The 57466-nt window shown below is 49.8% G+C and carries 53 protein-coding genes, 1 tRNA gene and 1 pseudogene (1 of these 55 cut by a window edge); 32 read left to right on the forward strand and 23 right to left on the reverse strand.

Features of this window, described 5'->3' with window-relative positions:
* From HMPREF2560_RS11440 to ylqF, 17 genes and pseudogenes are all read left to right on the forward strand, one after another.
* A pseudogene (locus HMPREF2560_RS11440) lies at positions 1-227 on the forward strand (hypothetical protein); the annotation flags it as partial.
* Positions 228-285: 58 nt separating this feature from the next.
* Entirely contained in the window at positions 286-2511 is a 2226-nt protein-coding gene (locus HMPREF2560_RS05665) for a DNA internalization-related competence protein ComEC/Rec2 (RefSeq protein WP_070608104.1), read from the forward strand.
* 315 nt (positions 2512-2826) lie between these two features.
* Entirely contained in the window at positions 2827-5952 is a 3126-nt protein-coding gene (locus tag HMPREF2560_RS11445; protein WP_070608105.1) for a Tle-like phospholipase domain-containing protein, read from the forward strand.
* A gap of 102 nt (positions 5953-6054) precedes the next feature.
* Complete coding sequence (locus tag HMPREF2560_RS05675) at positions 6055-6675, forward strand: phosphoribosylanthranilate isomerase (RefSeq protein WP_070608106.1); 621 nt, start codon at positions 6055-6057, stop codon at positions 6673-6675.
* 36 nt (positions 6676-6711) lie between these two features.
* Positions 6712-7314 (forward strand): uracil-DNA glycosylase family protein, encoded by a 603-nt coding sequence (locus tag HMPREF2560_RS05680; protein ID WP_070608107.1) that lies wholly within the window; start codon positions 6712-6714, stop codon positions 7312-7314.
* A 4-nt stretch (positions 7315-7318) separates the two neighbouring features.
* Positions 7319-7729 carry a hypothetical protein gene (locus tag HMPREF2560_RS05685; protein ID WP_070608108.1) on the forward strand — a complete coding sequence of 137 codons (411 nt, stop codon included), beginning with the start codon at positions 7319-7321 and terminating at the stop codon, positions 7727-7729.
* Between the two features lie 112 nt (positions 7730-7841).
* Entirely contained in the window at positions 7842-9044 is a 1203-nt protein-coding gene (gene trpB / locus HMPREF2560_RS05690; RefSeq protein ID WP_070608109.1) for a tryptophan synthase subunit beta, read from the forward strand.
* Between the two features lie 195 nt (positions 9045-9239).
* A complete protein-coding gene (locus HMPREF2560_RS05695; RefSeq protein ID WP_070608110.1) occupies positions 9240-10145 on the forward strand; it encodes a DMT family transporter in 906 nt (301 codons plus the stop codon).
* Positions 10146-10197: 52 nt separating this feature from the next.
* Positions 10198-11487 (forward strand): adenosylmethionine--8-amino-7-oxononanoate transaminase, encoded by a 1290-nt coding sequence (gene bioA / locus HMPREF2560_RS05700; RefSeq protein WP_070608356.1) that lies wholly within the window; start codon positions 10198-10200, stop codon positions 11485-11487.
* A complete protein-coding gene (gene bioD, locus HMPREF2560_RS05705) occupies positions 11484-12140 on the forward strand; it encodes a dethiobiotin synthase (protein ID WP_070608111.1) in 657 nt (218 codons plus the stop codon). The genes bioA and bioD overlap by 4 nt, the downstream gene beginning before the upstream one ends.
* Entirely contained in the window at positions 12130-12624 is a 495-nt protein-coding gene (locus tag HMPREF2560_RS05710) for a chorismate--pyruvate lyase family protein (protein WP_070608112.1), read from the forward strand. The genes bioD and HMPREF2560_RS05710 overlap by 11 nt, the downstream gene beginning before the upstream one ends.
* 173 nt (positions 12625-12797) lie before the next feature.
* Positions 12798-13718: a 4-hydroxybenzoate octaprenyltransferase gene (gene ubiA / locus HMPREF2560_RS05715; RefSeq protein ID WP_070608113.1), complete on the forward strand. Its 921-nt coding sequence runs from the start codon at positions 12798-12800 to the stop codon at positions 13716-13718.
* A gap of 270 nt (positions 13719-13988) precedes the next feature.
* On the forward strand, positions 13989-14438 hold the full coding sequence (ptsN, locus tag HMPREF2560_RS05720; RefSeq protein WP_070608114.1) for a PTS IIA-like nitrogen regulatory protein PtsN: 450 nt from the start codon (positions 13989-13991) through the stop codon (positions 14436-14438).
* A gap of 3 nt (positions 14439-14441) precedes the next feature.
* Positions 14442-15404: an HPr(Ser) kinase/phosphatase gene (hprK, locus tag HMPREF2560_RS05725; RefSeq protein WP_036490342.1), complete on the forward strand. Its 963-nt coding sequence runs from the start codon at positions 14442-14444 to the stop codon at positions 15402-15404.
* The gene (gene rapZ, locus HMPREF2560_RS05730) at positions 15385-16239 is read left to right on the forward strand and encodes an RNase adapter RapZ (protein ID WP_070608115.1); all 855 of its coding nucleotides are present in this window, start codon (positions 15385-15387) and stop codon (positions 16237-16239) included. Before hprK ends, rapZ begins: the two co-directional genes overlap by 20 nt.
* Positions 16240-16273: 34 nt before the next feature.
* Positions 16274-16510 carry a lipoprotein gene (locus HMPREF2560_RS05735; protein ID WP_003684875.1) on the forward strand — a complete coding sequence of 79 codons (237 nt, stop codon included), beginning with the start codon at positions 16274-16276 and terminating at the stop codon, positions 16508-16510.
* Positions 16511-16603: 93 nt separating this feature from the next.
* On the forward strand, positions 16604-17545 hold the full coding sequence (ylqF, locus tag HMPREF2560_RS05740) for a ribosome biogenesis GTPase YlqF (RefSeq protein ID WP_049322861.1): 942 nt from the start codon (positions 16604-16606) through the stop codon (positions 17543-17545).
* Between the two features lie 55 nt (positions 17546-17600).
* On the opposite strand, the gene HMPREF2560_RS05745 is transcribed toward ylqF, so the two are convergent.
* From HMPREF2560_RS05745 to HMPREF2560_RS05780, 8 genes are all read right to left on the reverse strand, one after another.
* Entirely contained in the window at positions 17601-18194 is a 594-nt protein-coding gene (locus HMPREF2560_RS05745) for a LolA family protein (protein ID WP_004520070.1), read from the reverse strand.
* A 58-nt stretch (positions 18195-18252) separates the two neighbouring features.
* Positions 18253-20475: an NADP-dependent isocitrate dehydrogenase gene (locus HMPREF2560_RS05750; RefSeq protein WP_070608116.1), complete on the reverse strand. Its 2223-nt coding sequence runs from the start codon at positions 20473-20475 to the stop codon at positions 18253-18255.
* Between the two features lie 172 nt (positions 20476-20647).
* Positions 20648-21850 (reverse strand): beta-ketoacyl-ACP synthase, encoded by a 1203-nt coding sequence (locus tag HMPREF2560_RS05755; RefSeq protein WP_070608117.1) that lies wholly within the window; start codon positions 21848-21850, stop codon positions 20648-20650.
* A 3-nt stretch (positions 21851-21853) separates the two neighbouring features.
* Positions 21854-22372 carry a hypothetical protein gene (locus tag HMPREF2560_RS05760; RefSeq protein WP_070608118.1) on the reverse strand — a complete coding sequence of 173 codons (519 nt, stop codon included), beginning with the start codon at positions 22370-22372 and terminating at the stop codon, positions 21854-21856.
* Between the two features lie 97 nt (positions 22373-22469).
* Positions 22470-23708 carry an NAD(P)/FAD-dependent oxidoreductase gene (locus tag HMPREF2560_RS05765; RefSeq protein WP_070608119.1) on the reverse strand — a complete coding sequence of 413 codons (1239 nt, stop codon included), beginning with the start codon at positions 23706-23708 and terminating at the stop codon, positions 22470-22472.
* A gap of 134 nt (positions 23709-23842) precedes the next feature.
* Positions 23843-26161, reverse strand: coding sequence for an MMPL family transporter (locus HMPREF2560_RS05770; RefSeq protein WP_070608120.1), 2319 nt, complete (start codon positions 26159-26161; stop codon positions 23843-23845).
* 93 nt (positions 26162-26254) lie between these two features.
* A complete protein-coding gene (locus HMPREF2560_RS05775) occupies positions 26255-26872 on the reverse strand; it encodes a 4'-phosphopantetheinyl transferase family protein (RefSeq protein WP_070608121.1) in 618 nt (205 codons plus the stop codon).
* Between the two features lie 52 nt (positions 26873-26924).
* Complete coding sequence (locus HMPREF2560_RS05780) at positions 26925-27437, reverse strand: hypothetical protein (RefSeq protein ID WP_224783511.1); 513 nt, start codon at positions 27435-27437, stop codon at positions 26925-26927.
* A gap of 199 nt (positions 27438-27636) precedes the next feature.
* On the opposite strand from HMPREF2560_RS05780, the gene HMPREF2560_RS05785 reads away from it, so the two are divergent.
* From HMPREF2560_RS05785 to HMPREF2560_RS11325, 3 genes are all read left to right on the forward strand, one after another.
* A tRNA-Ser gene (locus tag HMPREF2560_RS05785) sits at positions 27637-27729 on the forward strand.
* 80 nt (positions 27730-27809) lie between these two features.
* Entirely contained in the window at positions 27810-28370 is a 561-nt protein-coding gene (locus tag HMPREF2560_RS05790) for a pseudouridine synthase (protein ID WP_070873764.1), read from the forward strand.
* A gap of 352 nt (positions 28371-28722) precedes the next feature.
* Complete coding sequence (locus HMPREF2560_RS11325) at positions 28723-28989, forward strand: hypothetical protein (protein ID WP_210385471.1); 267 nt, start codon at positions 28723-28725, stop codon at positions 28987-28989.
* A gap of 99 nt (positions 28990-29088) precedes the next feature.
* Here the strand turns inward: HMPREF2560_RS11325 and HMPREF2560_RS05800 are convergent, their stop codons facing one another.
* From HMPREF2560_RS05800 to HMPREF2560_RS05820, 5 genes are all read right to left on the reverse strand, one after another.
* The gene (locus tag HMPREF2560_RS05800) at positions 29089-29895 is read right to left on the reverse strand and encodes a DUF4198 domain-containing protein (RefSeq protein WP_070608123.1); all 807 of its coding nucleotides are present in this window, start codon (positions 29893-29895) and stop codon (positions 29089-29091) included.
* A 150-nt stretch (positions 29896-30045) separates the two neighbouring features.
* Positions 30046-31422, reverse strand: coding sequence for a DNA repair protein RadA (gene radA, locus HMPREF2560_RS05805; protein ID WP_070608124.1), 1377 nt, complete (start codon positions 31420-31422; stop codon positions 30046-30048).
* Between the two features lie 73 nt (positions 31423-31495).
* Positions 31496-32032, reverse strand: a complete 537-nt coding sequence (locus tag HMPREF2560_RS05810) for a hypothetical protein (protein ID WP_070608125.1) — start codon at positions 32030-32032, stop codon at positions 31496-31498.
* Between the two features lie 89 nt (positions 32033-32121).
* Complete coding sequence (locus tag HMPREF2560_RS05815; protein WP_049351441.1) at positions 32122-33594, reverse strand: S41 family peptidase; 1473 nt, start codon at positions 33592-33594, stop codon at positions 32122-32124.
* 215 nt (positions 33595-33809) lie between these two features.
* Positions 33810-35705 carry a murein hydrolase activator EnvC family protein gene (locus tag HMPREF2560_RS05820; RefSeq protein WP_070608126.1) on the reverse strand — a complete coding sequence of 632 codons (1896 nt, stop codon included), beginning with the start codon at positions 35703-35705 and terminating at the stop codon, positions 33810-33812.
* A 173-nt stretch (positions 35706-35878) separates the two neighbouring features.
* Between HMPREF2560_RS05820 and HMPREF2560_RS05825 the strand changes: the two genes are divergently transcribed.
* The 7 genes from HMPREF2560_RS05825 to HMPREF2560_RS05855 all read left to right on the forward strand — a co-directional run bounded on the left by HMPREF2560_RS05825 (position 35879) and on the right by HMPREF2560_RS05855 (position 40211).
* Positions 35879-36424 carry a CreA family protein gene (locus HMPREF2560_RS05825; protein WP_070608127.1) on the forward strand — a complete coding sequence of 182 codons (546 nt, stop codon included), beginning with the start codon at positions 35879-35881 and terminating at the stop codon, positions 36422-36424.
* Positions 36425-36454: 30 nt separating this feature from the next.
* Positions 36455-37003 carry a YqgE/AlgH family protein gene (locus tag HMPREF2560_RS05830; RefSeq protein WP_049322876.1) on the forward strand — a complete coding sequence of 183 codons (549 nt, stop codon included), beginning with the start codon at positions 36455-36457 and terminating at the stop codon, positions 37001-37003.
* A complete protein-coding gene (ruvX, locus tag HMPREF2560_RS05835) occupies positions 36996-37451 on the forward strand; it encodes a Holliday junction resolvase RuvX (protein WP_070608128.1) in 456 nt (151 codons plus the stop codon). Before HMPREF2560_RS05830 ends, ruvX begins: the two co-directional genes overlap by 8 nt.
* Positions 37452-37619: 168 nt before the next feature.
* Positions 37620-38042: a YidB family protein gene (locus HMPREF2560_RS05840; RefSeq protein ID WP_070608129.1), complete on the forward strand. Its 423-nt coding sequence runs from the start codon at positions 37620-37622 to the stop codon at positions 38040-38042.
* A 149-nt stretch (positions 38043-38191) separates the two neighbouring features.
* Positions 38192-38740 (forward strand): carboxymuconolactone decarboxylase family protein, encoded by a 549-nt coding sequence (locus HMPREF2560_RS05845; protein ID WP_070608130.1) that lies wholly within the window; start codon positions 38192-38194, stop codon positions 38738-38740.
* A 124-nt stretch (positions 38741-38864) separates the two neighbouring features.
* Positions 38865-39956, forward strand: coding sequence for an acyl-CoA dehydrogenase family protein (locus HMPREF2560_RS05850; RefSeq protein ID WP_070608131.1), 1092 nt, complete (start codon positions 38865-38867; stop codon positions 39954-39956).
* Positions 39957-40040: 84 nt separating this feature from the next.
* A complete protein-coding gene (locus tag HMPREF2560_RS05855; RefSeq protein WP_003680460.1) occupies positions 40041-40211 on the forward strand; it encodes a rubredoxin in 171 nt (56 codons plus the stop codon).
* Between the two features lie 52 nt (positions 40212-40263).
* Here HMPREF2560_RS05855 and dapC read toward each other — a convergent pair whose 3' ends face one another.
* From dapC to HMPREF2560_RS05875, 4 genes are all read right to left on the reverse strand, one after another.
* Complete coding sequence (gene dapC, locus HMPREF2560_RS05860) at positions 40264-41454, reverse strand: succinyldiaminopimelate transaminase (RefSeq protein WP_070608132.1); 1191 nt, start codon at positions 41452-41454, stop codon at positions 40264-40266.
* Between the two features lie 122 nt (positions 41455-41576).
* Complete coding sequence (locus HMPREF2560_RS05865) at positions 41577-42749, reverse strand: NAD(P)H-dependent flavin oxidoreductase (RefSeq protein WP_070608133.1); 1173 nt, start codon at positions 42747-42749, stop codon at positions 41577-41579.
* A gap of 340 nt (positions 42750-43089) precedes the next feature.
* Positions 43090-43770, reverse strand: a complete 681-nt coding sequence (locus tag HMPREF2560_RS05870; RefSeq protein WP_070608134.1) for a YiaD family glycine zipper/OmpA-like lipoprotein — start codon at positions 43768-43770, stop codon at positions 43090-43092.
* A 217-nt stretch (positions 43771-43987) separates the two neighbouring features.
* Entirely contained in the window at positions 43988-44863 is an 876-nt protein-coding gene (locus HMPREF2560_RS05875) for a YoaK family protein (protein ID WP_070608135.1), read from the reverse strand.
* A gap of 160 nt (positions 44864-45023) precedes the next feature.
* On the opposite strand from HMPREF2560_RS05875, the gene HMPREF2560_RS05880 reads away from it, so the two are divergent.
* From HMPREF2560_RS05880 to HMPREF2560_RS05895, 4 genes are all read left to right on the forward strand, one after another.
* Positions 45024-45413 carry a hypothetical protein gene (locus HMPREF2560_RS05880; RefSeq protein WP_049331430.1) on the forward strand — a complete coding sequence of 130 codons (390 nt, stop codon included), beginning with the start codon at positions 45024-45026 and terminating at the stop codon, positions 45411-45413.
* A 123-nt stretch (positions 45414-45536) separates the two neighbouring features.
* The gene (gene ribF / locus HMPREF2560_RS05885) at positions 45537-46463 is read left to right on the forward strand and encodes a bifunctional riboflavin kinase/FAD synthetase (RefSeq protein ID WP_070608136.1); all 927 of its coding nucleotides are present in this window, start codon (positions 45537-45539) and stop codon (positions 46461-46463) included.
* Positions 46464-46601: 138 nt separating this feature from the next.
* A complete protein-coding gene (gene ileS, locus HMPREF2560_RS05890) occupies positions 46602-49394 on the forward strand; it encodes an isoleucine--tRNA ligase (protein ID WP_070608137.1) in 2793 nt (930 codons plus the stop codon).
* A 79-nt stretch (positions 49395-49473) separates the two neighbouring features.
* Complete coding sequence (locus HMPREF2560_RS05895; RefSeq protein ID WP_141748424.1) at positions 49474-49926, forward strand: hypothetical protein; 453 nt, start codon at positions 49474-49476, stop codon at positions 49924-49926.
* 314 nt (positions 49927-50240) lie between these two features.
* Here HMPREF2560_RS05895 and HMPREF2560_RS05900 read toward each other — a convergent pair whose 3' ends face one another.
* The 3 genes from HMPREF2560_RS05900 to HMPREF2560_RS05910 all read right to left on the reverse strand — a co-directional run bounded on the left by HMPREF2560_RS05900 (position 50241) and on the right by HMPREF2560_RS05910 (position 51275).
* Positions 50241-50633 (reverse strand): MliC family protein, encoded by a 393-nt coding sequence (locus tag HMPREF2560_RS05900; RefSeq protein ID WP_070608139.1) that lies wholly within the window; start codon positions 50631-50633, stop codon positions 50241-50243.
* A gap of 241 nt (positions 50634-50874) precedes the next feature.
* Entirely contained in the window at positions 50875-51000 is a 126-nt protein-coding gene (ykgO, locus tag HMPREF2560_RS05905; protein ID WP_003685279.1) for a type B 50S ribosomal protein L36, read from the reverse strand.
* Positions 51000-51275, reverse strand: a complete 276-nt coding sequence (locus HMPREF2560_RS05910) for a type B 50S ribosomal protein L31 (RefSeq protein ID WP_070608140.1) — start codon at positions 51273-51275, stop codon at positions 51000-51002. Before HMPREF2560_RS05910 ends, ykgO begins: the two co-directional genes overlap by 1 nt.
* A 171-nt stretch (positions 51276-51446) precedes the next feature.
* Here HMPREF2560_RS05910 and HMPREF2560_RS05915 point away from each other — a divergent pair, with 171 nt between their 5' ends.
* Entirely contained in the window at positions 51447-52943 is a 1497-nt protein-coding gene (locus HMPREF2560_RS05915; protein ID WP_070608141.1) for a TrkH family potassium uptake protein, read from the forward strand.
* A gap of 53 nt (positions 52944-52996) precedes the next feature.
* Here the strand turns inward: HMPREF2560_RS05915 and galU are convergent, their stop codons facing one another.
* The 3 genes from galU to HMPREF2560_RS05930 form a co-directional block, all read right to left on the reverse strand.
* The gene (gene galU / locus HMPREF2560_RS05920) at positions 52997-53860 is read right to left on the reverse strand and encodes a UTP--glucose-1-phosphate uridylyltransferase GalU (RefSeq protein WP_070608142.1); all 864 of its coding nucleotides are present in this window, start codon (positions 53858-53860) and stop codon (positions 52997-52999) included.
* 126 nt (positions 53861-53986) lie between these two features.
* Positions 53987-56455 (reverse strand): NAD-dependent DNA ligase LigA, encoded by a 2469-nt coding sequence (gene ligA, locus HMPREF2560_RS05925; RefSeq protein WP_070608143.1) that lies wholly within the window; start codon positions 56453-56455, stop codon positions 53987-53989.
* 140 nt (positions 56456-56595) lie between these two features.
* Positions 56596-57466, reverse strand: partial view of a cell division protein ZipA C-terminal FtsZ-binding domain-containing protein gene (locus HMPREF2560_RS05930; RefSeq protein WP_070608144.1) — the 3' portion only. Its footprint extends 398 nt past the window's final position; the window shows 871 of its 1269 coding nt (coding positions 399-1269); its start codon lies off the right edge, out of view; the stop codon is at positions 56596-56598.

Genomic DNA, 57466 nt, shown 5'->3' on the forward strand with positions numbered 1-57466 from the left:
ACCCCATGGGTCGTCTGAAAAGCCAGCGTACCATCCAGAACGGCACACCAACACCCCGCGGCAAACAAAACCCGCTGGCTGGCGGTGCCGTCAACCGCCGCTACGCTTATGACAAAGCCGGCAACCTGATTCAAAGCGCCGACCAAAGAAGCGGCGTCCTTCATTACGTCTACGACAAAATCGGACGGATTCAGGTCATAAATACTGCAATCAAATATTTGTCATAATCTACTAAAAGCATTTATTATTACATATCTAATAATCATAATTTAAGGGAAAATGTTCATGGCGTGGCGGTTTGTATTGCCTGCTTGGGTGGTTGGGGTAGTGCTTTCGTTTGCGTTGCCGTTTGTGCCGCCATGGTGGGCTTGGTTGTCTGTAATCATTGGCGCGCTTGCGTTATGTCGAAGATTTGCTGTGGCTTGGTTGGCGCTGGCCATCTGCATGGGCATGGCGTTTGGTGTGTGGCGGACAGGGCTGGTGTTGGCCGGTCAATGGCCTGTAGGGGAGGTGGTGGCTAAAGTTTTGACGGTTGAGGTGGCTGATATGCCGCGTGATGATGGTCGGCGCGTGCAGTTTGCGGCAAGGGCTTGGGATGAGCGTGGGCAGGCTTTTGATTTGATGTTGTCGGATTATCAGCGGCGCGATTGGGCGGTGGGCAGCAGGTGGTCTGTATCGGCGCGGGTAAGGCTGGTAATTGGTGAGGTAAATGTGCGCGGTTTGAACCGTGAAACATGGGCTTTGGCCAATGGTATCGATGGCATGGGTACTTTGGGGCGCGACAGGAAACTCGTGCGGCAAGGCGGCGGTTTCGGTTTGGCTAATATGCGTGATGCGGTAAGCCAAAGTTGGCAGGGAACGTCGAATAAGTATGCTGAGTTTTCAGACGGCATAGGGCTGATGCGTGCTTTGAGTATTGGTGAGCAATCGGCGTTGCGGCCGCCTTTGTGGCAGGCATTCCGGCCTTTGGGACTGACGCACTTGGTCAGTATTTCGGGCTTGCATGTGACGATGGTGGCGGTATTGTTTGCCTGGCTAATCAAGCGAATTTTCCGTTATTTGCCGTGGATTCCGGCGAAACCGCGTGTGTGGATATTGGCTGGCGGTGTTGCAGGGGCTTTGTTTTATGCGCTTTTGGCAGGTTTTTCCGTACCGACGCAACGCAGTGTGTTGATGTTGGCTGCGTTTGCGTGGGCATGGTGGCGCGGAAGTGGCGGCTCGGGCTGGACGGCGTGGTGGCAGGCTTTGGCCGTTGTTTTGTTGTTGGACCCGTTGGCTGTATTGGGTGTGGGAACTTGGTTGTCTTTCGGCTTGGTTGCTGCTTTGATTTGGGCTTCATCAGGCCGTCTGAAAGAGTTGGGTTGGCGTTTGGCTGTACGGGGACAATGGGCAGCGACTGTATTGTCGGTGGTATTGCTGGGCTATTTGTTTGCTTCGTTACCTTTGCTCAGTCCGTTGGTTAATGCGCTGGCTATTCCTTGGTTTTCTTGGGTGTTGACGCCGTTGGCTTTGCTGGGTTCTGTTTTCCCGTTCGAACTTGTCCAGTTGGTAGCGGCATTTTTGGCGGAATATACTTTACGCGGTTTGGTATGGCTGGCTACAGTATCGCCTGAATTTGCCGTCGCAGCGGCGCCCGTGCCTTTGCTCGTGTTGGCGATGATGGCGGCTTTACTGTTATTGCTGCCTAAAGGAATGGGCTTGAAACCTTGGGCATGTCTGGTTTTATTGGGTTTTGTATTTTACCGTCCTGCCAAGCTGGAGGAGGGGGTGGCAAGAGTTACGGTGATGGATGCAGGACAAGGTTTGTCGGTGTTGATACAAACGCGTAACCGCAATCTTTTGTTTGATACGGGAACGGAGCAAGTGGCGCAAACAGGTATTGTACCGAGTTTGAATGCTATGGGTGTGCGCCGTTTGGACAGCTTGATTTTGTCGCACCATGATATTGATCATGACGGCGGTTTTCAAAGTGTAGCGGCTGTCGGTACCGATAAATTGCTTGCCGGACAACCTGAGTTTTATCCGAATGCAGAGTTTTGCCAAGAAGACAAATGGCGATGGGACGGCGTAGATTTCGAGTTGCTCAGGCCGTCTGAAAATACGGGCAAGGAAGATAACGACCAAAGCTGCGTATTGCGTGTCGTAGCAAACGGCAAAGCCTTGTTAATAACCGGCGATTTGGGCGTGAAGGGCGAGGCCGGTTTGATTGAGAAATACGGCAATGCGCTGTATAGCCAAGTGTTGGTATTGGGACATCACGGCAGCAGCACGGCTTCGTCAGGCAGCTTTCTGCATACGGTTTCGCCGCAATATGCCGTGGCATCCAGCGGCTATGCCAATGCCTACAAACATCCGACCGTTGCCGTACAAAATCGTGTCCGCGCGCATGGTATTACTTTGTTGAGAACGGATTTGTCAGGCGCGTTGGTGTTTGCTTTGGGACAGGGCGATATATTTCAAGGCCGTTTGAAAAAGGATAAGTTTTATTGGCAGAAGAAACCGTTTGAGTAAAAAGGCTAAAAGGCCGTCTGAAAGACTTTTCAGACGGCCTTAATATTTTTCATTGACGGGCATTATCCAAATTTTGTGTGAATCCAATTGTGGATAGTTTGGTTTGATATTTGATAATAAAGAATAAATTAATTGTGATGAAAAAATAGGCAGTTTAAAAATAGGGTAATAATTACAAAGTCATTTCATAACTGTTGTTAATTTGATAAGCATTTTGAATCTGTTTGGCTGAATAAATTCACTTGTTTTTAGCTTGCTTATATAATCTAAACGCATTATTGCGCATTCAAATTAAATTTAACAAAGGGAAAAGAAATGACTGAAACTCAAAACCAACCTAATAACGAAGAGTCCGTAGTGATTATCGGTACGCGTCGTGATGATGTGCTGTATGGCAGCTTGGGACACAATATTTTTTACGGCGGTTTAGGAAACGATACCTTTATTGTGAACAACAGGAATGACCAAATCGTTGAAAGGTACGGCGAGGGTACGGATACGGTTTATACCCATACGACTTATACGTTGCCGAATTATGTTGAAAACCTGACGATGACCGGCCACGATAATATTTTTGGTTTCGGCAACAATTCCGACAACGTCCTTATCGGCAACAGCGGCAACAACCGTTTGAGTGCCGGCCGTGGTAATGATGTACTTTACGGTGGGGCGGGTAATGACTTGCTGCTGGCAGGCGATGATGACGACAAACTTTATGGTGGCGACGGCAACGATATTTTGCGTGGCGATCACGGTAACGATTATTTGGAAGGAAACGAAGGCGACGATGTTTTAGACGGCGGAATCGGTGCAGACGTAATGCGCGGCGGCAATGGCAACGATACATATTATGTAGACAGTCCAAACGATGTTGTTATCGAAGAAGCCAATGGCGGCATTGATACGGTTTACACGGGTATGACTTACCGTTTGCCGACTCATGTCGAAAACCTGACCTTGACCGGCAGCGGCAATTATTTCGGCTTCGGCAATCATTCCGACAATGTCTTAATCGGCAACAGCGGCAACAACCGTTTGATCGGAGGACGCGGCAATGATGTGCTTCGCGGAGAGGCAGGTTATGACTTGCTGTTGGCGGGTGATGGCGACGACAAACTTTACGGCGGTACCGGCAACGATATTTTACGCGGCGATGCCGGTAATGATTATTTAGATGGCGGCGAAGGAAATGATACGCTTGAAGGCGGTAGCGGAGACGATACTTATGTATTCCGCCGTGGCAGCGGCCATGATGTCATTTCAGACAATCTGGGTCATAACAGCATTCATTTTGAAGGTTTGAGTATGAAGGATATCAGTCTTACTACTCGTCCAAGCGCTAGTAATCCTGCCCTTAAAGATTGGGTATTTACGATTCGTGAAACAGGCGAAACGTTGACCCTTAAAGAGCAACACAAGACCTATTCATCTGTATCCAAGTATAAATTTGCGGATAAGGAAATGGATGTTGCTGAAATCTTCAAATATCCCGAGCACGATACCAGCGAAGACAGCGTAACCATGCGTGTGCTTTATAAAGATGGTCACGCCGTCACACATGCCGCCGAACGAGTGCAGCATCTTCAGACGGCCTCTTTGCAGTATTGGGAAAATATTGCCACTCAAAAAAGAGCCAATGATATTGTCCGACCCAGTGCTAAACAGGCGCAGCATTCTATCTTTACCAAAGACAGTGATGGCGACGGTTTGGTCGATGCTATTGACCGCAATCCGCAGGAGTGGAATGTTTCTGAACGCGATTTGCGGATGTTCTCTTCATTGGCTTATGAATCTCCGTCTGCTTTGCATACTGTATTTAAAGGCAATTATTGGTGGAATACGCAATATGCTTCTATTGCTAAGAATATTAACGACAAATATTTTAGCAATCAGGCCAATGTATCTGAATTGGTTGGGAAATGGACATTGCTTAAGGCAGGTAGTCCGGGAGGCGGTTTGGATTATGCGATTTTCGGCAATTCGAACAAGAAGGGCGGTTGGGAAAATGTCGTGGTAGCGTTTAGAGGTACGCAGGCTACCAGCATTAAAGATGTTTTGGCTGATTTGAAAATTGTGACCGGTAATTTGCCGGAGCAAACCAAATATTTGGATGAAATTGCACGCTATATTGATACGCTTCATGCCAAAAATGTGTATTCGACCGGACATTCGTTGGGCGGCTATCTTGCAGAATACTTTGCCGCACATACCATGCAACAGCGTAATGATTGGGCAAGTGATTTCAAACGCAGTAGTCTGTTTAATCCGGCTGTTTTGAATGTGGACAAAGCCTCGCCTGAAGCCTTAAAACAAGCACGGGATATGGCCGATAAAATGGCGGAAACACGTATCACGGACAACTCGGATACAACACAGGCACGCCCTCTGTATGAAACCAATTCGTATGTAATCAAAGGCGAATGGGTTGGAGATGGTTTTTCAGGCAAAACAGGTGCGGGTATTGGTATATTATTGGCATTAGCGACTGGTGGAGCGAGCCTTGCGGCAGGAGCTGCAGGTGCACTTGTAGGTGCTGCCGCGTCCCAAGTTCATAAAGGATTGGGCAGATATCCGAAAGCCAAGGTTTTAGATTTCAAAAGCGGCGATGTATGGGGCAAACACAATATGACCAGCTTTTATGAGTCTGATACCAAACTTGAACAATACTTCTCCCAAGGTAAACGTATTGATAAGCATTACGACAATCTTTATTTGATGGATTCTGACCAAGACGGTTTTTCAGACGGCATTGAAAACAAATGGGGTAGCAGCAGTAATGATGCCCAAGAAACGCCATACGCAACCGGTACATCTACTATTTATACCGATGACCGGCCCATGCTTGCCGTGGTTCAGACAGAGGATGCGGCCGGTAACGTCCTGTCACTCAAAGGTGTGGAAATGACGGCGCACCAGCAGGGCGATAAGATGGCGTATGCGGCAAACGGCAAGGAAATTGACTTAGGCAAAAACGGCTTTGATTGGTCGATCAGCATCAGTGGAGACAGCAAAGGCGTAGCGGCCTTGCATGGCAGTGCGGCTGACGATGTATTGAAAGGCAGTGATGGCAATGATTATCTGGCAGGCGGTCTGGGTGGCGATACCATTGTTACCGGCGAGGGCAGGGATACGGTGGCATTTACTGCATGGGATGTTCGCGAGGGCAAACTGGATCACTTGCTGGATTTCAATCCGGTCAAAGATAAGTTGGATTTGAGCGCCATGCGTCCGCTGCTCAATGAGAAAGAAAGCCAGGTTAGCTGGGCGGATTTGTTTGTCCGCGATGTGGATACATTCAGCCCCGACCGCTCGTATCTTGTGTTCAATAGCGCTCAAAAAAACTTGGCGTATCGGGGCGCGGGAGCTGAAAGCAGCACAGAGTTCGCACGTTTCTACAATGAAGATGCTGCGCAGCTGACAGCCGCCAATATTATCGGCTGATGGTTGTTTTAAAGTTTAAGGCCGTCTGAACCTGATATTTCATGTTCAGACGGCCTTAAACTTATATAATATCCGACCCATCTGTTTAAAAAGGCAATCCCCATGAACACCATACGCACCAAAATTTGCGGTATTACCCGACCTGAAGACGCGCTGGCTGCGGCCGAATTGGGCGCGGATGCCATCGGGCTGGTGTTTTACGCCAAGAGTAAACGGGCAGTGAGTATTGAGCAGGCGCGGGCGGTTGTGAAAAATCTGCCGCCGTTTGTATCGGTAGTGGCCTTGTTTGTGAATGAAAACGAGCAAACCATTCGCGAGATTTTGCGTCAAGTGCCGATAGATGTGATTCAGTTTCACGGCGATGAAGACGATGATTTTTGCCGTCGGTTTGACCGTCCGTATTTGAAGGCCGTGCGTGTACAGTCCGCAGCCGATATTCAGACGGCCTGTGCCAAATTTCCGAATGCCCGAGCCTTGCTGTTTGATGCCTATCATCCGACTGAATACGGCGGTACGGGACAAAGTTTCGACTGGACCATGTTGCACGGCAATATCGGCAAACCGTGGATACTTTCCGGCGGATTGACTGCGGAAAACGTTGCCGAAGCGGTAAAAATCAGCGGCGCAACAGCGGTGGACGTGTCCGGCGGCGTGGAAATCTCCGGAGGGATTAAGAGCAGGGAGAAAATGGCGGTGTTTATTCAAGCAGTAAAGGCCGTCTGAAATTTTGTTTGAATTCAAAGAAACCGGAATACATATATGCAAGAGCCAATCGTTGAATCCCACCCATTCGCAGCCTTGTTGCCGCTGCAGGCAACGGTCATGATGATGGGGACGTTTCCGCCTAAAGAAGAAAAACACGCGATGCAGTTTCATTATCCGAATTTTCAAAACGATATGTGGCGCGTGTACGGGCTGGTGTTTTTCGGCGATGCGGCGCATTTTCAAAAGCAGGGCGAAAAGGCGTTTGATGCCGATAAAATCAAAGCGTTTTTAAGTGAGAAGGGGATTGCATCCTGTCCGACCGTGTTGAAAGCGATACGCGAACATGGCAATGCTTCGGATAAGTTTTTAAAAGTGATAGAAACCGTCGATTTGGCGGCAGTATTGGCGCAAATGCCCGAGTGCCGCCATCTTTGCACCACCGGCGGCAAGGCAACCGAAGTTTTGTTGGAGATTCAAGGCAGCGGCATGAAAATGCCGAAGACCAGCGAAACAGTGCCGTTTCACTATGCTGGACGTGAGTTGACCCTGACGCGCCTGCCTTCGACTTCGCGTGCCTATCCTTTGAGTTTGGCGAAAAAAGCGGCGGCGTATCGGGCTTTTTTTGAAATGGCTGGTTTGACTGTTTTTCAGGAGTAGAGCGATGGACCGTTATGAAATCTCTTTAATGACGTTTATGGCGTTGTGGTGGCTTTTTAATGTCGTCTCAGTGTGGCTGAAGGCTAAACAATGGCATATCAAGGTATTGTTGGGAGGAACGCTTTTGTATGTGATACAAATATCTGCAGTCATTATGTCTGTTAACGGCCTTAATTGGATATTTTTGAACGTAAGCACTATAAATACCAATGAGTTGATTATTGCTTTGCTTGTGCTTAACTTTTTGGGTTGGTGGTTGCTGGCGCTGTGGCTGGGGATGTTGGCATTGAAAATATGCCTAAGAAACAAAAACGAAGAAAAACATATCGCGCCGCCGTTAGGTACGGCATTGGTTGCAACATCGAGCTGTACGCTGTTGTTCCTATTTTGTCTGCTGATATTATTATTCAATTAGTTGCCGACAAGATGAATGGAAAACGGCTATAATTGCTGACAATTTTTACTTTCAGACGGCCTTGTACTGAATCAGGTCGTCTGAAACCATAAAACGAACAAGGAAAAATCCCATGAAAAATTATCACGCTCCCGACGAGAACGGCTTTTTCGGCGAACACGGCGGCCTGTACGTTTCCGAAACCCTGATTCCTGCTTTGCAAGAATTGGCAGAAGCCTATAAAGCAGCGAAAGAAGATCCTTCATTTTGGGAAGAGTTCCGCCATGATTTGAAACACTATGTCGGCCGTCCCAGCCCTGTTTATCATGCCGCGCGATTATCCGAGCATTTGGGCGGCGCACAAATCTGGCTGAAGCGTGAAGATTTGAACCACACTGGCGCGCACAAAGTCAACAACACCATCGGTCAGGCTCTGCTTGCCCGCCGCATGGGCAAAAAACGTGTGATTGCCGAAACCGGCGCGGGTCAGCACGGCGTAGCTTCTGCCACCGTTGCTGCACGCTTCGGCATGACTTGTGACGTGTACATGGGCGCGGACGATATCCAACGTCAAATGCCGAATGTTTTCCGCATGAAATTATTGGGTGCGAACGTGGTCAGCGTTGACAGCGGCAGCCGTACTTTGAAAGACGCGATGAACGAAGCCATGCGCGAATGGGTGGCGCGCGTGGACGACACGTTCTACATCATCGGCACTGCCGCAGGCCCTGTGCCGTATCCCGAAATGGTACGCGATTTCCAATGCGTGATCGGCAATGAAGCCAAAGAACAAATGTTGGAAGCCATCGGCCGCCAACCTGACGTTGCCGTTGCCTGTGTGGGCGGCGGTTCGAACGCCATCGGTTTGTTCCATCCCTATATCGAAGAAGAAAACGTGCGTTTGGTCGGCGTAGAAGCCGGCGGTTTGGGTGTGGATACGCCAGACCACGCCGCACCGATTACCAGCAAAGCCCCTATCGGCGTATTGCACGGTTTCCGCAGCTATTTGATGCAGGACGAAAACGGTCAAGTCTTGGGTACGCACTCCGTTTCTGCAGGCTTGGACTACCCAGGCATCGGCCCGGAACACAGCCATTTGAACGACATCAATCGCGTAGAATACACCGTAGCCAAAGACGACGAAGCACTCGAAGCCTTTGACTTGCTCTGCCGTTTCGAGGGTATTATTCCTGCGCTGGAATCTAGCCATGCCGTTGCTTGGGCAGTCGCCAATGCGCCGAAAATGGGCAAAGACCAAGTGATTCTGGTCAACCTGTCCGGTCGCGGCGATAAAGACATTAATACCGTGGCGAAACTTAAAGGCATTGAGTTGTAAGCCTTATTGATTGAGCAGTAAAGGCCGTCTGAAAAAGCTGGGTTTCAGTCTTTCAGACGGCCTTTGTTTCCTGAATGATTCAGCGTAGTATTTTATCCGCGCAAACTCTATCAAGTATCGGCGGCTAAGGAAATTTATCCTTCCAAACTGCGTGTGTACGATTTCTAAACCGATTTATTCAAGTTATCCATCACCATGAAACATTTAGCAATTCATCTAAAATTATTGGGCATGGCGGCGTTTTGGGGCGCATCTTGGCCGATGGGGCGGATGCTGGGACAGGCGCTGCCGCCTTTAACGGGCGGTATGCTGCGCTTTTTAACGGCGGCAATCTTGCTTTTGGGTTGGCTGTTTGCACGGTATCGGTTGCGTACTTTGGCGGTTTTGTCGCGCAAACAATGGCTTGGGTTGGTACTGGCGGCGGCATTCGGCGTATTTGGTTTTACTGTGTTGTCTATGCTGGGTTTGCAGCGGCTTCCTGCTTCAAGGGCGACGGTGTTGGTCACGTTCAATCCTGTATTGACGATGTTTTTTGCGGCTTTGCTATTTGGCGAGAAGCTCAACGGCAAGATTGTGTCGGGTATGTTGTTGGCAGTGGCAGGCTCGATATGGGCGGTCACACATGGCGAGATTGCGGCATTTTTGTCGGGCGGTGGCGTAGGATGGGGCGAAGTGCTGGTATTTTTCAGCCTTTGCTGCTTGGTCACTTATACGATGATAGGCCGGGCGGTGTTGCAGGGGATTGATGCGCTGACGGTTACCGTGGCTACTGCTTGGCTGGGTGCAATGATGTTGCTGCCGCCTGCGCTGATTTCAGACGGCCTGCCGTTTGGTATGCTTGCCGAAATGGACGGCAGGGGCTGGTTTGCTTTGATTGGCCTGTCTGTCGGTGCAACGGTTTTGAGCTATGCGTGGTATTTTGAAGGCGTAAAGACTTTGGGTGCGGGCAGCGCGGCGGCGTACATCACTTTGGTGCCGGTATTCGGTATTTTGTGTTCCGCTTGGTTTTTGGGCGAGGCATTGCATGTTTCCTTGGTTGCCGGCTGTTTGGCGGCAGTAGGCGGATTGGCGTTGATGCAGTACGGAAGACGTGCCGTCTGAAATAGGAAATATGTTATATAATAATGAAACTAATCAAACCATTGTTTTAAACATGTCTGAACATTCCTCCCTACTCGATTTCGACCGCGCCCATCTGCTCCATCCCTATACATCCATGACCGATCCGTTGCCTGTTTATCCGGTGCGCCGAGCGGAGGGCGTGCACATCGAATTGGCGGACGGAACGCGGCTGATTGACGGGATGTCGTCTTGGTGGTGTGCGATACACGGCTACAATCATCCCGTTTTGAATCAGGCGGTTGAGGCGCAGATTAAGCAGATGTCGCATGTGATGTTCGGCGGTTTGACGCACGAGCCGGCGGTGGAACTGGGCAAGTTGTTGGTCGGGATTTTGCCGCAGGGGCTGGACCGTATTTTTTATGCGGATTCGGGTTCGGTTTCGGTGGAAGTTGCGTTGAAAATGGCAGTGCAGTACCAGCAGGCGCGGGGTTTGACGGCGAAGCAGAATATTGCGACGGTGCGGCGCGGGTATCACGGCGATACTTGGAACGCGATGTCCGTTTGCGATCCGGAAACGGGGATGCATTATATTTTCGGCAGTGCTCTGCCGCAGCGTTATTTTGTCGATAATCTGAAAAGCCGTTTCGACGATGAATGGGACGAGGCAGATTTGCAGCATGTCCGCGCCTTGTTTGAAGCGCATCATGCGGATATCGCCGCCTTTATTTTAGAGCCGGTCGTGCAGGGCGCGGGCGGTATGTATTTTTATCATCCGCAGTATCTTCGCGGATTGCGCAATTTGTGCGACGAATTTGATATCGTGTTGATTTTTGACGAAATTGCCACCGGATTCGGGCGCACGGGCAAGATGTTTGCCTGCGAACACGCGGACGTCGTACCGGATATTATGTGTATCGGCAAGGGTTTGAGCGGCGGCTATATGACGTTGGCGGCGGCAATCACTTCGCAAAAAGTCACCGAAACGATTTCGCGCGGCGAAGCGGGCGTGTTCATGCACGGACCGACGTTTATGGCGAACCCGCTGGCGTGTGCCGTTGCCTGCGCTTCGGTCAAGTTGCTTTTGTCCCAAGATTGGCAGGCAAATATCCGCCGCATCGAAAGCATCCTGAAAGGTCGTCTGAAAGCTGCATGGGATATTCGCGGCGTGAAAGATGTGCGCGTTTTGGGTGCCATCGGAGTGATTGAGCTGGAAAAAGGCGTGGATATGGCGCGTTTTCAAGCGGATTGCGTGGCGCAGGGGATTTGGGTGCGCCCCTTCGGCAGGCTGGTGTATTTGATGCCGCCGTATATTATTTCAGATGGCCTCTTGACCGAACTTGCCGATAAAACCGTACACATTTTGAAGGAACACAACAAATGAAAGGCGTTTACTTCGTCAGCGGCATTGATACGGACATCGGCAAAACCGTCGCCACCGGCGTATTGGCAAAACAATTGTTGCAGCAGGGCAAAAGCGTGATTACGCAAAAGCCTGTGCAAACCGGTTGCCAAGACATCGCCAACGACATCGCTGTCCACCGCAAAATCATGGGCATACCCATGCAGGAGGCCGACAAACAAGGGCTGACCATGCCTGAAATCTTCAGCTATCCCGCTTCGCCTCATCTCGCCGCCCGTCTGGACGGCAGGACTTTGGACTTGGAGAAAATCCGTACCGCCACGCAAGAATTGGCGGCGCAATACGAAATCGTCTTGGTCGAAGGTGCGGGCGGATTGATGGTTCCGTTGACGGAAGATTTGTTGACCATTGATTATATTAAGCAACAGGCTTATCCCGTCATCCTCGTTACCAGCGGACGGCTCGGTAGTATCAACCATACCCTGCTCAGCTTCGCCGCACTCAAACAATACAGCATCCAGTTGCACAGCCTGATTTTCAACCATATTCACGACAGCAAAGATGAAACCGTTGCCGGCGATACCTTGGAATATCTTAAAGGCCGTCTGAAAGATGAGTTTCCTGAAGCCAAATGGCAGGAGTTGGCCAAAACAGAGGTGGTAAATGGCGTTTGATATACCGCGTGGCACACTTTGTTCATATGCCGAAGCTTCAAGTCTTTTACCATCTAAGGCCGGACATTTGCTGACCGTTTCTTCGCTAACCGCTGCGTTACGCGCTTCTGGTAAGGATTTTTCAGTCGAGCCCGTGTATTTGGGTTTGACGAAGGGTGCGGACAATAGCGATGAAATTTTTGTGCGCGATGTTTTGCTCAAACTGGACGGCGAAACAGTAATACAAGCCAGAAGCGCGTGCCGACCGGATAGCCGTCTATGGATAGAATTATTGGATTGCGGAACGCAGCCTCTGGGTGAGCGCCTGTTTGACGGTACATTGCCGTTGAAACGTTCGGATTTTGAGTTTTTTCGTTTTGAAGATTCCGACCATCCGTCTTTCAGACGGCCTGTTACCGCGCGCCGTTCGTATTTCGATTGGAATGGCGAAACATTGGAATTAACAGAATATTTCTTATTGAAATTAATAGATTTATACCGCTAAGGCCGTCTGAAAATAAAACCGATTACCGATGTTTGTCATAATTCTGTTATAATACAATAAATTAAATTGTTAAGATCTGTTTGATTTCAGACGGCAATAAATTATAATAAGAGCTAAGGCTCTAAAAAACCTTTCCTTCCGAATCGACACATAAACAACGACACATTACATCAATGAACATAAGGCGCTTTTTTCTACAATTTCTACCGCGTTACGCTGTCGGACGGATGGTGATATACGCCAAGCTGATGCGCGTCGACAAACCCATTGGCACACTGCTTTTGCTGTGGCCGACTTATTGGGCATTGTGGATTGCGTCTAAAGGCGTTCCCGACGCGGATATTTTTATTGCCTTTAGCGCAGGCACATTTTTGATGCGCAGCGCAGGTTGCGTCGTGAATGACTTTGCCGACCGCAATTTTGACGGCGCAGTAGAGCGCACCAAAAACCGCCCGTTTGCCAAAGGTTTGGTTTCCAAAACCGAAGCGCTGCTTTTGACCGTCATGCTGTGTCTGATGGCGGCTTTATGCTTGGTACCGCTCAATCGTTTTACTTGGCTGATGAGCCTTCCGGCCTTGTTCCTGGCCGTCACATATCCCTTTACCAAACGCTTTTTCCCGTTGCCGCAGTTTTATTTAGGACTGGCATTTTCGTTCGGCATTCCCATGGCCTTTGCCGCCGTGCAAGGCCGAGTGCCTCCCGAAGCATGGCTGATGTTTACCGCTAATGCCTTATGGACGCTGGCTTACGACACGATTTATGCCATGGCGGATAAAGAAGATGATTTGAAAATCGGCATTAAAACTTCGGCAATCACATTTGGCCATCACGACATTAGCGCAACCATGCTTTGCCATTTTTGGTTTACGGTATTGATGGCGGTACTGGGTATCAAAATCGGTGCAACTTGGCCTTATTGGCTGGTATTGCCGGTAACCGTTTATTGGCAGTATCAGCAGTATGCCGCCATCCGTACGCGCGACCGCCAGTTGTGCTTTCAAACGTTTTTGGCCAACAACCGCATCGGTTTGGCGTGGTTTTGCGGATTGGTCTGCCATTATTTCTGGTTGTTTTTGGTTTCCAAACTGTTTTAAAAAAACTAGGTTGAGGCCGTCTGAAAAGAAAGGGAAAAGGGGTATGCCGGACATGCCCTTTTTCATTTGAATCATAGTTTGGCCAGTCATAGGATTTTTACTTTAAATTCAATATAAGCAAACAGTTGGATTATTTTTAGCTTGTTAAAAAATATCAAAAACAACATGGAAAATGTTAGCAGGGCGAGTGTAAATTACGCCTTCAGGATTGAGATTTGCACCGACAATCGGTACAATCCCATTGTTTTGCGACATTTAAAAGAGATACACATGAGCCTGATCGGCGAAATTTTACCTTTGTCCCATATCGTTTTGGATTTGGAAGTCAGCAGCAAAAAGCGTCTGTTTGAAGAGGCTGCACAGCTGCTGGAGAATGAAGCAGAATTACCGAATGCCAACGTGTTTGACTGCCTGTTTGCCCGTGAAAAGCTCGGTTCGACCGGTTTGGGGCAGGGGGTGGCGATTCCTCATGGCCGTCACGCATGCGTGAAAAAAGCCACCGGTGCATTTATCCGCACCAAAGAGCCGGTTGCCTTTGATGCGCCCGACGGCAAACCCGTTTCCCTGATTTTCATCCTGCTTGTGCCTGAAAACGCTACCGGCGAACATTTGGAAGTCTTGTCCAAACTGGCCGGCAGATTCTCTCAAAAAGCTATCCGTGAAGCGTTGATGGCCGCTACTTCCGCCGAAGAAGTACGCACACTCCTGAGCGAAGAGTAATTCATGCCCAGCATATCCGTCCGCCGCCTGTTTTCCGACAATCAGCACAAACTCGAACTCGCTTGGGCTGCCGGTAATTCCGGCGCGGACAACCGTATCGGTGTCGAAGCCGATAAACCCGTCTTGGCCTTGGTCGGCCACTTAAACTTTATCCATCCTAACCAAATTCAAGTTGTCGGCGTAGCTGAAGCCGAATATTTGCGCCGCTTGGAAACAGGCGAGCTCAACTACGATTTCGGCGAGCTTTTCGATATTCCCATGTCTTTGGTTATCGTCGCCAACGGCTTGCCGGTTTCACCCAAATTGCGCGATTATTGCCATACCAACAGTATCCCCCTGCTGACATCCAAACAGGAAAGCCCGCACTTGATGGACGTTTTGCGGATTTATCTGCAACGCACATTGGCGACTTCCACCATCAAGCACGGCGTATTTTTGGATGTATTTGAAGTGGGCGTACTCATTACCGGACAATCCGGCTTGGGTAAGAGCGAATTGGCATTGGAGCTGATTTCGCGCGGCCACAGCCTGATTGCCGATGATGCGGTCGAACTTTTCCGTACCGGCCCGGAAATGCTGGAAGGCCGTTGTCCGCCTATGCTGCGTGATTTCCTCGAAGTACGCGGCTTGGGCATACTCAATATCCGCCATATTTTTGGCGAAACCTCCATCCGTCCGAAAAAAATCCTCCAGCTGATTATTAATTTGGTTCCGGCCGACGACGGATACATGAAACAACTCGATCGATTGAGCATCCGTACCGAAACAGAATCTATCCTCAACGTCAGCGTCCGTTCCGTTACCCTGCCTGTTGCAATCGGTCGAAACTTAGCAGTATTGGTTGAAGCTGCAGTGCGCAATTACATCCTTCAATTGCGCGGTAAAGACAGCACCAAAGAATTCCTCGAACGCCATCAAACACAACTCAAAGAAAACGAACAAAACCATGAAAATCGTCCTGATTAGCGGCTTATCCGGCTCAGGAAAATCCGTAGCCCTCAAACAACTCGAAGATTCAGGCTTTTATTGCGTTGATAATCTGCCTTTGGAAATGTTGCCTTCGCTGGTGTTGTACCATATTGAACGCGGCGAAGAAACCCAGCTTGGTGTCAGCGTTGATATCCGTTCCGGTATCAATATTCAGGAAGCGCAAGAGCAAATCCAATATTTGCGTCATGAAGGGCATCAAGTCGAAGTCCTCTTTATTGAAGCGGAAGAGGGTGTGTTGGTTCGCCGCTTCTCAGAAACCCGCCGCGGACACCCTTTGTCCGGCCATAATCTGACTTTGTTGGAAAGCCTGCAAAAAGAACGCGAATGGCTCTTCCCGCTTAGAGACATCGCATATTGCATCGATACGTCCAAAATGAACGCACAGCAGCTGCGTTATGCTGTGCAACAATGGCTCAATATTGAACGTGTCGGTTTGCTGGTCATTCTTGAATCCTTTGGTTTCAAATACGGCGTCCCCAACAATGCCGACTTTATGTTTGATATGCGCAGCCTGCCCAATCCGTATTACGATCCGGAATTACGCCCCTTTACCGGCATGGATAAGCCTATTCAAGATTATTTGGGCCAGCAGCCGTTGGTTCAAGAAATGGTTGATGACATCGACCATTTTATTAGCCGCTGGTTGCCGCGCCTGCAACAAGAGAGCCGCAGTTATGTAACGATTGCCATCGGTTGTACCGGCGGTCAGCACCGCTCCGTTTATGTTGTAGAAAAACTGGCCGAGCGCCTCAAAGGCCGTTACGAACTCCTTGTCCGCCACCGTCAGGCACAAAGCTTGGCAGGACGCTAATTTGCCGTTTCAGACGGCCTCAAAGGAAGAAACCATGAAAAAAATCAGTCTGACCGCATTATCCCTGCTTATCTTGACCGCCTGCGCAACAGAGCCTGTAACAGCTTACCGTTGGCACCGCACCGGCGCGAGCGAAGCTGAGGTTTCCCGCCAAATCAATACCTGCAAATCACAAGTTCAAAATGGAACCAAACGTGGCAATACATCCAAAACGTTTGAGCAATGTATGGATGAAGCAGGTTACTACAGCTACGAGCATGGCAACCTCTAAATCCTGATTGACCGATTATCCCAATACCGAGGCCGTCTGAAAAACAATGATTTTTCAGACGGCCTCAGATACGAATAGAAAGAATAAAAAGACATGGCTATCCAATGGTTTCCCGGCCACATGAACAAGGCAAAAAAAGCCATTGCCGAACGCATTAAAAGCGTTGATATGGTGATTGAGATGTTGGACGCGCGTATGCCTGCTTCCAGCGAAAACCCATTGCTTGCCCAGTTGTCCAAAGGCAAGCCCAAACTCAAAATCTTAAACAAGCAAGATCTTGCCGATCCCGAGCGCACCAAAGTTTGGCTTGAACACTACAACAGCCGCCAAGATACCCGCGCCATTGCGCTTGATTCTTCCGAAACCGGCGCTCATGGCAAAATTACCCAAGCCTGCCGCGCGATGATTCCTCATCGCCAAGGTATCGAGAAGCCGTTGCGTGTTCTGATTTGCGGTATTCCCAATGTCGGCAAATCCACCTTGATTAACGGCATGATCGGCAAAAAATCTGCCAAAACCGGTAATGAACCCGGTATTACCAAAGCCGAACAGCGCCTTTTCCTTGCCGACGATTTCTGGCTTTACGATACACCTGGTATGTTGTGGCCAAAAATTATCGTCGAAGAGGGCGGCTACAACCTTGCGGCCGGCGGTGCAGTCGGGCGTAACGCTCTGGACGAAGAAGAAGTGGCGCTTGAGCTTTTGGATTACCTCCGCCGCCATTATCTGGCTCTGTTGCAAGAGCGCTATCAAGCCGACAAAGATCCAAGCAGTCATTGGGACGACACTTCTTGGTTGGAGTGGATTGCCAAAAAACGCGGTGCGGTTTTGAGCGGAGGACGGGTCAACTACCAAAAGGCCGCTGAAAATATCCTGACTGATTTCCGTGAAGGAAAAATCGGCAGAATCACGCTGGAAACGCCAAACCAATGGGAAACTTGGCTGAAAAAAGCCAGACAGAAAGAGGCCGAACTCAAAGCCATTCGCGAAGCCAGAAAGGCGGAAAGAAAAGGGCAGCAGCCTTCAGCCGATTAATATAAAAGGCCGTCTGAAATCTATTTTCAGACGGCCTTTTGTTGGAATAGACAATTTAGAGGGCGGTACGGCTGAAGCTGTCCAGAGCTTTATCGGTTTGGATTTGGTTGAACTGCATGATGGTTTTGTCGCCTTGCTTTTCGTCCAATTCGATTTTTCGTACCAGCGTATCGCCGTTGATTTCGATACGGTTGAAGATTTGGCGGGTAATGGCGGTTTTCGGAGTTAAGGTCAACGTCCATTTTTTCTCGTTGCCGTTTAATTTCAAATCAAATTGTTTTTCCAAGCCTTGGGTATTGCCGCCCAAAAGGTCGAGGAAGAGTTTGATTTGGCGGCTTTGGCCGTTGAGTTTGCTGGCATTTGGGTTGACCCATTGGCTGCCGTTCCACTGCATGATGCCGTCTGAACGAACGCGCAGAGTAGTTTCAAATGGTTTTTGCATTTTCCAGAGCAGGCCTTTTTGTGGGACAAGGGTAAAGCTGCCGCTGGTGGTCATGGGTTTGCTGAGGGATTTGAGCTGGCGTTGTTGGACAAAATTGCCTTGCACGTTTTGCGGTTTTTGCAGGGTTTGTGCCAATTCGGCAGGGGAAAATGCCCACAAAGCCGGAGCGCTGATGAGGAGAGTAAGAGAAAGAATGGTTTTTTTCATTGTGCTTCCATAAGGTTTGAGGCCGCCTGAAAATTCAGACGGCCTTTTATTGCTTTAATTATAAGGCTGACAAGGCCTGATTAAAGGTTGCGCTTGGACGCATCGCTTGTGCAGCTTTTTCAGGATTGGCTGCGTAGTAGCCGCCGATGTCGACCGCTTTGCCTTGTACGGCAGAGAGTTCTTCAACGATTTTGGCTTCGTCGGCAGTCAAAGCGGCTGCCAATGGAGCAAATGCGGCTTTCAGTTTGGCATCTTTGTCTTGCGCCGCCAATTCTTGCGCCCAGTAGAGGGTGAGGTAGAAATGGCTGCCGCGGTTGTCGAGTTCGCCAGCTTTGCGTTTAGGCGATTTGTCGTTCAACAGCAGTTTTTCGGTGGCTGCATCCAAAGTGTCGGCGAGGACTTGGGCTTTGGCGTTGCCGGTTTTTTGCGCCAGATGTTCAAACGATACGGCGAGCGCGAGGAATTCGCCCAAAGAGTCCCAACGCAAGTGGTTTTCTTCGAGGAATTGTTGAACATGTTTCGGTGCGGAGCCGCCAGCGCCGGTTTCAAACATACCGCCACCATTCATCAATGGAACGATAGACAGCATTTTCGCGCTGGTACCCAGTTCCAAAATTGGGAACAAGTCGGTCAGGTAGTCGCGCAGGACGTTACCGGTTACGGAGATGGTGTCTTCGCCGTTTTTCAGACGGCCCAAGCTGAATTTAGCGGCTTCTTCAGGAGCGAGGACGCGGATGTCGAGGCCGTCGGTATCCAGTTCGGCAAGGTAGGCTTTGACCTTGGCGAGCAGGCTCTTGTCGTGCGGACGGTTTTCGTCGAGCCAGAACACGGCTGGTGTATTGCTCAGACGGGCGCGGTTGACGGCAAGTTGTACCCAGTCTTTAACCGGAGCGTCTTTGGTTTGACACATACGCCAGATGTCGCCGGCTTCAACGTCGTGTTGCATCAGGACATTACCTGCTGCATCAATGACTTGAACTTGGCCGTCGGCTTCGATTTCAAAAGTTTTGTTGTGTGAACCGTATTCTTCGGCTGCTTGCGCCATCAGGCCGACGTTAGGAACGGTACCCATGGTTGTCGGGTCAAACGCGCCGTGTTCGCGGCAGAAGTCGATGGTTGCTTGGTAAACACCGGCATAGCTGCTGTCCGGAATGACGGCTTTGGTGTCTTGCGCTTTGCCGTCTTTATCCCACATGCGGCCGGAATTACGAATCATCGCAGGCATAGAAGCATCGACGATGACATCGCTAGGAACGTGCAGGTTGGTGATGCCTTTGTCGGAATCAACCATGGCCAAATCAGGGTTGGCAGCGTAAACGGCGGCGATTTCAGCTTCAACGGCTGTGCGGGTGTCCGCATCCAGTTTGTCCAGATTGGCAAGCAGGTTGCCGAAGCCGTTGTTGACGTTGACACCTGTGGCAGCCAGTTTGTCGCCGAATTTTTCAAAGACAGGCGCGAAGAACACTTTGACGGCGTGTCCGAAGATAATCGGGTCGGACACTTTCATCATGGTGGCTTTCATGTGCAGCGAGAACAATACGCCTTTTGCTTTTGCATCTTTCACTTGTTCGGCAAGGAAGGCGAGCAGGGCTTTTTTGCTCATTACGGTCGCGTCGATGATTTCGCCGGCTTTCAGGACAACAGGCTCGCGCAGCTCTTTTTTGTTGCCTTGTTTGTCGGTGAACACGATGGATACGGAAGTCGCATCGGGTACGGTAACGGATTGTTCGTTATGGAAAAAGTCGCCGTTTTGCATGGTGGCAACATGGGTTTTGGAATCTTTGGTCCATGCGCCCATGCTGTGCGGATGTTTTTTCGCAAAGTTTTTCACTGCTTTAGGCGCGCGACGGTCGGAGTTGCCTTCACGCAGGACAGGGTTTACCGCGCTGCCTTTGATGCGGTCGTAGCGTTCGCGTACGGCTTTTTCTTCATCGGTTTGAGGGTCGGCAGGATAGTCGGGAACGGCAAAGCCTTTAGACTGCAATTCTTTAATCGCAGCAGTCAGTTGAGGTACGGATGCGCTGATGTTCGGCAGTTTGATCACGTTTGCCTCGGGTTGTTTCACCAGTTCGCCCAATTCGGCAAGCGCATCAGGTACGCGTTGCGCTTCGGTCAGGTATTCTGGAAACGCCGCCAAAATACGGCCGGAGAGAGAAATGTCGCTGGTTTTGACATCAATATCGGCGTGGCGGGTAAACGCCTGCACGATTGGCAGCAGGGATTGAGTGGCCAATGCAGGAGCTTCGTCGGTGTAGGTATAGATAATGGTGGATTTAGTCATGGGATTATTCTCTATGTAGGTTAAGTTTTTCTTTTCGGGCACATCGCGAGATGAAACGTGCTAAGCCTATTATGGCATATTTCGGCGGATTTGGTTGTTGTTTTGATGTTATTGTTTTTTAAGTTGCGGAAAAGAAAAAGGCCGTCTGAAAAGACAGCCTAAATATAAGGACTTATCCGATAATCAAAACAGCATTGCTGCCGCCGAAGGCAAATGACGAGCTGGCGGCAATGCGTTTTTCAGACGGCCAGCGGCTGTTTTCGTCGGTCAAAGCGATGTTGGGCAGCTCGGAATCGGGTACGTTGTCCCATTGTTGTGGCGGCAGTTTGCCTTCCGGACTGTATTGGCGGTTGGCCATCAACCAGGCAAACGCGGCTTCGATCGCGCCGGCTGCGCCTAAGGTATGGCCGGTGGACGGCTTGGTTGACGTGCAAAGGGTGTGGCTGCCAAATACTTCGGCAACGGCTCGGCTTTCCATGCTGTCGTTGTGTTGCGTGCCGGTGCCGTGCAGATTGATCCAGCCGATGTCTTCTGCTTTCAAACTGGCTTTATCCAAAGCAGCCTGAAAGGATTGGGCTGCACCCAAACCATCGGGGCGGGGCGAAGACATATGGTAGGCATCGCTGCTTGCACCATAGCCCAGCAACTGCATTTCGCCGTCAAAATCGGCATCGCGCGTCATTACAAAAAATGCGGCCGCTTCGCCGATATTGATGCCGTTGCGGTTGGCAGAAAAAGGCTTGGCGATGCCGTCTGAAAGCACTTCCAAAGAAGCAAAACCATTGATCGTCAGCGGAGAAAGCGTATCCGCGCCGCCGCAAATCACGGCATCACACAATCCGGCACGAAGCAATCGGGCTGCGCTGATGAGGGCGCGTGCGCCGGAAGTGCAGGCGGTGGAGACGGTATAGCGCAAGCCGTCCAAGCCGTAAACTTGAGCGATAAATTCGGATGGCGAAGCCATGGTGTGTTGCAGCTGTTTGAACGGAACATCCGTCCATTCACCGCCTTGGACAACGTGTTGGAACAAGGGGATATTTTCATCTGCGCCACTGGTAGACGTACCGGTAACGACAGCGACCCTTTCTTTGCCGTAACGGGCAATGGCCGTCTGAATCAGTCCGTCTATTTGCGAAAGCGCGTGCAGGATAAGCTGGTTGTTGCGGCTGCGATGCGCTTCGGGGATGTTGTCAGGCAAGGGCATCAGGGTTTCTTTGACTGCACCGAAAGCATGCGTTTTGCCTTTTACCCATTGGTCTGAAAAAGTCAGGGGCGTGTTTTCAGACGGCGTGAGTAAGGCATCGGCATGAACTTGCAAGCCGCTGCCCAATGCGCTGGTCAGTGCCGGACGGCTGAGATAAACAGGAGTATTCATGAATTAGTCTTCTGCAATCGGGCTGACCGTCCAGAAAGTTTGGTCGGGGAAGCCGATAAGGAATTGTTCGGAATGGTGGGCGACACACCACAAATCACGCTCGCGGTAGCTGAACACCGCGCCTTTGCCGTCAGGGCAGAATCCTTGATGTGTGGCATTTTGTTGGCGGGCTTCAGGGTAAAGCGTGGCGGCGTGTTCGGCGGCCAAAAGCGGCAACAAGGCGGCAAACAGTCGGCGCGAACTGGCATTTGGCATCACAAAGCCGTCGTTTTTCCAGCCTTTGGTACTGACCGATTGACGCGATACCGGCGCACCCAGTGCATCGGTTTGGACAAAGCGGATGCCGTCTGAATGAGGTTCGACTGCCAAGAGATTGGTTTGAACGGTTTGCCCCGCCGCATTAGTCTGCTCAAGTTTGAACCATTGACCTTCTTTGGAAAGCGGCGGCAGCGTTTGCGGATGGGGGAGCGAGGTCGCACATGCGGAAAGCAGCAGTGCGGCAAGCAAAGGGATAAATCGCATAAGGTTTTATCTATCGGTCAAAATATTTAATGGTGTGGATGAAGTTTCAGACGGCCTGTTCCGTTTTCAGTCTAGGCCGTCTGAAAGACATTCATCCTTATTCTACCTTCAAATCGCCCACCAATGCGGCAAGTGTGGACAAGCGTTGCTCGGATTTTTCCACGAATGGATTGTTCGTGTCCCAAGCGTAGCCTGCCAGAATAGATGAAATCATACGGCTGATTTCAGGACTGCGGTTAGGCGCGTAGATGGCATTTTGGAAGCGGAAATCGTACCAACCGTTTACATAAGTGCGGAATGCGTTCACGCCGATCATCAGTTGGTCGGCAAATTCGGTTTGCCAATCGACGGCTTCGCCTTTGAGCTGTTTGCCCAACAAATCGGCAGCCAGTTTGGCAGAGTGCAGGGCAATGGTTACACCGGAGGAGAAGACTGGATCGAGGAATTCGGCGGCGTTGCCCAAAAGGGCGAAATGTTTGCCGTATAAGGTTTTCACGTTGGCGGAATAGCCTTGGATAGAGCGGAACGGAAAGTCGTTTTCCCAAACGGCTTTATCTAAAATTTCCGCCAGCATCGGGCATTCGTACACAAATTTTTTCAACACGGCTTCTGATTCGCCGGCCAGTTTGTCGGGCGTGCCGACAACGCCGATGGAGCAGCGGTTGTCACCGAAAGGAATCAGCCAAATCCAGACATCGCGATGTTCAGGATGCGTGTTGATCAGGATTTTGTTGCGGTCGAATTTCGGGCTGGTAATGTTGTCGTCGATATGCGTGAAGTGGGCTTGGCGCGGAGGCAGCTCGGACGGGCTTTCCAAGTCCAAAAGGCGAGGCAGGACACGGCCGTAACCGCTGGCATCCAAAACGAATTTGGCGGTCAGTTCATAGTTTTCGCCTGTATCGGTCGCAACGCTCAAACGTGCCACATCGCCACTGTTGTCAAACGCGGTTACGCCATGTCCGAAGCGGACATCGACGCCTTGTTTTGCCGCTTCATCAATCAGGATTTTGTCGAAGATGCCGCGGCGCACTTGATAAATAGTACCGGGGCCGTCTGAAAATTTTTCAGTAAAGTTGAAATCTGTGTAACGGCTGCCCCATGAAAACGCAGCACCGTCTTTAAATTGAAAGCTGGGTTCGGCATGCACTGCATCGGCAAAACCGGCTTCTTCCAACATTTCCATGCAATGCGGCAACAGGCTTTCGCCGATGACAAAGCGCGGGAAATGTTGTTTTTCCAATACGCAAACTTTAAAGCCTTGTTTGTTCAGCAAAGCGGAAGCAACCGAACCTGAAGGGCCTGCGCCGATAACGGCAACGTCAAATTCTACGGACATTTGAAAATACCTTTGATTTTAATGATAAAAAAATGTTTAAACTAGCGTCTGAAGTTTTTCAGACGGCCTCTTACAACGTGACGATAGAAGTTGAAAAAAATATCGCTTCAACTTCAATCGCCTTCATCTTTTGTCTAATTTTTCAACAATGTGCCTGCCAGCCAAATATTGAATGCCACACCGATGGTAACCGTCATGCCGAACGCGGCAACAGCGGGCGTGCTGCTGATGGCGAGCAGGGCAAAGGAAATGGCTGTTGTCGCAGCAGCAAGCAGCATACCGCCTAATTTTGCCGGCGCGCTGTGGTGTGCGGTGGCGGCATAGACGGCATAGTCCACGCCGATGGCGGACACTAAAAGCAGGCCGAACATGGCAAACAGGCTGACGGGAATGCCGGCCAAACCGAGTACGGCAACGGTGCAGATGGCGGCGGCCAGCGGTACGGCAAGGATTTTGCTGCCGCGTTTGAAGCCAAACATTTTCCACAAAAGCAGCCATGCCAACGCATAGGAAGCCAGTTTCAACCATGCGGCCTGATTGCGCGTGTGGTGGAAAAGCTCGTTTAAGTGGGCGCGTTTGTCTGCCCAATGTATGCCGGAGACGTGTTGCGCCACGGCGCGTACGGCGGCTTCATCGGTCATGCCGTTCAAACGCACGACAGCAGCAAAACGGCCTGGTTCCACTTCGCCCAAATACAAGGAACGCCAAGCCTCTGCCAAATCGGTATTCAGGCCGTCTGAAAGCGACAATGGTTGCGTATCGGCAGCTTGTAGCAGGGCATCGCGCACGGTTTTGCGCGGAATACCGATTTCTGTGAGCGGTTTCCAGCTATCAGGCAACTTGGTCAATTCGCGCAGGCGGTTTTGCAGTTTTTGCTGTTCCGTTGTCGGCAGGATGAATTGGTCGGGCGATTGGATGCCGGACAGTTTGCCTTGTGCGATTAAGGGCTGTAGGGCGCGGCCGAGTTCGGCGGTTTTCTTCAACAGGGCATCTTCGCTTTGTGCTTCGGCCACCAAATATTTGCCGCCAAAATCCGTGCCGCTCAACTGGCCGATTTGTTGTACTTCGGTCAACATTGCGGTCGGCATATTGACCCATTGACGGATGTCGTCACGCCAGTCGCTGCGCCACAGTCCGACTGCCAGCAAAATTCCGCCCACGATTAACCAACCGCGTTTGTGCAGGCGATTTTTCAGACGGCCTGACAAGGAATAGAGCTTTTCGGTTAATGCGGAAAAAGGCACGGTTTTGGCACGGTAGTGGCGAAACAGCGGCGGCAGCCATAAAACGGTGGCACCAAACGCGCCAAATAAGGCAAAGCCTGAAAATACGGCGGTTTGGCGTAATACAGGCAAAGGGGTAAACCACAGCAGCGCGTAGCCCAAGACGGTAATTGTCAGGCTGACGGCAAAGCTCGGCAAGACATGTTTCATTGCTGATTCAGCCTGCCAAACGGTCTTTTCAGACGGCTCGAATACTGACGGAGCAAGCCAGTGCAACGGGAAATCCACCAACATACCCACCAAGCTGGTGCCGATGACGATGGTTAGGATATGCACTTCGCCGAACACCAATAAAGCAACTGCCAATCCGGTCAACATACCGGCTGCCAGCGGCAAGGACAGCAAAAATACTCGGCCGCTGCGGAAGACCCATAAAAGTAGCGCAAAGGTCAGTCCAAGCCCGACCATGCTCATCAGCCGACTTTCTTTTTCTGCGGCTGCTTTGGATACGGCGGCGAACAATGCGCCACCTGCGCTTAAGGTTTCCGCGCCGTTTTCCGAAGCGATTTGACGGCTTTGCGCCATCAGCGGCAAGAGGGCATCGTTGCCGGAAAATTGATCGCCACCAGCGAGCCGTCCGCGCAACAATATCCAAGTTTTGCCTTTGTCTTCGGCAAACAGCATGCCGTTGTCCATGTCCCACTGCAAACGGCTTTGCGGATTGGCTTTGTCGGCAACAAAGCGTCCGAAGCCCAACCAGTCTTGTTCTAAAGACAAAGGCGAGGGCGCGGCAAACGGATTGGCCGCGGCTTCTGCCCGAGCCTGAAAATAGGCTTGCGGCTGCTCAAACAGCAGGCGGATTTCGTCTTGCGGCAAAACCGCCAAACTCAGCTTCTGCATATCCGCCCGCACTTTGTCCAAATTCGGTGTCATGCTGCTGTCGACTTGTTCAAATACGCTGCTCTTGCGCCATGCATCGGCAATTTGTGAGGCCGTCTGAAAAGCGGTTTCGGCATCGGTACTGCCTGCAAGCAAAATGACTTGCGAATTGAGTTGCGCTTCTGCGGCTTTATCCGCGGCCGTCAGTAAGGCATCGGGTTGCTGCTCGCTTGGCAACAACGCGGTCAAATCGGTTTGGATGCGCGTTTGTGAAGCAAAGGCATAAACCAAAAACAGGGTAAGAAACAGGATAAGGGCAGTATAGAGGCGTTTTAGGAGGCGAAGATTCATCGTTCAGACGGCCTTTTGCAAATGCTGCTGTTGGTGTGTGGAATAAGTAAAAGTGCAGTAAATTAAATCAGATTATTATTATTTTGTCAGTTGTTAGATAGTTTGCCGGTTGGTTAAATCATTGGGCTTGAGTGAGCCGAAAAACTGCCATTGCAGGGCGACGGCTTTTACCTTCCAAACGCAGGCAAGTGCCATCGTATCCGCCAAAATCGCGCTTGTGCCGTGCCAATCGGTTTGCTTTCCAGCGCGTAAACCGACGGGTTGCCCTGAATCGAAAACATAGCCGACCGATTTCATATCCGACGGAAAATCCAAATTCGCAGCTTTAATCAATGCTTCCTTGAAACACCACAATCGGTAAAACGTTTCAGACGGCCAGTTTTTCGTTTCCAAAAAGTCTTGTTCTTCCTGCGTGCAGACCAAAGCCGATAGTGCTTTGAAATCGCGCGGTCGGATAAATTCGATATCGACACCGGCTGTTAAGGGATGAGGCGCACACAATAAAGCGGCAAAGCCTTGGCTGTGGCTCAGCGATACAGTCGGTAAATCGGTTTGCTGTTTTAATGCGCGGCTGACTTGCCAGTCTTGACGCTGCGCCAGTTGCGGCGTGGCAGCCAAACGTTGGGAATCGGCTGCGTTTAGAGAAGCATGGTCGTAGCAGGCGGCAAAAGACGGATCGGCCAGCAGGCAGTGAAGGGGTGTCGTATCCATAAAATAGAAAAATGCCAAACTTCATATTGAAGTCCGGCATTTTTGACATTGCTTAGTGGAAGCTGCCTTTCAAAACTACACGGCTGTTGAATGTAGCGATGTGGCATTCGTACTCGTTACCGCCTTTGGTTACTTTGTCAAAGTAGCTAACCAGATGAACGGATTTGGCTTTTTTACGAAGTGCAGTGCTTTGGAAGCGTTTAACCGCGCTCAGGAATGCGCGTTGGCAGGTTTCATCAGGGGTTTTGCCGACTGAGTTGGAGATTTGACGGGAAGTCAAAGTCGCGCCGGATGTGCTGCCGTAGTGAACGCGGATGCTAGGATCCAAAGCAGATTTAGCTTCGGCAGAGTTCAAAGCCACATCGACTTTACACATATAAATATCGTTTTGACCTTTGCCATTGACTTTATGGCCTTCACCCATGCTGCGGCAGGCAGAGCCGGCGGCAGTTGTTTTTTGAGTAGAAGTTTGAGAGGAGGAAGTAGATGGTTGGGAATTGCCGGATTGTGAGCAAGCGGCAAGCATCAGGGCGGATACGGCAACCAAAGCAGAAAAACGTAACATACGAACTCCTTTGTAATAAGGGGTGTGAAAAAAGGTTTACAGAAAACAAAATCATTTTAACATATATGAAAGAAGTATAAAAATAGGATGATGCAAAAAATATTATATTTTTATTTAAATGATTTCATGGCGTTAAGAAAGTTTGGGGCGGTAATGCTTGACGAAGAAGGGCATAAAGCGTATATTGCGGTCTTCCTTAGGAGTAATGGCTGAGAGGCTGAAGGCACTTCCCTGCTAAGGAAGCATGTGGGGTCAACCTGCATCGAGGGTTCGAATCCCTCTTACTCCGCCAAATATGAAAGACACCGTTTATACGGTGTCTTTTTTATTATCCGGAATTTCTTGAAATCCAAGGCCGTCTGAAAGTGTGAAATGAACGATTTGATTATTCTAAACAAGCCTTATGGCGTGATTTGCCAGTTTTCTGCACATGAAAAACATCAGTGCCTTAAGGATTTTGTCGAGAAACCGGGATTTTATCCGGCCGGACGTTTGGATACGGATAGCGAGGGTTTGCTGCTGCTGACCAGTAATGGCCGGTTGCAGGCGCAGATTGCCGACCCGAAATTCAAGCAGGTTAAAACTTATTGGGCGCAGGTGGAGGGTTCTCCTGATGAAGCCAAATTGGATTTGTTGTGCCATGGTGTAGATTTGGGTGATTTTGTCACCCGTCCGGCCGAGGTCAGGGTATTGGAAGAAGGCGAAGCGGATGTTTTATGGCCGCGCGTGCCGCCGATTCGCGTGCGCAAGTCCGTGCCTGATTTTTGGGTGGAAATCAAAATTTCGGAAGGGAAAAACCGTCAAGTGCGAAGGATGACGGCGAAAGCAGGCTTTCCGTGTTTACGCTTGGTTCGTGTGGCAATAGGCCGTCTGAATCTGTTTGATTTGAATTTGGAATTGGGACAATGGCAGTTTGCGCCGTATAAACCTTGATTAAAATCATTAAAATTAATAAAATACTAATCCATTAAATTGTCTGATAAATATTAAATATTGTTATTTATATTTAATATTTATTTATTTTTGTGAAATTTAAAATCACTGCCTGAGGTTATGAAATGTCAGAACATACTACGCTGATTATTAATTGGAAAGGTCCATATTCATACGATGATATTACTAACAATCTAGAGTTGAGAAATGGATTGTATCTTGCGGCAGGCAAACAAAATATGAAAGAGGTGATAATTCCATCCAATATTGTGGCATTACAGAAGGAAATTTCTCCTCAAGATTTAGGAATCATCACAAACTCCCACTTATTACAAGAGAACAGGAATTTTGGTTGGGAACAGTGGTTGTGCCAGCAAATGCGAGCCGTTATTATCTTGAAATGGCTGAAGCACTGATTATTTATTTCTGGCAACCCTCTTTAAACGAAAAGAAAAAAATTTCTCCGCCTAAATCAACAACAGTAATAAATTATTGGTTCACAAAAGACGGACAGCCTAGATTCAACCAGCGAGCTATTTATAGAGATTTGCCAGATGTTCTATCATGGGATACAGAACATTGGAGAACAGGTAACCTAACTGTTTACACAGATTACTAAAATTTTATTTCTCAAAAATATCTTAATTTTAAAATATAGATAAAAAGGTCGTCTGAAACCCCTGCAATACGGTTTTCAGACGACCTTTGTTATTGGGTATTAATGATGTGAATGACCGATTTGGAAAGTCAAAGTAGTGTAGTTCGCCTGTTTTTGGCACACGCTTTGATCAGGGAAATCGGCTTTGTGTTCTACGCTGGCTTTCCAGAAACCTTGGCGCAATGGAATGATGCTGACTTCGCCTTTATCATCGGTGGTATCGGAGAAGACTTGGGCTTCGGTTTTATGGGTTTTGCTGCGGTCGCTGGTGTCGAAGCCGTCAAATGTGGCGGTAACGGTGGCGTTAGGCAGCGGCTCGCCATTGAAGAGGATACGGACTTTGAAGCGTTCGCCGACGTGGACGTTGGCAGGGTTGTCCAAAGGTACGATTTCCAAATGTTGGCCGACTTGTTTGGTGATGATGGCGGTATCTGCGCTTTCGTGGCCGACATTGATGATGTTTTTGCCGAACATACGGGTTTGCTCGCAATAGCTTGCATCAGGCATTTCTTTGATGCTTGCCTGCTTCCAGCCCGCGCTGTTTTTTGACCAGAAGGTCGGTTGGTATTCGGCGGTTACCAAGTAGCTGCCGTCTTTGACCGGCAGTTTGCTGCGGTATTGGTAATTGTATGTACCTTTTTGAATCATGTTTTCTTTGCCTTTTTCAGTCACCAGTTGCATGGGTTTGCTGAAAATGTGCAGGCGGTCTTTGGCGATGGGCTCAAGCTCCGGAAATTCACCATAGCCCAATTCGGCTTCAAGGTATTCGCCGCCATGTGTATGGGCGGTTTCAACCCAAACGCGATGGGCGTGGGCGGCAGTACTGAACAGAAAGGCAGATGCGATAAGCAAAGCAGTTTTTTTCAAGATTTCTCTCCGATTTTCGATGTGTAGAAAAGATAGAATAAAGCGTTCGTTATAATATAACAAAATTATTTAAATTTAAAGAGAGGCCGTCTGAAAACTTTCAGACGGCCTTTTAGATGATTGTTTTTTGAGTCAGATTATCGAAACGGTTTAGTCCCCGTCACGACAAACGTCAATCGCTTCCTGCAAACTGCTGACGCCGTAGATTTTCAGGTTTGGAAACTCTTTGGCATGGCGCGGCATATTGGCTTTGGGGACGATGGCGCGTTTGAAGCCGAGTTTTTCCGCTTCTTTGAGCCGCTCTTGCCCGCGTGCGACAGGGCGGACTTCGCCGCTTAAGCCGATTTCGCCGAATACGACGGTTTTTTCAGGCATGGGTCGGTTGCGGAAGCTGGAGAGCATGGCGAGGATAACAGCAAGGTCGGCGGCAGGTTCGCCGATTTTGACGCCGCCGACGGCGTTGAGGAACACGTCTTGGTCGAAGCAGGCGATGCCGCCGTGGCGGTTGAGGACGGCGAGCAACATGGAGAGGCGGTTTTGTTCGAGACCGACGGTGAGGCGTTTGGGGGTAAAACCGTGTGCGTCATCGACCAATGCCTGAATTTCGACCAAAAGCGGGCGGCTGCCTTCCTGTGTGACCAAAACGCACGAACCGGGCGTGTCGTCGCGGTAGCTGGCAAGGAAGATGGCGGACGGGTTGGATACGCCTCTCAAACCGTTTTCGGTCATGGCGAATACACCCAGTTCGTTTGCCGCACCGAAACGATTTTTGATGGCACGTATCATGCGGTAGTTGGAATGTTGGTCACCCTCGAAATACAGCACAGTATCGACCATATGTTCCAATACGCGCGGGCCGGCAATCGCGCCGTCTTTGGTAACGTGTCCGACCAGTATCATGGCGATGCCCATCTGTTTCGCCATGCGCGTCAGTTGGGCGGCACATTCGCGCACCTGCGACACGGAGCCGGGGGCTGAAGTGATTTGGTCGGAATACATGGTTTGGATGGAGTCGATGACGACGACTTCGGGCTGATGCTGTTTCAACGCCGCTTGAATGGCTTCCATGCGGATTTCGGCAAGCAAGTTTACGCCTTCGGTGGGCAGTTCCAAACGCTGTGCACGCAGGGCGACTTGTTGGGCGGATTCCTCACCGGAAACGTACAGCACTTTGCGGCTTTGCGCCATTTTGGCGATGGTTTGCAACAGCAGCGTGGATTTGCCGATACCGGGGTCGCCGCCGAGCAGGATGACCGCGCCATCTACCAAACCGCCGCCCAATACGCGGTCGAGTTCGCCCATGCCTGTCGGATTACGCGGCACTTCGGTCGCGGTAACGGCGGAGAGGGATTGGACGGTCGAGGTGTCTGCCGCCCAAGATTGGAAACGGGCGTTTTTCGGCTCGGGCGCGGTAAGGCTTTCCTGAAGCGTGTTCCACTCGCCGCAATGCGGACATTTGCCTTGCCATTTCGGGGAAGTGCCGCCGCATTCAGTACATTGGTAGATGGTTTTGGGGGCTTTTGCCATGGTGTTTTGTTTCCGCAGTATTTAGTGAGAAGGCCGTCTGAAAAGTGAGGGAGGTTTTCAGACGGCCTTGAGATTATGGGCGTGTTTTTTTGCTGTTTTCAAGATGGTTGAGTATTTTATCCGGATCTTGTTTAAAGTAGCTGGTTTGGTTGCCACTGGCTTTGTCAGTCAATTCCAACATGCCGGGCAGGCCTTTGATGATGAGGATTCTGGCTTTTATGGTACTTTCTTCACCTATTTTTTGTTTGTTTTGTTCTTCTTTGCCGTTGATGGAGGTTTTATAGTCAGTTACGGTTTGGTGGATTTCTTGTTTTTTCTCGTCAAATGTCCAATTAAAGTCCTGTCTGATGGTGAAGATTTTGTTGGTGGCTTTGAAACTCATTATGGCGATGTCTGTGCCAGTGTTGTCGGGGTTAAAGATGGTTGTGTTGATAAGAGCGCCTTCTTCGTTTTCGACTGCATTTCCCCAGAAGCCGTGTAGGTTTTCACTGGTGATTTTGTTGGCAATGTACATCTCAGAGGCTTGTTCGGGTTTGGCTGCCGATGATACCGGGGAGTTTAGGAGGAATAGGCTGGTCAGGGCGGGGAGGATGAGTCTGGAAATGTTCATGTTTGTTCTTACCTTGGAGTAGGGAGGTGTTTATAGGCCGTCTGAAAATGGAAAGTTTTCAGACGGCCTTTTATCGGATAAAGATGGGTTTATTTTTTGCTGTCTTTATCCGCATCTTTTTTCGGAGCAGGTTTTTTCGCTGCCAAGCCCAAAGATTTTTGCCATTCGGCTGGATTTTTCACCAAGTCCAAGGCTTTGCGGAGCTGATCGTCTTTGGCCGGATTGGGAATGCGGCGGCTGGAGATGTCTTCGTCTTTGTCTTTTTTGGACTTGTCTTTATCGGCTTTGGTTTCTGTGTTGGCAGGCGTTTCAGTGCTGCTGTTGACGTCTTGGCCGCCTAACGGATTGCCGATATGGCCGACCAAATCGGCCTCGCGGCTTTCAAAGGCGCGGTCTTTGTCTTTGACTTCAACGTCAGGAACAATGCCTTGCGCTTGAATCGAGCGGTCGTTTGGCGTGTAGTAAAGGGCAGTAGTCAATTTGACTGCGCTGCCGCCGGAAAGCGGAATCAGGGTTTGCACTGAGCCTTTGCCGAAACTTTGTGTGCCGACGACAACGGCGCGTTTGTGGTCTTGCAATGCTCCGGCAACGATTTCGGAAGCGGAGGCCGAGCCTGCGTTAATCAGGACGGTCATAGGAATGGTTTTCAGCTCGGCAGGCAATCCGGCCAACGGGTCTTTGCCGCTGGTGGTGATGTAGTCTTCGGCTGTTGCTTTGAGAACCATGCCTTCTTTTTTGTTGCGGCCTTTGGTGCTGACAACGGTTACGTCAGGTTGCAGGAAGGCTGCGGATACGCCGACTGCGCCGTTGAGCAGGCCGCCCGGGTCGTCGCGCAAGTCGAGGATGATGCCTTTGAGCGGACCTTTGTTTTCTTTGACAAGGGCTTGTGCGGCTTCGTTGAGCGCGGCAACAGTGCGCTCTTGGAATTGGGAGACGCGGATGTAGCCGTAGTCTTTTTCAAGCAGATGATGGCGCACGCTTTTGACTTTGATGATGGCGCGGGTCAGGTTGACGACGATGGGTTTGTCGGCATTTTTGCGTGAAAGGGTCAGGGTGATTTTGGTACCCGGTTTGCCGCGCATTTTTTTGACGGCTTCGCTGACGGTCAGGCCGCGTGTAGAGGTATTGTCGATTTTGACGATGAAGTCGCCGCTTTTCACACCGGCGCGTTCTGCCGGAGTGTCTTCAATCGGGGCAACGACTTTGACGAAGCCATCTTCTTGTCCGATTTCCATGCCCAGACCGCCGAATTCGCCGCTGGTGGATTCTTTCATTTCGGCATAGCCTTTTTTGTCCATATACTCGGAATGCGGATCGAGATCGGACACCATGCCTTTCATTGCGCCTTCAAAAAGCTCGGCATCGGGTTTGTCTTGGTAATAGTTGGCTTTGATTTGGCCGTACACTTCTGCCATGGTGCGGATGGTTTGCACGGGCAGAGCCTCGTTGTCTTTTTTGTCTTTTTCGGCGGCAAAACTTTGTACACTCAGACTGAGGGCGATGCCGCTAAATGCGCCGAGAGTGTAGATTGCAACTTTTTTCAAAGTGGATTTTGTTGACATTCGTTTGACTTTCTTTTTGTGTACGGTAAGCAAAGTGGTTTTTGTTTTCTCTGAACCCGTTGACTTTATGTGATTTAAACGCTTGGAACAATAAGTTTAAGGTAAAAGTTTGTTGTTTAATGTGCTGAACAGGCGTGAAAATCGTGTTTTATTGTAGTTTATGATGAAAATTCAGACGGCCTGAAGGGGAAAATTCACTCAGGCCGTCTAAAATATCAGTTAATCCATGAAAGCGGATTCATGACTTGTCCGTTGTAGCGGACTTCAAGGTAAAGGCCGGTTTCGCCCGACGGCAAAGTACCGCTGGTGCCAATCTTGCTGCCGGCATTGACGGCGTAGTTTTGGGCGATGTCGATTTCGTTCAGGCCGGAGTAAATGCTGACATAGCCGTCGCCGTGGTCGAGGACGACCACTTTGCCGTAGCCTTCAAGCTCGCCGGCAAAAGTAACCGTGCCTGAGGCAATGCTGCTGACCGGAGCAGGAACAGTATTGTAGAACACGCCTTTCCAAACTTCGCCATCGCCGCGGTCTTGACCGAACAGGCCTGCCAGTGTGCCGTTGACCGGTTTTTTCAGACGGCCTTGCATACGGCTGAAGCTGTTGGCGTTGCTGACGGTAAAGCCTTGGGTGTTGGGGGCTTGCAGTTTCATGTCTTCGTCAGTCAGCGTGGACATGGCGGCGCGTTCGGCTTCGGCTTTTTGCTGGGCGGCAGCCTGCTCTTTGCGGGCTTTTTCGGCAGCGGCTAAACGGGCTTCGGCAGCTTTTTTACGCGCTTCTGCTTCGGCTTTGCGTTGCTCGGCTTTGCGTTTTTCCAAATCTTTCAGGAGATTGTTGAGGCGTTGCTCGTTTTCTCTGTGGTTGATTTTCTTTTGCGCTTCTTTGGCCATTTGCGCGTTTTGACGGCGGCTTTCGGCTTGTTCGGCGGTATTGGTTACGCCTTGTTGACGCAATGAAGCTTGGATATTGGCTTGCAGTTTTTTCAGATAAGCCAATTCATTGTTGATTTTTTGCTCTTGCGCTGCCAGCTCTTTCTGTTGTTTTTCCAAGTCTCTCATGACTTGGTCGTTGGCGTTGTTGATATAACGCGTGTAACGTAGGAAGCGGGTTTTTTGACCGGCATCGGCGTTTTTCAGGAAGAGGGCAACCGCGTTGGGCTGGCTGTTTTTATAGTTGCCGGACACAAAACGCGAAATTTGGGCGCGCGTGTTGGAAACTTCTGCTTTCAACTGGTTGGCATCAGCATTGAGTTTTTGGAATTTTTCCCATGCGTCGCGTTGTTTGCGGTTGATGCCGGAGAGGTTGTTGCGTGTTTGTTGCAGCTGTTTGAGCGTGGCATTGACATGGATAATGAAACCCTCGTTGCGTTTGGCAAAGGATTTTTTGGTTTCCATATCGTTGGCGGCGGCAGTTACGGCTGCTTTGAAATCGTTGTCGGCTGAAGAAGCGACTTTAGGCTCAACTTTAGGCTCGGCTTTTTTGTTTTGCTCTTTGGCTTTTGTGTCTTTTTTGTCGTCAACAGCTTTTTTTGCAGGTTCTTTGTCTTCGGCTTTTTTGTCTTCGGCTGCTTTTTTTCCGGGCTCTTTGGTTTTTTTGCCGTCTTTTTTATCCTCAACCGCTTTTTTAGCAGGCTCTTTGGCTTTGGTTTCCTTAGGGTCTGCTTTTTTTACGGGTTCTTTGGCTTTGCTGTCTTTTTTATCTTCAACAGGTTTCTTGTCTTGTTCTTTGGCCTTGCCGGATTTTGCGGCTGCGGCTTTTTTGTCTTTTGCCGTTTCTTTAGGCTCTTCGGCTTTGCGGCTGGACTTTTTATTGTCGGCAGCGGCTTCGGCGACTTTAGCCGTTTTGTTTTTGGCTGAAGCGCGTTCGTTTTTGTCGGCGGTTTCCTTCTCTTTGGCAGCTTTGGCTTTAACCGCTTTTTTGTCTTCCTCTTTTTCTTTTACTGCTTGTTTTTTTGAGGTTTCTTTTTTTACATCTGCCTTGGCGGCTTCTTTCTCTTTTTTCACGGGCGCAGCTTTTTTGACGGCGGCCGCTTTTTCTTTCGGCGCGTCTTTGGCAGCATAGGTTGGCAGGGAGAAACTGAGCAACAGGGCGAGAATGAGGGGTTTGTAACGCATGGTTCGATCTTGCTATCAAAGTAGGAACAATAGGACGGATTATACTGTCTGTCAGGCCGTCTGAAAATAATATCGGGTTGCAATATGGTCGAACGGTCTTATATAGTAACGATAGAGTAGGCGGACGGGGTTTAGTCTGCCTGGAAAATGACAGTCTGCATCGACAGGATATTATGAAAAAATATTTATTAGTAGTGTTGGGTGCCATGGTTTTGGCGGCTTGTGGTAACGATACCGATAAAATCGGACGCGCCAGTACGGTGTTTCATATGCTGGGTAAAAACGACCGTATTGAAGTGGAAGGTTTTGACGATCCTGATGTGCAGGGGGTTGCCTGTTATATTTCGTACGCGAAAAAAGGCGGTTTGAAAGAAACGGTCAATCTGGAAGAAGATGCCAGCGACGCATCGGTTTCCTGCGTGCAAAGTGCGGAAGTCATCCGTTATAACGAGGCTGCGGTTTTGAAACCGCGACAAGTGTTCAAACGCAGTGCCAGCATAGCATTTAAGAGCCAGCAGATTATCCGCTACTACGACCCGAAACGTAAGTCTTTCGCTTATTTGGTGTACAGCGATAAAATCGTTCAAGGCTCGCCGAAAAACTCTTTGAGCGCAGTATCGTGTTTTGCCCATGCGAAAACCGATGCGCCGGTACCGGCAGGCGGTGCGGTTTACGGTGCATGCGTGGTGGACGCGCCGGTTGCCGACGGACAAAAATAATAAAATCAGCTTATAGATATTAAGAAGAATATGAATTTAGCCAACCATTTCCTGATTGCCATGCCTCATATGGACGATCCGTTTTTTACGGATACGGTCATTTATGTGTGCGAACACGATGAAGAAGGTGCGCTGGGCATCATCATCAACAAGCCTTCGCCGATTACCATGGACATGATTTTCGCCGCCGCCGACCGCAATATCCCGTTGCGCCTGCAACATGAAAACGTGATGATGGGCGGGCCGGTTCAGATTGAGCGCGGCTATGTCGTGCATACGCCGATCGGCCGCTGGCAAAACAGCATGGTGGTAACCGATAACGTCGCGCTGACTTCTTCGCGCGATGTGATTGAAAACTTGTCTAAAGAAGGTGCGGTGGACAAGGCTTTGATCAGTATTGGTTATTCGAAATGGGGCAAAGGGCAGTTGGAGCGCGAGCTGGCAGAAAATGTTTGGCTGACCGTGCCTGCGGACGAGCATATTCTTTTTGATGTGCCTTACGAACTCCGTTATGCCGCCGCTTTTGAAAAATTGGGTGTCAATCCGAACGCCTTGGTTTCAGGAGTCGGCCATGCCTGATGCACCAAAAGGCACGGTTTTGGCCTTTGATTTCGGCGAGGCGCGTATCGGCGTGGCGCAGGGCGAGGCAGAGCTGGGTATGACCCATCCGCTGGCGACGGTAACTGGCAACAGCAACGATGAAAAATTCGAGGCCATTGCCAAGCTGGTCAAAGAATGGCAGCCCAAGTATTTTGTGGTCGGCCTGCCGACGCATACCGACGGTACGGAGCATGAGCTGACCCGTTTGAGCCGCAAGTTTGGCCGCCGTTTGCAGGGACGTTTTAACTTGCCGGTTTATTGGGTGGACGAAAGGATGTCTTCCCTATACGCCGAAAGCCTGCTTGCAGAAGCACAAGTATTTGGCCGAAAACAAAAATCCGTACTTGACCAAGTGGCGGCGCAGGCGATTTTGCAAGGGTTTTTCGAAGGTGGCGCGGCCGAGTATTTCAATGGCCGCGAAGAATAGTATTATTCATTATAAAGGCTGTCTGAAACTGGGTTTCAGACGGTCTTTGTTTTGTTACGGCTTTGAGATAAAAGAGGTTTAGTTTGGTTAAGCCTGATTTTTTCCGGCATAAATTTTGCTACACTCCGCTTTCTTTTTTTAGACATAAACACACACAAGGAAAAAGTCATGGCACTCATGGACAATCTTTTGAATGCGGCTACCCAAATGTTGGGTGGCAACAGCGAAAACGGCGCACAAGGTTCTCTGACCGATATGGCGATGGATTTGGTGAAACAGCAAGGCGGCGTGGGCAACCTGATCAACCAACTGCAACAAGGCGGTTTGGGCGATACCCTGAGTAGCTGGGTTTCCAATCAATCCAGCAATCTGCCTGTGTCCGGCAGCGACCTGCAAAATGCTTTGGGCAGCGATACAGTAAACCAAATCGCGCAAAAATTCGGCGTGGATGCCGGTCAAGCAGGCGATTTGTTGGCAAAAGTGTTGCCAGACTTGGTCGATAAAGCCACGCCTAACGGCACGGCTCAAGATGCGGATGGCTTCGGCTTGGACGACATCGCTTCTATGCTGCTGAAAAACTTTATGAAATAATGAGTTGAATCATTTGATAAGGCCGTCTGAATCCGTTCAGACGGCCTTATAACTTTTGGTTCGCGGTAAATAACCAATAAGTCTTTTTCTGATGGAGGCGGATGGCTTATGATGGGCACTTCATTTCACCAGATAAGAAGGTTATACACATGTCCCGCTTGACCATACACACAGTTGAAACCGCTCCCGAAGCTGCTAAACCACGCATTGAAGCCGTATTGAAAAACAACGGCTTTATTCCTAACCTGATTGGCGTTTTGGCCAATGCGCCTGAAGCTTTGGCGTTTTATCAAGAAGTTGGCAAGCTGAATGCGGCCAACAGCCTGACTGACGGCGAAGTTGAAGTTGTTCAAATCATCGCCGCCCGTACCAACGAATGCGGTTTCTGCGTTGCCGGCCACACCAAACTGGCTACCCTGAAAAAACTGCTGTCCGAACAATCCATCAAAGCCGCACGCGCATTGTCTGCAGGCGAGTTTGACGATGCCAAACTGGGTGCTTTGGCAACATTCACCCAAGCCGTTATGGCGAAAAAAGGCGCGGTATCCGACGATGAGTTGAAAGCTTTCTTCGATGCAGGCTACAACCAACAGCAAGCCGTTGAAGTCGTCATGGGCGTTGCTTTGGCAACCTTGTGCAACTACGTCAACAACCTTGCCAAAACTGAAATCAACCCTGAATTGCAGGCATTTGCCTAATCTCATCAAAGGCCGTCTGAAAATTCAGACGGCCTTTTAGTAAAAAGCAAGGATATCCTTGTTGCCAAGAATAATTCATGAGTAGAACCATCTACGCTTCAAACCTTATTCAGAGGAAAAAATCATGACACGCGAAGCTTTACTGAACAATGTTGCCGCACTCGTTAAAAGCAAGCTGAAACCATTGGTGGACGACATCGACCGCAAAGGCCTGTATCCAAAAGAATTTATGCTGGAATTGGGCAAAATCGGCGGTTTTGCCGCGACCGGTACGGTTGAAGAGGGCGGTAACGGTTTTGGTTTGGCAACGCAAATCGCCGTATTGCGCGAAATCGGTAAAGAATGCGGCGCCACTTCGTTCAGCGCATGGTGTCAGGCGGCTTGTGCGTGGTATCTGCACCAATCGCCCAACCAAGCGGTTAAAGATAAATATTTTGCCGACATTCTGCAGGGTAAAGTTTTGGCCGGTACGGGCATGTCCAATACCGTCAAACATCTTGCCGGCATTGAAAAACACAACTTGCAAGCCGAGCGTGTCGAGGGCGGCTATAAAGTCAACGGCGCTTTGCCTTGGGTATCCAATATCGGCGAAGACCATATTTGGGCAAATACCGCCCAAATCGGCGACAGCTATGTGATGTTTATCACCGGCGGTCAATGGGAAGGCGTGACCCTGCAAGATTGCCCTGAGTTCTGCGGTTTGGAAGGCACGCGCACTTACAGCCTGAATTTTAAAGATGTGTTTATTCCCGATGAAGATGTGATTGCTACGCCTGAGCAGTTCCAGTCTTATATCCCGACCATTAAAGCCGGTTTCATCTTGCTGCAAATGGGTATCGGTGCCGGTGTGATTGACGGTGCGCTCGGTATTATCCGTATGGCCAATGTGGTGAACGCGGAAGTGAACGCTTACCTCGACCACAGCTACGATGAGTTGAAAGCCGCGTTGGACGGCGCATGGGTGGAAACCGAACGCCTTGCCGATGATGCGTGGAACAACAAACCTGATACGCTGGCAACCTTAAAACTGCGTGAAGCGGCTGCTGTGTTGGCACTGAACGCCACTCAATCTGCCGCATTGCATGCAGGCGCAAAAGGCTATCTAATGCGCAGCCCGGCACAACGCCGCGTCCGCGAGGCCATGTTTGTCGCCATCGTAACACCGGCCATCAAACACCTGCGTAAAGAAATCGCCGCTTTGGAAGCAGCGCAATAAATTCAAAATATCAACAATAAGACACACGAAAGGCCGTCTGAAAATACGGTTTCAGACGGCTTTTCAAAATGGAAGGAACACCAAATGGCTCAATATATGTGCGGCCCTTGCGGTTGGATTTACGACGAAGATCTCGGCGATCCTGAGCACGGCCTGCCTGCCGGAACTAAGTTTGAGGATATTCCCGATGACTGGAAATGCCCTGAGTGCGGCGTAGGCAAAGAAGATTTTTATCTGTTGGATTTCGTGATATAACTTGGTTGAGTTGATTTAAAAAGGCCGTCTGAAATTTCAGACGGCCTTTGTTTTATCGGCGGTATAAAGCAACCATGGTTTCAGCCGCTTTGACGCAGCTTTCCACATCGGCAACCAAAGCGATGCGGACGTAGCCTTCGCCCGGATTGCCTTGTTCGGTATCGCGGGCGAGGAAGCGGCCGGGCAACACTTGGATCGCGGCTTTCTGCCACAGGTTGCGCGTAAATGCCAAGTCGTCGCCATCGGGAACTTTCAGCCAAATGTAGAACGACGCGTCAGGCAGTTTGACATCGAATGCTTGTTGCAAAATAGGGATGACGCGGTCGAATTTTTCTTGGTAGAGGCGGCGGTTGTCAATGACGTGTTCTTCGTCGTTCCAAGCGGCAATGCTGGCGCGTTGGACGGGAATGCTCATCGCGCTGCCGTGGTAGGTGCGGTAGAGCAGGAAGTTTTTGAGCAACTCGGCATCGCCTGCGACAAAGCCGGAACGCAAACCGGGGACGTTGGAGCGTTTGGACAGGCTGGTGAACATAATAATGTTGCGTGTGCCGCGTCCTAATTGCGCCGCAGCCTGCAAGCTACCGATTGGTTTGTTGCCGTCAAAATAGATTTCGGAATAGCATTCGTCAGAGGCAATAACGAAGCCGTATTTGTCTTGCAAATCAAAAATTTCTTTCCAGTCTTCTAATTGCAGGACGCTGCCGCTCGGGTTGTTGGGCGAGCAGACAATCAGGACTTTGGTGCGTTGCCATACGTCTTCGGGCAGGCTGCTCCAATCGGGATTGAAGCTGGGCGCAGGACAGTTGGCAAAATGGATTTCGCCGCCGCCCAAAATAGTCGCGCCTTCGTAAATTTGATAGAACGGGTTGGGGCTGATAACGACCGGTTTGGGGCCGTCTGAAGCCGGATTTAAAACGGTTTGGATAAAAGAGAACAAAGCTTCCCGGCTGCCCAATACCGGCAGGATTTCATTGTCGGGGTTGAGGCTCAAACCATCATAACGGCGGGCAACCCATTCGGCGCAGGCTTGGCGCAGTTCGGGCAGGCCTGCGGTCAGCGGATATTTTTCCAGTTCGTGCAGGGAGGCGGTCAGCGCGTCGGTGATGACTTTGGGCGTCGGGTGTTTCGGCTCGCCGATTTGCAGATGAATGGGCGTTACGCCTTCGGGTGCATCAATGCCTTGCATGGCTTCACGCAGGCGGGCGAAAGGATAGGGTTTGAGATGGTTCAATAATGGGTTCATGATGTTTCTGCCGGATAAATTCAGGCAACAATCTTAGCATTTTTTAGATAGATTGGGACAAAAAGGCCGTCTGAAAACAGGGTTTAAATGTTTTTCAGACGGCCTTTTGAGTGTTGATGCGTTTATTTGGCAGGGACGACGGGCAGGGAACCGTTCAAGAGATAATGAATGGTTTCTTGAACCGTACGGATGGCGTTGCCAAACGGCAGCGGGTCTTTGCCGCGGAAAAACAAGCCTTTATCGACTTCGCCGCGGAATGCGGCGGAAAGTTGGATGTCGATACAGAATTGACCGGCTTTGGCCAAACCGTCGCGCAAGCCGCAGCTGGTCAGACAGTTCAGGCCTTGGGTACAGCGGCGCGGATCGTTTTTGGCATTGGCTTGCAATTTGGATTCGCGTTTGATGTAGCTGTCGAGGAATTTGGTGCGTACGCCGCGAGCAGGCAAACCGGCAACAGACATGAATTCAACCACTTTTTCGGTTTCCGCACCGGCCAGTGTTTTCTTGAAGTTGATGTGGGCATCGCCTTCTTCGGTCACGGCAAACGCGGTACCGATTTGAACGGCAGACGCGCCCCAGTTTTTCAAGGCTGTTTTGATTTTTTCAAAGTTTGCCATGCCGCCGGCGAGTACCAACGGGATTTTTTCGCTTTCCAAGCCCAAGTTTTTGAATACTTCAAACGTTTCTTCAATAACGCGTTTGAACTCGAACTTGGCATCGTTCACGCCGTCAACGGTTGCCGCACCCAAGTGGCCGGCTGCGTGGGCAGGGTGTTCGATAACGATGGCATCGGGCAAGATGCCTTTTTTCATCCAACGTTTCAAAACGATATTGATACCGCGTGATTCGGACAAAATAGGGAAAAGGGCGACATCTTTGTGGTAGCCTTCGGTCATTTCCGGCAAGTCCAAAGGCAAACCTGCACCCATTACAATCGCGTCTGCACCGGATTCACAGGCCTGACGGACGTAGGCGGCATGGTCTTTTACGGCTTTCATGACGTTGACGGCAATCATGCCTTTGCCTTCTGAATCGGCTTTGGCTTTTTTGATTTCACGGTCAAGCGCGATGCAGTTGAGGCGGGTGTATTTTTCTTCGCTGGAATCGATTTTTGATTCGGCCAGCAAATCTTCGTGCAAGTGGCGCAAATCGACGCTGGCAATCGTACCCACGCCGTTTTCGCGCGCAACCGCGCTGGAGAGTTTTGATGCGGAAACGCCTACACCCATACCGCCTTGTACGACGGGAATCAGTGATTTGCCACGGATAGTCAATGGGTCAAAGTTGTTTTGCATGGATGCTCCTTCATAGATTCTGGATGGTGCCGTCTGAAATCCTATGAAATGGATTGGATAACGGGCTGATGTGTATATAAATAAGTGTGTTTTTCGCCGCCGTTTTTCAGACGGCATGAGGCGTGTTTTTAAAATTTTAGGAATTATACTCTAAGTTAGTGTAAAAATTAGAGTATTAATACAGTTTTTTTAAAGGAAAAATTGAAAAGTCTTGTTAATAAAGGAATAAATTTTATGATGGATTGGATTGAGGAGGAGAAATTGCAAACAAAATCTACAAAGAAAAAGGCCGTCTGAAATTTCAGACGGCCTTAAGTATGGGAATCAGACAGATATCGGATTACATTTGTTTTTTAGCGGCATCAATGGCGCGTTGGTCTGGGTTGATCAAGATTTCAACGCGGCGGTTTTGTGCGCGGCCTTCAACAGTAGCGTTGGAGGCGATGGGTTGACGGGAGCCGTAACCGAAAGTGCTCAACCGGGTGCTGCTTACGCCACGGGATTGCAGGAAGATGGCAACAGATTCGGCGCGGTTACGAGACAATGGCTCGTTGATGGCGTCGTTACCGGTGTTGTCGGTGTGACCGTTGATGGTCAAAGTCGTGTCAGGATATTGAACCAAAGTTTGCGCGGCGGCAGACAAGGCGCTTTGGGCTTGGCCGCTCAGGGCAGCGCTGCCGGTAGCGAAGGTTACGTTTTCAGGCATAACCAGTTTGATTTGGTTGCCTTGACGTTCAACTTCAATGTTGGTATTGGCCAGGCTTTGACGCAGTTTTTTCTCTTGGTAGTCCATGTAACCGCCGATACCGGCACCTACTGCACCACAAGCCAATGCGGAGTTACGCGCGCCTTTACCGCCGTGGGTCAGCGCACCAACGATACCGCAAACAGCCGCACCGCCCAAGCCGTACATAGCGGTTTTGCTGGCGGATTGTTGGCCGGTAACAGGATCAGTTACACAGCCGGTGAGCGCCAAAGGAATCGCAGTGGCAATAACGGTCAGGGGTTTCAAGAATTTCATGTCGTATCCTCTTTTTAGATGACGGATCGGGCCGTCTGAAAAAATGAATAAAAACCGCGTGGGTCATTACGGATTTATGATACCCAATATCCGAAACGCAAAAGAATGGGTTTAACCCGATATTACGCAAATATTTGCCAGTTAACATAATACTGAAACATTTCTGCATTTTTCTGACAGTTTGGCCGTTTTGCCGTCAGATAAAAAGCAGGTTTCTTTACGATTTCTTCCGTTTTTTCTTTTTGCGGCGATACCAGCTGACAAATGCCCATTTCAATCTGACTTTGACATCGTACCCCACCGAGCCTGCGCCCAGTATGAACAAAACGGCGGAAACGGGCAGGGCGAAATGATGGCCGACCAAATGATAACCCCATACGCCAACCACGCCGCCCAGTAAAAACGACAGCATCAAGCCGCTTAAAAGCCACATTTTCGGTTTGTTGACGCGGACGTGCGGCAGGCGCGGATGATGTTGTTTGGAATAATAAAGTGCGCGTGAAATTTCAATGCCCAAATCGGTTGCCGTGCCGGTCATATGGGTGGAGCGGATGGCGGAACCGGACAAAAGCGTAATAACGGTATTGTGCATACCCATAATAAAGCACAATAAAAACAATGCTAAAGACGGCATAATAAAATCAGAGCCGCCAAAATTCCATTCCATCGCGGCAATGCCGAACCAACCGAATATCAACAGATAAACTGCTTCCAGCCACATGGAAAATCCAAAGCTGCCACGGAAACGCATTTGCTGCGTCCACAAAATCACCCAGCCCGAATGCGCGGCTCCGGCAACAAAACACAACACGCTGATTGTGGCAATAATGGCCACACTCCACTCTTGAAGATACAAAACATCTGCCAACAGCGACATTGAGCCGGTAACGTGGGAGGTATAACGTGAGAATGCGAAGTAACCGCCGGCATTAATCGCACCGGCAAGAAAGGCCATGATGTAGCCCAGCCGTCTGAAACGGGCATCGGAAATATTGTGTTCGTGCAGGTACGGGCGATCCGCCTGCCAAAATGGCGGCGTGTGTTGCCTGTGGTGGCGCAATCGGTAGGAGTGGGGCGGTTTGTCAGTGTTCATTGAGTGGGTTTGGAGTTAAACATTCATACAGGGTGTATTTTATATGCAACTGCCTGCTGCTAAGAACAAATAATATAAAGTGTCCCCAAGTTGCCACACTTGCCCATTACAAGATGAAGGCGTACATTAATAACCATACATGAGTATAAGGAAACACCCGATGAATCCTATCCGCCTGACCTTATTGATTGGTGCTGCCGCATTACTTGCCGCCTGCGCCACTACGCCTGAGCAAAAAGCCGCACGCGCCCAAGCGCAGAAACGCTATGAGCAGGATCTTCAAGTGCATCTTGCCGCCCAATGCGATCAGGAAACTGCCGCGCTGATCCGCCGCAAATTTGACGAAGAAGGCAAACCCGGTGCCGCAACTGCGGAACAAAAAGCCTTCCGCCTTAAATATATCGACAAAGTTTCCGATCCGATGTTCCAAGCCTGCTACAAAATGGCATGGCAAAACTATATTTCTCAAGAACAGCTGCGTGAAGCCCGCTACTATCGTTATTATGACGATTGGGGCTATCCGTTTGGCCGTTATCCTTGGTGGTGGTAAGGTATTAACAAACTTTAGGGCCGTCTGAAAGCATATATTTATTGGTTTCAGATGGCCTAAGGTTTATTGAAACGGCAATAACGTTTACAATAGCCGCCTATTCAAACACAATACCCACCACCCATGAACATCTGGCTTGGACAGCGACACGCGCCCAAATTTCCTCAAGGAGCCGCCGTAACCATCGGCAACTTCGACGGCGTACACCTCGGGCACAAACACATTCTACAAAAACTCAAACGAGAGGCAGACCAGCGCGGTCTGCCTGTTGTCGTTGTTGTTTTTGAGCCCCAGCCCAAAGAATTTTTTGCGCGCAAAGCCGGGAAAAAACTGCCTTACCGCATCAGCCCGCTGCGTACCAAATTGCGCCTTTTGCGTGAAACCGGCTGTGTAGATGCCGTTTGGGTCTTGCGTTTTAACCAAGCTTTCTCCGATATGAGCGCGCAAGCATTTATCGACCAGCTTTTGCGCCAAACGCTCAATACGCGTTATTTGTTGATTGGCGACGATTTCCGTTTCGGTGCCGGCCGTGAAGGTTGTTTCGAGCTTTTGGCTCAACAGCCCGATATGCAAACCGAGCGCACGCCGTCCGTTATCGTTGAAGACATCCGCACCAGCAGTACCGCCGTCCGCCAAGCCCTTTCAGACGGCAAGTTGGAATACGCCAAAAGACTGTTGGGCCATGATTACGTGTTGAGCGGCAAGGTCAAACACGGGCAAGAACTCGGCCGCACCATCAATGCGCCTACCGCCAATGTCCAGCTTCCTCCGTATCATTATGCGCTAAGCGGCGTATTTGTCGTTGAGGCAGACGGCACATTCGGCACGCGCCGAGGCGTTGCCAGCTTTGGTTTTAACCCTACTGTCAGCAACAACCGCTCGCAAAAACTGGAAGTCCATCTGTTCGATTTCAACGGCGATTTGTACGGCCAACGCATCTTCGTCCGCTTCCTGCACAAACTGCGTGACGAGAAAAAATTTGAGAGTATCGAAGCATTGAAAACCCAAATTTTGCAAGATATGGAAGATGCGAGGGTTTGGGAAGCATAGAAACGCTTCTAGAAGCTTATAAAATCAAGACAATTGGGCTACAATAAGTCCTTTGAATTTTTTCAGACGGCCTGTTCTTTTTAAAATGAGCAATCAGGCCGTCTGAAACCGAAATACCGCAACAATAGAGATCAAAAAATGACCGATTACAGTAAAACCGTAAACCTGCTCGAGAGCCCGTTTCCAATGCGCGGCAATCTTGCCAAGCGCGAGCCTGCATGGCTGAAAAGCTGGTACGAGCAAAAACGCTACCAAAAACTGCGCGAAATCGCCAAAGGCCGTCCGAAATTCATTCTGCACGACGGTCCTCCGTATGCCAACGGCGACATCCACATCGGTCATGCCGTCAATAAAATTCTCAAAGACATCATTATCCGCAGCAAAACCCAAGCCGGTTTTGATGCGCCTTATGTACCGGGTTGGGACTGCCACGGTTTGCCTATCGAAGTAATGGTAGAAAAACTGCACGGTAAAGACATGCCGAAAGCCCGTTTCCGCGAATTGTGCCGCGAATATGCCGCCGAACAGATTGCCCGTCAGAAAAAAGACTTTATCCGCCTGGGCGTGTTGGGTGACTGGGACAATCCTTATCTGACCATGGATTTCAAAACCGAAGCCGATACTGTACGTATGCTCGGCGAAATCTACAAATCCGGTTATCTCTACCGCGGCGCGAAACCGGTTCAATTCTGCTTGGACTGCGGCTCTTCTCTGGCTGAAGCGGAAGTGGAATACAAAGACAAAGTATCGCCTGCGATTGACGTCGGCTATCCGTTTAAAGACACTGCCGCGCTTGCAGCCGCATTCGGTTTGTCCGGCATCGAAGGCAACGCGTTTGCCGTTATTTGGACAACTACGCCTTGGACTTTGCCTGCGAGTCAAGCTGTTTCAGCTGGTGCAGACGTGGTGTATCAACTGATTGATACGCCTAAAGGCAAATTGGTATTGGCCAAAGATTTGGCAGAAGATGCGCTCAAACGTTACGGCTTTGCTTCAGACGACCTGAAAGTATTGGCAGAAACCACAGGCGACAAGCTGGAAAACCTGCACATGAATCATCCGTTCCTCGAACGCGATATTCCCATGCTCAACGGCGACCACGTTACCACCGATGCTGGTACCGGCTTGGTGCATACTGCGCCTGCGCATGGTCTGGAAGACTACGCTGTCTGCAATAAATACGGCATTGAGCTTTACAACCCTGTAAATGCCGAAGGCAAATACATCAGCGAAACACCTCGTGTTGCTGGCATGCGCGTTTGGGAAGCCAACCCCGTCATCCTGCAATGGTTGGAAGAAACCGGCAACCTTTTGGCAAGCAGTAAAATCGAACACAGCTACGCACACTGCTGGCGTCACAAAACGCCGTTGATTTACCGTGCGACCGGCCAATGGTTTGTCGGTATGGACAAAGCCGGTGCAGACGGTAAAACCTTGCGCGACAAAGCCATCAAAGCCGTTGATGACACCGAATTCTTCCCGTCATGGGGTCGTGCGCGTTTAGAAGCCATGATTGAAGGCCGTCCTGACTGGGTGGTTTCACGCCAACGCTATTGGGGCACGCCGATGACTTTCTTTGTTCACAAAGAGACCGGTGAATTGCATCCAAACTCTGCCGAGTTGTTGGAAAAAGTTGCCCAAAAAATCGAAGGAAAAGGTATCGAAGCATGGTTCTCTCTTGATAAGAGCGAACTCTTGAGCGAGGAAGATTGTGAAAATTACGACAAACTTTCCGATACCATGGACGTATGGTTCGACTCCGGCTCGACCCATTATTCCGTCTTGAAACAACGCGAAGAATTGGAATGGCCGGCTGACTTGTACCTCGAAGGCAGCGACCAACACCGCGGCTGGTTCCAATCCTCCATGTTGACCGGTTGCGCCTCATCAATGGGTCGTGCACCATACAAACAGCTGTTGACCCACGGTTTTGTGGTTGACCAAAACGGCCGCAAAATGTCGAAATCCATCGGCAACGTCGTCGCGCCGCAAGAAGTCTACAACGAATTCGGTGCAGATATCCTGCGCCTATGGGCGGCATCCACCGATTACAGCGGTGAATTGGCGATTTCCAAAGAAATCCTCAAACGTGTAACTGAAAGCTACCGCCGTATCCGCAACACCTTGAGCTTCCTGTTTGCCAACCTCAGCGACTTCAATCCTATTGAAGATGCCGTGCAACAGGCAGACATGGTGGAAATCGACCGCTACGCCGTGGTATTGGCACGTCAGCTGCAAGAGCGTCTGGCAGGCGATTACTATCCGCGCTACGCCTTCCACTTTGCCGTAAAAGACATTGTTTCTTTCTGCTCGGAAGATTTGGGCGCGTTCTACCTCGATATCCTGAAAGACCGCCTCTACACCACAAAAGCAGACAGCCATGCACGCCGCAGCGCGCAAACTGCCCTGTATCACATCACACGCAGTTTGGTTCTGCTGATTGCTCCGATTTTGTGCTTCACCGGCGAGGAAGCATGGGACATCATCGGTGGCGGCGAAGAAGATAGTGTCCTCTTCCACACATGGCATGAGTTCCCACCCATCAACGAAAAAGCCGAAGCCGAACTGGTGAAAAAATGGACGGCAATCCGCGAAGCCCGCGAAGCCGTAACCGCCGCCATCGAGCCTTTGCGTACAGACAAAACCGTTGGTTCTTCATTGCAAGCAGAAGCTGAAATTACGGCTCCGGAAGAAATTGCCGACTATCTGAACACTTTGGGCGAAGAATTGCGTTTTGCTTTACTGGTGTCTAAAGTGGAAGTGAAAGTAGGTAATGAACTTGCTGTAACCGCTAAAGCCAGCGACGGCGAAAAATGTGAACGCTGCTGGCACTATACCCACGATGTGGGCGCAGTTGCAGGCCATGAAACCATCTGTAAACGTTGTGCCGATAACGTTGACGGTAAAGGCGAAGACAGGCATTACGCTTAATTGTTTGGTCTAAGATAAAGGCCGTCTGAAAACTTTGAAAATAGGTTTTCAGACGGCCTTTTATTTGACAAGAATGGAGATGAAGATGAAAAAAAGGATACTGTTTTTCACTATAAGCTTATTGTCTGCCTGCAATAATCAGCAACAGCAACCGGTTGAACCGTTACAGGAAACAATCCGAGTGCACAATATTCCGATTAACGTGATTACCCCTCAAAACGGCGTACCGATTGATTTTGAAAAAAAAGAATTTCAAGAAGCAAAAACATTTTTCGACAAGATTCAGAAAGTAGCGAAGGTTGCGAGGGCATATTATATTTATCCCGAACCATCATGCTATACAAGGGGAAGCGGACGCTACTCTACGAAAGAATGTCACCCAGGCTTGGTTGAAAAAACATGTTTTTTAGTGAGTATGGAACTACTCAATCCTTCTTTGACAAAACTTTCAAACGAACAGCGGTTATCGGGAAGCCTCAAATATATCGAACATCGGAAAAGAGAACTTAAGAAAAATGCCATGCTATCGTAACATTTGATATTTTGGATGAAGGGGTAAATTATATTGTCTATGCAAAGAAATTTAGAAAATATGCCCATTCCAAACCAGAAGTTACCGCCAACCTAGCTTTAAACGGATTATTATTTGAAGGTGTATGTACGAACAACTCTCCCACGGCAAAATTTACTTCTTGGGAAAGTACTGCAACAGTCGATTGGGTACGGGAACTGATAAAAATCAACCAACAAGGATCCAAGCCCGATCAGCCATAAAATTAAAGGCCGTCTGAAAACCTGAAATCCGGGTTTCAAACGGCCTTTAGCTATTCTATCGCTAAGTAGAAATTAGCGGGCAGAGCAAGAGGTTTCTACTTTGTTGCCATATGGGTCAGTGAAGCCGAAGAATGCTTCGCTGCCTTTTTGATGCCATTCAGCGCCTTTGCCGAACAGGCCTTGGTTGACAACATAGCGTTCGCCTGAACCTGCAACGGCAGAAGACAGGGTGGCAACTTTGTCGTCAAGGCGTAATTCAACTTGATCGGTGCTCAGGTTGCGGATTTGTACAGACAGGCCGTTTTCGCAGCTGAATGATTGAACACGGGCATCATGATCGTGTGCACGGCCGTGGTCATGATTGTGCTCGTGACGGTGACCATGGTCATGTTGATGGGCTTCGGGTGCGGCACAGGCAGCGAGGCTCATGGCGGCGGCAATTGCAAGCAGGGCTTTTACTTTCATTTTTGACTCCTATGGTCAGTGTTGAAGGAAGAATGTAGCGGCATGTTATAAATATCTTTATGGCTTCACAATAGGGATAACCATTATTTACTTTTCCTTCCTGTTTCCGGGAGTATGGCAGGATTTTTTGTAGTTTTGATATGAATGATTAATGCCGTTTGAAAAAAAGCCGCACTTGCGCTAGAGGTAAACGAAAGTGCGGAAAATTCAGAGAGTTACATTGAAATATGAGTTGGGCCGCTTAACGCTGGCGTGCTTTAAAGCGGGGGTTGCTCTTGCAAATGACGTACACTTTGCCTTTTCGGCGGACAATTTGGCAGTCGCGGTGTCGTTTTTTTGCAGTTTTCAGGGATGAGAGGACTTGCATCATTTATCCTTTCTGAAGGAAGACATCATGGATTGGTAACGTTGGTTGAACTTGCTGGCGCGGCCTTCGATATTGACATTGCGTTGTTTGCCTGTGTACACCGAGTGGGACGCGGAAGAAGTATCAAGCGAAAAGAGGGGATACTCTACTCCGTCCTTCCAAACCATGGTTTTTCCGTGGGTATTGGCGCATGAACGGATGAGCCATCCTTGGTCTGCGCCGCTGTCGTAAAACAGGACGGTACGATAGTTGTCCGGGTGGATATTAGGTTTCATTTCTTTCTCCAGTAAATGTTATGGTATAACATTATACTCCTAGAAAAAGAGCAGGCAAGTATTTTTTGTTTTTCTTTATCACGGGATTGTGGCATTTTGATAAAATATGCGGTTTCAGGCGGCCTTTTTTATGAGGCCGTCTGAAACATTTTGTTTTCTGATGATAGGAATATGATGTATCTGCATAAGGGTTTCAGATTGGGCGGTGCGGTAAGCAAGGTGATGCCGATTGTCCATGTATTGTCCAAGCTGGGGCTGTTGTTTTCATTGCTGTTGGCCGTGCCGACACTGATGTCGTATTTTTATCACGACAGCGCGTTTCTCGTGTTTGCCTATACGGCTTTGACCGTATTGCTGGTGTCGTGCGTAACTTGGGTTCTGACGCTGCGTTTCAACCGTGAATTGCGGCCGCGTGACGGATTTACCCTGGTATTGATGCTGTGGCTGGCTTTTGCCGTCGTGGCGGCGATGCCGATTTATTTTTATATGCCGTCCATGAGTTTCACCGATGCGTTTTTTGAGGCGATGTCGGGACTGACGACAACGGGGGCAACAGTGATTTCCGGCTTGGATACGCTGGCGCCGTCGGTGAATTTTTGGCGGCACATGCTCAACTGGCTTGGCGGTATGGGTATTATCGTGCTGGCTGTGGCAATTTTGCCAATGTTGGGCGTTGGGGGGACGCAGCTCTTCAAAGCGGAAATTCCGGGTATGGATAAAGAAAGTAAGATGGCGCCCCGCATTTCGCAAGTGGCCAAACGGCTATGGTTTGCCTATGCGCTGACAACTGCTGCGGCTTTTGTATCCTTACATATTGCCGGTATGGGTTGGTTTGATGCCTTGTGCCATGCGATGTCGGCAGTGGCCTTGGGCGGTTTTTCGACACATGATGACAGCGTTGCCTATTTTAATTCTGTAGCAGTCGAATGGACGTTGATGTTTTTTACTGTCTGGGGCGGTATCAATTTCGCCAGCCACTTTACAGCGCTGGGCAACCGCTCCTTGCAGGTGTATTGGAAAGATGAAGAATGCCGCACCATGCTGCTGGTTTTGTCGGGCAGTATTTTGATTTCGGCATTGTATTTATGGCAGCAGGACGTTTATCAAAGCCTTGGCGAAGCTTTGCGCTTTGTCAGCTTCAACTTTGTGTCCATCGGATTGGCAAGCGGTTTCTCCAATGCAGACTTTGCCCAATGGCCGCTGATTGTGTCATTGTGGATGTTTTTCCTGTCGAACGTATTGGCAAGTTCAGGCTCTATGGGGGGCGGTATTAAAAACGTGCGTGCGTTGGTGTTGTTTAAATTCAGCTTGCGCGAAATGTTGATTTTGCTGCATCCGCGTGCGGTTCGTACGGTAAAGGTCAACAATCGCTCCATTCCGGATCGTATGGCGCTGACCGTTATGTCGTTCATTTTTATTTACTTTATGACGGTCATTGTATTCAGCTTTTTACTGATGGCCGCAGGCTTGGACTTTTTATCCGCCTTTACGGCAGTCATTGCTTGTATTACCAATGCAGGGCCGGGTTTAGGTGCAGTTGGTCCGTCGCATAATTACGCTGCGCTGAGCGATGTACAGAAGTGGCTGTGTACGGCGGTGATGTTATTGGGACGTTTGGAGATTTTTACCGTTTTAATTTTGTTTACTCCGGCATATTGGAAGAAATAAGTGTAGAAAAAGGCCGTCTGAAATTTCAGACGGCCTTTTTATAATGGCTGGGCTTAAGCGTATTGTTTGATCAATTCTTTGAATTGTTCGCCAGTTTCAGGGTGTTTCAAACCATAAGCCACGGTTGCTTCAAGGTAACCCAATTTGCTGCCGCAGTCGTAGCGTTTGCCATCAAACGCATGAGCCAACACAAACTCATGGTCGAGCAGGCGCGCAATACCGTCTGTCAGTTGGATTTCGTTACCGGCGCCGCGGGGCAGGTTGGTCAACAAGTCAAAAATACGCGGAGTCAGGATGTAGCGGCCGACAACTGCGAGGTTTGAAGGTGCTTCTTCCGGTTTTGGTTTTTCAACAATATTGACTACACGTTGATAGCTTTTCAGTTTTTCAACTTCAACGATACCGTAAGAGCCTGTTTGAGAAGGATCGATGGTTTCAACGCCTAAAACGCTGTTGCCGCTTTGGTTATACACGTCAACCATTTGTTTTAGCGCGCCTTTAGGCGCATCAATCAAATCGTCTGCCAAAATAACGGCAAAAGGTTCATTACCAACGGCAGCCTGCGCGCACAATACGGCATGACCCAAACCCAATGCTTCAGTTTGACGGATGTACATGCAGGTAATGTTGGAAGGCAGGATATCGCGAACGTGCGCCAACAGTTTGTCTTTTTGACGCAATTCCAATTCAGTTTCCAACTCGTATGCTTTGTCGAAGTGGTCTTCGATACTGCGTTTGTTACGGCCGGTGATGAACACCATTTCAGTACAGCCGGCTTCAACCGCTTCTTCAACTGCATATTGAATCAGAGGTTTGTCCACGATAGGCAGCATTTCTTTTGGGCTGGCTTTGGTCGCAGGCAAGAAACGGGTGCCCATACCGGCAACGGGAAAGACGCATTTTTTAATGGGTTTCATATTATTATCCTATTTTAACTATGGGTTTATACCCAAAAAGTGTAAAGATGTAGTCGCATGTAGCGATGATACCACATGATAAGGGAGCAGTTGGCTTGAAAAGGCGGATTGCTTGTAGATACTGTCTTATCTCAGCAACGACAGTAATTCTTCTTCACTCAATACGGCCACGCCTAACGTTTGAGCTTTTTCCAATTTACTGCCTGCAGCTTCTCCGGCGACAACGTAGTCGGTTTTTTTGGATACGCTGCCGGAAACTTTTCCGCCTGCCGCTTCAATCATGGCTTGGGCTTGGTCGCGTTTGAGTGTAGGTAAAGTCCCTGTTAATACAAAGGTTTTACCTGCTACGGCCTCGTTAATACCGTCTGAAATAGTTTCATCTTGAAGCTTAGACAGCGTTTGAGCAAAGAAAGTTTTCATATTTTCAAGCAGGGCTGCATTTTGCGGTTTGCCGCGCCATGTTTGCCAATCGGCAGGTAACGCTTTGTCGGTTTGCAAACCTTCTATGCTTTGTCCGGCGAGTTCCCACAAGGCCAGTGCTTTGGTTTCGCTGATTTTAAAATCGGGCAGGCGGGCAATCCAGCGTTGCGGCTCGGCATGGCGCAACGGTGGGATAGTGATAGCCTGGCTTTGTGGGGCAACACCTACAGCCAGCAGCTCGTCTATCATCGCCTGTTGGGCTTCTTGGGCGAAAAAGTGGGCAATGGAGCGGGCAACCACCGTGCCGATATCAGGCAGGCAGGCGAGGATGGGTTCGGGTGCATGGCGGACATGTTCGAGCGTACCGAATGCCTGCGCCAACGTTTTAGCGGTACGTTCGCCGACGTGACGGATGCCGAGGGCAAAAAGGAAGCGCGCAAGTTCGGGCGTTTTGCTGGCTTCTATGCCTGCAAGGATGTTTTCTGCCCATTTGGTCGGCTGTTTTTTATTGTTTTTGGCAAGCAGAGTATTGCCGGTCTCGCCTTCAAAGTCTCCAATTTCACTGTTTGATGGTTCTTCTTCACTAGCTGACGCTTTATCCGCTGTTTCCTTCATTTTTTGCAGGGTCGGGATATCGAGGTGGTAGAGGTCGGCGAAATGACGAACCAAATCTTGCGCTACCAGCTGCTCGATTTGTTTTTGACCAAGTCCGTCGATGTCCATGGCTTTGCGTGAGGCGAAGTGGATCAAACCTTGCGCACGTTGTGCTTGGCAAAGCATACCGCCGCTGCATCGGGCAACCGCTTCGCCTTCTTCACGTTCGATTTCGCTGTGACAGATAGGGCAATGGGTAGGCAGGCGGTAGGGTTTGTGAAGCGGTTCGGCTCGGGTTTCAGATGGTGTTTCGGCAAACAAATCGTCTTGCAGGCCGTCTGAAACGGAAATATTGGTTTCCTGCATTGGGCGACGTTCAAAAATCACGCGCACCACCTCGGGAATCACGTCTCCGGCGCGGCGTACGACAACTGTATCGCCAACGCGCACGTCTTTGCGCGATACTTCGTCCTGATTGTGCAGGGTGGCGTTGGTAACGGTAACGCCGCCGACGAATACAGGTTGCAGGCGTGCGACGGGGGTTACTGCGCCGGTGCGCCCGATTTGTACATCAATGGCTTCGACAATGGTCAATGCTTCTTCAGCAGGAAATTTGTGGGCAATGGCCCAACGTGGCGCGCGTGAGATGAAACCCAGTTTTTCTTGTTGTGCCAGACTGTTGACTTTGACCACCATACCGTCGATTTCGTAGGGTAGAGTAGGGCGTTTTTGCTGCATTTTCTCGTAAAACGCCAATACTTCGTCGATATTGGGGAAATAGCCGAAATTACCATCAGGCAGGCTGAAGCCAAGCTCTTTACAGTAGCTCAGCTCTTGCAGGTGTTCTTCTGCGATAAAGCCGCCTTGTTGTCGGGCGATAGAATAGGGGAAGAAATGCAGTTTGCGCTGTGCCGTAATGCGCGAATCGAGTTGGCGCAGACTGCCGGCGGCGGCATTGCGCGGATTGGCGAAAGGTTTTTGTCCGTTTTCAGCCTGTCGTTCGTTTAAGGCGGCAAAATCGGCTTTGAGCATCAGTACTTCGCCGCGTATTTCGATAAGCTCGGGAATATTTTCTCCATGCAGGCGCAGGGGGATGTTGGATACGGTTTTGACGTTTTGGGTAACGTCTTCGCCTGTGGTGCCGTCGCCACGGGTTGCTGCTTGAGTCAATACGCCGTCGCGGTACAGCAGGCTGATGGCCAGACCGTCAAATTTAGGTTCGATAACGTATTCTGGTTTTTCTCCGTTTAATCCGCCACGAACGCGTTCATCAAAAGCGTACATTTCGGCATGGTCAAACACGCCGTTTTCGTCTTGTGGCGAAAAGGCGTTGGTCAGTGACAGCATAGGCACTTCATGACGCACTTCATCAAAGCCTGCCAAAGGTTCGCCACCGACACGTTGGGTCGGGCTGTCGGGCAGTTTGAACTCGGGGTAGTTTCGCTCCAATGCCTCGAGCTCGCGGAACAATTTGTCGTATTCGGCGTCGGGTACGCTGGGAGCATCTAAGGTGTAGTATTCGTAGGCGTAGCGGTTGAGGAGGTCGGTCAGGTATTTGATACGTTGTGCGGTCGGATTCATGAGCAATCGAAATAGAGTTTTCAGACGGCCTGATGATAGAGAGGCCATCTGAAAATCTATGAATATTGAAGATGAAGGGATTTTACCTGAAAAAAAGCGGATATGCCGTCATTGCATATCCGCTTTTTGATTGGGGAATTTTAAGAGAACAGGCGCAGGGCTTGTTTGCTGCCGGGTTTGATGCCGACTTTAAGCATTTCTTCCTGACGGGCCAAAACGTAGTTGCGTACGTCTTTAAGCCATTGGGTGGAAACTTCTTCCATTTGGTCGTTAACCAAATCCAAGCTGAGTTGGCCGGAGAGTTTGACTGCCAAGTCCATAAATTTGTCGAAAGTTTTTTCGCCGGCAGGAACATGCGGAATATCCAAAAGCATGCTGAAGCCGCGGTAGGCTTGGTTGTCCAGCAAAGGATTGGTAAACGGTTTGTTGTCCAAGGTATGGATGGAGAACAGTTGAGGGTTGTTGTTGTCGCCGAAGTGGAACGCGCCGTCTTCACCCAGTTTGAAGCCTGTATCTTCCACAGCGGCACGCAACTCTACGCCGCTGATATTGGAGTGGGAAACCAAGTGAATGGCGATGGTTTGGTCAACACGCGCACAGAATTGGTCTAGTGCTTGCGCGACTTCGGTGAAGGCATCCAAGTCGGTATGTAAAACTTTGCCGTCCATCAGCTGGGCAAAAGCATCAACCTGTTGGTCGAAGTGTTGCAGCTCTTCACGCGCGGCCAAACCGTTGCGGCTGACAGCCTGCAGGCCCATAACGAAGCCTTGGTAGTAAACGCCCGGAATCGGCTCGGCAACGCGGAAATGGTCGTCCATGGTGCAACCGATGATTTGGAAGCGGTGGGTGCCGGAAAGGCGCGGCAGTGCATGCAATTCTTGGGCTTGTTTCAGGGAGATGTATGCCATGTAGTCGAAGCGCGGGTCAAACCAAGGCAACTCGACTTGAGACAATTCGTCCAAGCTGATCAATGGTACTTGTGCCGCAGGTTCGGCAGCGGTTTCAACCGAG

It is taken from the genome of Neisseria sp. HMSC078H04, assembly GCF_001838135.1.
Lineage (GTDB): Bacteria > Pseudomonadota > Gammaproteobacteria > Burkholderiales > Neisseriaceae > Neisseria.

Bases quoted from the DNA above. Each gene is read 5' to 3' on its own strand.
- HMPREF2560_RS05665 (WP_070608104.1), top strand. From the start codon at position 286: ATGGCGTGGCGGTTTGTATTGCCTGCTTGGGTGGTTGGGGTAGTGCTT.
- HMPREF2560_RS11445 (WP_070608105.1), top strand. From the start codon at position 2,827: ATGACTGAAACTCAAAACCAACCTAATAACGAAGAGTCCGTAGTGATT.
- HMPREF2560_RS05675 (WP_070608106.1), top strand. From the start codon at position 6,055: ATGAACACCATACGCACCAAAATTTGCGGTATTACCCGACCTGAAGAC.
- HMPREF2560_RS05680 (WP_070608107.1), top strand. From the start codon at position 6,712: ATGCAAGAGCCAATCGTTGAATCCCACCCATTCGCAGCCTTGTTGCCG.
- HMPREF2560_RS05685 (WP_070608108.1), top strand. From the start codon at position 7,319: ATGGACCGTTATGAAATCTCTTTAATGACGTTTATGGCGTTGTGGTGG.
- trpB (WP_070608109.1), top strand. From the start codon at position 7,842: ATGAAAAATTATCACGCTCCCGACGAGAACGGCTTTTTCGGCGAACAC.
- HMPREF2560_RS05695 (WP_070608110.1), top strand. From the start codon at position 9,240: ATGAAACATTTAGCAATTCATCTAAAATTATTGGGCATGGCGGCGTTT.
- bioA (WP_070608356.1), top strand. From the start codon at position 10,198: ATGTCTGAACATTCCTCCCTACTCGATTTCGACCGCGCCCATCTGCTC.
- bioD (WP_070608111.1), top strand. From the start codon at position 11,484: ATGAAAGGCGTTTACTTCGTCAGCGGCATTGATACGGACATCGGCAAA.
- HMPREF2560_RS05710 (WP_070608112.1), top strand. From the start codon at position 12,130: ATGGCGTTTGATATACCGCGTGGCACACTTTGTTCATATGCCGAAGCT.
- ubiA (WP_070608113.1), top strand. From the start codon at position 12,798: ATGAACATAAGGCGCTTTTTTCTACAATTTCTACCGCGTTACGCTGTC.
- ptsN (WP_070608114.1), top strand. From the start codon at position 13,989: ATGAGCCTGATCGGCGAAATTTTACCTTTGTCCCATATCGTTTTGGAT.
- hprK (WP_036490342.1), top strand. From the start codon at position 14,442: ATGCCCAGCATATCCGTCCGCCGCCTGTTTTCCGACAATCAGCACAAA.
- rapZ (WP_070608115.1), top strand. From the start codon at position 15,385: ATGAAAATCGTCCTGATTAGCGGCTTATCCGGCTCAGGAAAATCCGTA.
- HMPREF2560_RS05735 (WP_003684875.1), top strand. From the start codon at position 16,274: ATGAAAAAAATCAGTCTGACCGCATTATCCCTGCTTATCTTGACCGCC.
- ylqF (WP_049322861.1), top strand. From the start codon at position 16,604: ATGGCTATCCAATGGTTTCCCGGCCACATGAACAAGGCAAAAAAAGCC.
- HMPREF2560_RS05745 (WP_004520070.1), bottom strand. From the start codon at position 18,194: ATGAAAAAAACCATTCTTTCTCTTACTCTCCTCATCAGCGCTCCGGCT.
- HMPREF2560_RS05750 (WP_070608116.1), bottom strand. From the start codon at position 20,475: ATGACTAAATCCACCATTATCTATACCTACACCGACGAAGCTCCTGCA.
- HMPREF2560_RS05755 (WP_070608117.1), bottom strand. From the start codon at position 21,850: ATGAATACTCCTGTTTATCTCAGCCGTCCGGCACTGACCAGCGCATTG.
- HMPREF2560_RS05760 (WP_070608118.1), bottom strand. From the start codon at position 22,372: ATGCGATTTATCCCTTTGCTTGCCGCACTGCTGCTTTCCGCATGTGCG.
- HMPREF2560_RS05765 (WP_070608119.1), bottom strand. From the start codon at position 23,708: ATGTCCGTAGAATTTGACGTTGCCGTTATCGGCGCAGGCCCTTCAGGT.
- HMPREF2560_RS05770 (WP_070608120.1), bottom strand. From the start codon at position 26,161: ATGAATCTTCGCCTCCTAAAACGCCTCTATACTGCCCTTATCCTGTTT.
- HMPREF2560_RS05775 (WP_070608121.1), bottom strand. From the start codon at position 26,872: ATGGATACGACACCCCTTCACTGCCTGCTGGCCGATCCGTCTTTTGCC.
- HMPREF2560_RS05780 (WP_224783511.1), bottom strand. From the start codon at position 27,437: ATGTTACGTTTTTCTGCTTTGGTTGCCGTATCCGCCCTGATGCTTGCC.
- HMPREF2560_RS05790 (WP_070873764.1), top strand. From the start codon at position 27,810: ATGAACGATTTGATTATTCTAAACAAGCCTTATGGCGTGATTTGCCAG.
- radA (WP_070608124.1), bottom strand. From the start codon at position 31,422: ATGGCAAAAGCCCCCAAAACCATCTACCAATGTACTGAATGCGGCGGC.
- HMPREF2560_RS05810 (WP_070608125.1), bottom strand. From the start codon at position 32,032: ATGAACATTTCCAGACTCATCCTCCCCGCCCTGACCAGCCTATTCCTC.
- HMPREF2560_RS05815 (WP_049351441.1), bottom strand. From the start codon at position 33,594: ATGTCAACAAAATCCACTTTGAAAAAAGTTGCAATCTACACTCTCGGC.
- HMPREF2560_RS05820 (WP_070608126.1), bottom strand. From the start codon at position 35,705: ATGCGTTACAAACCCCTCATTCTCGCCCTGTTGCTCAGTTTCTCCCTG.
- HMPREF2560_RS05825 (WP_070608127.1), top strand. From the start codon at position 35,879: ATGAAAAAATATTTATTAGTAGTGTTGGGTGCCATGGTTTTGGCGGCT.
- HMPREF2560_RS05830 (WP_049322876.1), top strand. From the start codon at position 36,455: ATGAATTTAGCCAACCATTTCCTGATTGCCATGCCTCATATGGACGAT.
- ruvX (WP_070608128.1), top strand. From the start codon at position 36,996: ATGCCTGATGCACCAAAAGGCACGGTTTTGGCCTTTGATTTCGGCGAG.
- HMPREF2560_RS05840 (WP_070608129.1), top strand. From the start codon at position 37,620: ATGGCACTCATGGACAATCTTTTGAATGCGGCTACCCAAATGTTGGGT.
- HMPREF2560_RS05845 (WP_070608130.1), top strand. From the start codon at position 38,192: ATGTCCCGCTTGACCATACACACAGTTGAAACCGCTCCCGAAGCTGCT.
- HMPREF2560_RS05850 (WP_070608131.1), top strand. From the start codon at position 38,865: ATGACACGCGAAGCTTTACTGAACAATGTTGCCGCACTCGTTAAAAGC.
- HMPREF2560_RS05855 (WP_003680460.1), top strand. From the start codon at position 40,041: ATGGCTCAATATATGTGCGGCCCTTGCGGTTGGATTTACGACGAAGAT.
- dapC (WP_070608132.1), bottom strand. From the start codon at position 41,454: ATGAACCCATTATTGAACCATCTCAAACCCTATCCTTTCGCCCGCCTG.
- HMPREF2560_RS05865 (WP_070608133.1), bottom strand. From the start codon at position 42,749: ATGCAAAACAACTTTGACCCATTGACTATCCGTGGCAAATCACTGATT.
- HMPREF2560_RS05870 (WP_070608134.1), bottom strand. From the start codon at position 43,770: ATGAAATTCTTGAAACCCCTGACCGTTATTGCCACTGCGATTCCTTTG.
- HMPREF2560_RS05875 (WP_070608135.1), bottom strand. From the start codon at position 44,863: ATGAACACTGACAAACCGCCCCACTCCTACCGATTGCGCCACCACAGG.
- HMPREF2560_RS05880 (WP_049331430.1), top strand. From the start codon at position 45,024: ATGAATCCTATCCGCCTGACCTTATTGATTGGTGCTGCCGCATTACTT.
- ribF (WP_070608136.1), top strand. From the start codon at position 45,537: ATGAACATCTGGCTTGGACAGCGACACGCGCCCAAATTTCCTCAAGGA.
- ileS (WP_070608137.1), top strand. From the start codon at position 46,602: ATGACCGATTACAGTAAAACCGTAAACCTGCTCGAGAGCCCGTTTCCA.
- HMPREF2560_RS05895 (WP_141748424.1), top strand. From the start codon at position 49,474: ATGAAGATGAAAAAAAGGATACTGTTTTTCACTATAAGCTTATTGTCT.
- HMPREF2560_RS05900 (WP_070608139.1), bottom strand. From the start codon at position 50,633: ATGAAAGTAAAAGCCCTGCTTGCAATTGCCGCCGCCATGAGCCTCGCT.
- ykgO (WP_003685279.1), bottom strand. From the start codon at position 51,000: ATGCAAGTCCTCTCATCCCTGAAAACTGCAAAAAAACGACACCGCGAC.
- HMPREF2560_RS05910 (WP_070608140.1), bottom strand. From the start codon at position 51,275: ATGAAACCTAATATCCACCCGGACAACTATCGTACCGTCCTGTTTTAC.
- HMPREF2560_RS05915 (WP_070608141.1), top strand. From the start codon at position 51,447: ATGATGTATCTGCATAAGGGTTTCAGATTGGGCGGTGCGGTAAGCAAG.
- galU (WP_070608142.1), bottom strand. From the start codon at position 53,860: ATGAAACCCATTAAAAAATGCGTCTTTCCCGTTGCCGGTATGGGCACC.
- ligA (WP_070608143.1), bottom strand. From the start codon at position 56,455: ATGAATCCGACCGCACAACGTATCAAATACCTGACCGACCTCCTCAAC.